Below are 56,542 nucleotides of genomic sequence, written 5' to 3' on the forward strand. Positions count from 1 at the left end.
TCACCAGCCCGCAGTCAGCCGAGATCACCCTGGACGACGGCCGCACGGTGCTGAATTTCTGCGCCAACAATTACCTGGGCCTGGCCGACCATACGGACCTGATCCAGGCCGCCAAGGACGCGCTGGACAGCCACGGCTTCGGCATGGCCTCGGTGCGCTTCATCTGCGGCACCCAGGACCTGCACAAGCAGCTGGAGAAGCAGATCGCCGACTTCTTCGGCAAGGGCGACACCATCCTGTACGCGGCCTGCTTCGACGCCAACGGCGGCCTGTTCGAGCCGCTGCTGGGCGAGAACGACGCCATCATTTCCGACGCGCTCAACCACGCTTCGATCATCGACGGCGTGCGCCTGTGCAAGGCCAAGCGCTTCCGCTACGCCAACTGCGACATGGCTGACCTGGAAGCGCAGCTGCAGGCTGCCGATGCGGCCGGCTGCAAGACCAAGCTGATCACCACCGACGGCGTGTTCTCGATGGACGGCTTCATCGCTCCGCTGGATGAGATCACCGCACTGGCCAAAAAGTACAACGCGCTGGTGCATATCGACGAATGCCACGCCACCGGCTTCCTTGGCGCCACCGGCCGCGGCTCGGCCGAAGTGAAGGGCGTGCTGGAGAAGATCGACATCATCACCGGCACCCTGGGCAAGGCCATGGGCGGCGCGCTGGGCGGCTTCACCTGCGCCAGTGCCGAGGTCATCGAACTGTTGCGTCAGCGCTCGCGCCCGTACCTGTTCTCCAACTCACTGCCGCCGCATGTGGTCGCCGCCGGCATCAAGGCCTTCGAAATGCTGGCCGCCGCCGACGACCTGCGCAGCACGCTGGCCGACAACACCGCCTACTTCCGCGAAAAGATGACCGCCGCTGGTTTCGACGTGAAGCCGGGCGTGCACCCGATCAGCCCGGTGATGCTGTACGACGCACCGCTGGCGCAGAAGTTCGCCGAGCGCCTGCTGGAAGAAGGCATCTACGCCATCGGCTTCTTCTTCCCGGTGGTGCCCAAGGGGCAAGCCCGCATCCGCACCCAGATCAGCGCCGCCCACAGCCGCGCCCACCTGGACCGCGCCATCGACGCGTTCACCCGCATCGGCAAGGAACTGGGCGTCATCAAGGGCTGATCAATACCCAGGCCGTAAACGAAAAACAGGCGCCCGGGGCGCCTGTTTTTTTCTGTAGCGCCGAGTATGACTCGGCATTATTTGTACCCCTGCCTGCAGGGTCAGTTCTTCTTCCCTGGCGCGGCAGCCGGCGCCGGTGCGCCCTTGGCCACGCGAATACCGTTGGCCTTCATCCATGCATCGAACTGGTCGGCGCTCATGCGGCTTTCGCCCTGCTGCATCAGGAAGCGGTAGTTGCCCAGCGCATCCTTCTCCGCAACCGGCGCTTGCACCGTCACCGTGACCGGCTTGTCCTCATGTTTGGCAGCCTGCTTGCCGGACGACGCACAGCCAACCAAGGCAACCACGGACACCATCACCAGCGTGATACCTGACACACGAATAAGAGCTTGCATGGCTGCGATCCCGATAAGACAGGCCGCCAGTCTAAACAATCACTCGAACATGTCCAGCTATTCCACTGAATTCATTGGACTAAATTGCGCATTCAGCCCTATGGCGGCGGATTTTCCCCCTTCCAGCGCCGCCAGCTCCGCCGCAGAAAGCTCGCGCCATTGCCCCTTGCCCAGCGCTCCCAACTGTACCGGGCCAATCGCCACCCGCATCAGGCGCAGCACTTCAAAGCCCAGCACCTCCAGCAAGCGTCGGATATGGCGATTGCGGCCTTCGTCCAGCACCACCCCCAACCATGCCGTGCGCGCGCCGTGCCGCAGCACCTGCACCGAATACGCGGCCAGATGCTCACCGGCATTCTCCACGCCTTCCTGCATCGCGGCCAACTGCCGTGCATCGGGCACGGCATCCACCTGCACGTGATAGGTCTTCAGCGGCCCCGTGGCCGGGTCGGTAAGCCGCGCCGCCCATTCCGGGTCGTTGCTGAAGAACAGCAGCCCTTCGCTGGCGCGATCCAGCCGGCCCACAGGCGCCAGCCACGGCAAGCCGCTGCCTTCAAAGCAGCGATAGACGGTATCCCGTCCCTGCTCGTCCTGCACCGTGGTCACCAGCCCGCGCGGCTTGTTCAGGGCCAGGTACAGCCGCCGCGCCGCCGTCAGCGGCTTACCGTCGAGCAGCACCTTGTTGCGGCTGGCCACGATTGGAAACTCCGGGTCACGGATCACCCGCCCATCGACACTTACCCGCCCATCCAGCACACGCCGTGTCGCCTCGCTGCGCGAACAGATGCCCGCCTTGGACAATACCCGCGCCAATCCATGCCGGACCTGGCTGCCGTTGCCACGGAAATGCAAACGCCCGCCGGGTGAACCTCGGCGGGCGTTTGGTTGGTGCGGTGGTTTGTGGGAGGCCATGTGTATCCAGGGCGGCTCCCGCCACCCTTACTTGACTTCGGTTGCCTGCGGCGCGTCCGGCGCTGCAGCTTCGGCTGGCGCCGGACGCGCCTTGACCACACGCACGCCGCGCGCCTTCATCCAGGCATCGAACTCTTCGGCGGTCATGCGCTTGCCGTTCTGGCTCATGTCAAAACGCCACGGCGTGTTGTCGAACTCGGTCTGCGGCTTGTACGCGGCCGGATCGCTGGCATTGATCGCGCCGCGTGCCGGGATCGCACTGGCCACGTTGTTGCAGCTTTCAACACGCAGGCGCATCAGCACGCGGTCCAGCGACTGTTCCTCGCTGACACCGGAACTCAGCACACCCGACGGCATGCCCAACTGGCCCGGGCGCACATACAGCTCCGAGGCAACCGGCGCGATCACCGTCGCCGGCAACGGCACGGCAGCCACGGCATTGGCCGAGCAATCCACTGCTGCATGGGCACCGGGCACGGCAGCCAGCGCGACGAAACCAGCCAGAACGATACGCAGCATTGAATTTCCATTAAGACAGGAGAACGCGGCGAGTGTAGGCAGCGCCCGCACCGCTTTCAACCGTTATCTGCGCCCCTGCCCCCGGGCCGTCGATGCCGGCACAAAAAAACAAGGCCCGGCAGATGCCGGGCCTTGCTGTATCGCAACCGAAACGTCCGATTAGTTCTGGACGTTCAGCTCGGTGCGACGGTTCTTTGCGCGACCTTCCGGGTTGTCCGAACCATCAGCGTTGGTGTTCGGAGCAATCGGACGGCTCTCGCCGTAGCCGATCGGGCCCTGCAGACGAGCAGCCGACACACCGTTGGTGGTCAGGTAGTCGTACACAGCCTTGGCGCGACGCTCGGACAGCTTCTGGTTGTAAGCGTCGGTACCCTTGGAGTCGGTGTGACCGGCAACTTCAACGCGCAGATCCGGGTAACGCTTCAGGATCTCGGTGGCTTCGCTCAGGATCGAAACGGCATCCGGACGCAGGGTCGACTTGTCGAAGTCGAAGTTCACGCCCTTCAGGTCGATCGAGACCGGCACCGGGCAACCGTCCGGACCAATGGTCTGACCCGGCTGCGAGTTCGGGCACTTGTCGTCGCAGTTGTTGACGCCGTCACCGTCGTCATCCAGGTCGGCGCAGCTCGGAGCAACCGGAACCGGAGCCGGAGCAACAGCAGCAACCGGGGCCGGGCCCAGCGGGATCACGACGCCGACCGAAGCCAGCACGTCGCCGAACCAGTCTTCCTTCTTGGTGTCGTTGCTGAACTGACGCACGCTCTGGTCGTCGAAGTCAGCACGGTAAGCCAGCTCGGCACGCACGGCGACGCGCTTTTCGAACGTGGTCTGCAGACCGACGCCGACCTTGGCGGCCAGGTTGCCGTCCTTGCGATCCTTCAGGTCACCAGCGGTGGTGAGGTATTCCTCTTCAGCCTTCTGGTAGCCCAGGCCTGCCAGCAGGTAGGGGTTCCAGCCGCGGCCGTCCTGGATGAAGTGGCGACGCAGGTCCAGCGAGATGCCGTACTGCGACCAGTTCTGGTCCTGGTTGGCGTCGAAGTTCGGGTTCTGATAGTTCAGCTCACCGTCCAGCGACCAGTTCGGGCTGATGAACTTGCCCAGACCCAGCGTGGCGAACGGAGCATCGTTGGTGCCACGGTCGCCGTCCTGGAAGTTGAAGCCGGCCGAACCGGTCAGGTACCAGCGGTCATCGAATTCCTGAGCCGAAGCGGCCTGGGCGAAAGCCAGACCACCCAGCAGCGCGGCGGTAAGGATCTTCTTGTTCATGAAATACAGCTCCTTGTTTCGGGGGTATGAAACCGGTAGAGGCATGGTCCAGCACAGCGATTTCGTCGCGTTCAGAGACGGCCGTTTCCGCACGCCATCGGGGTGCACATTATGCGCTGGCCCGTGAAGGCGATGTTAACGACCATATAACAAATGGCGCAACCACCAGACCTCTACGTGTCCGGCTGGGCGAACCGTATACAGCTTCATCAAAGGGCGCAAGAGCCTGCTACGACGGGCCTTCCGGCGTTTTTGCTGCATTGCGGTCAGTTTCGTCCGAAAACCCCCGGGAAACTCGGCCAAGCGGCGGCTGTTACCGCCAGCTGAACCGTTTGCTGAGTATGATGATTCCGCTCCCCCGCAAACGGAACTTTTCCGCATGAAAGCGATCGGCCTGACGCATTACCTTCCCATCAGCAACCCCGATGCATTGCTGGATGTCGAGTTGCCAGCGCCCGCTGCGCCGCAGGGCCAGGACCTGCTTGTTCAGGTTCAGGCAATTTCAGTCAATCCGGTGGATACCAAACTGCGCGGCCCCAAGCCCGGCCAGGAAAATCCGCCACGGGTGCTGGGTTTCGACGCCGCCGGCACGGTGCTGGCGGTCGGGCCGGACGTCACCGCCTTTGAAGTCGGTGACGAGGTGTACTACGCCGGCGATGTCACCCGCCCCGGCTGCAATGCGCAGCAGCAGTTGGTGGATGAGCGCCTGGTCGGACGCAAGCCCACCACGCTGGACTTTGCCGAAGCCGCGGCCCTGCCACTGACCACGCTTACTGCCTGGGAACTGTTGTTCCAGCGCATGCCTTATCAATTGGATGGCAGGCGCAACGTCGGCAAGGTTCTGCTGGTGATCGGTGGCGCCGGTGGCGTGGGCTCCATCGCCATCCAATTGGGCCGCCACGCCGGCTTTACGGTCGTTGCCACCGCATCACGCGAAGAAACCGTGCAGTGGTGCCGGCAGTTGGGCGCAGACCATGTCATCAACCACCGCCAGCCACTGGCGCCACAGCTGCAGGCCGTGGGCATCAACCAGGTGGATGCTGCCCTCAACCTGGCCGACACCGACCTGTATTGGCAGCAGTTGGGCGAATTGCTGGCACCACAGGGCCACGTCGGGCTGATCGTGGAGCCGGCCGGCGAGCTGCGCATCGGCGATCCCTACAAGGCCAAGTGCATTGGTATCCACTGGGAATTCATGTTCGCGCGGGCGCGCTTCCGCACCGCGGACATGATTGAGCAGCATCGGATCTTGACCCGTGCCGCCAGCCTGATCGATGCCGGCGAGCTGCGCACGACGCTGACCGAGCGCCTGGGGCCGATCACCGCCGCCAATCTGCGCCGTGCGCATCAGCAACTGGAGACCGGCCGCACCCTCGGCAAGCTGGCGCTGGAAGGCTGGGACTGAAACCAGCAGCCCCTGCGTTGTTGCAACAGATCGAACGCCCCGGTACACCCGGGGCGTTTCCACACCCTCTCCGTGCCACCAGCCCTGCCCCTCCGTGCCCGCCATGTTTAGCACTGCCATGTTCGCCCGCCTGACACAGTTGTTGCTGGGGCTGTTTCTTTTCGGCATCGCCTCGTAACTGATGATCCGCGCCGGCATCGGCATCGCACCGTGGGACGTGTTGAGCCAGGGCATTTCACTACGCAGCGGTTGGAGTTTCGGGTTGATCACCAACCTGGTGGGGGTGGCCGTGCTGCTGATGTGGCTGCCGCTGCGGCAGAAGCCCGGGCTGGGCACGGTGCTCAACGTGCTGCTGATCGGCCCCAGCGCGCAATTGGGCCTTGCGGTGCTGCCGCCAGCGGTCGGCCTGCTGTGGCAGGTGTCATTGTTTATTGCCGGCCTGTTGCTGCTGGCCATCGCCACCGGGCTCTACATCGGCGCGAACTTCGGCCCGGGCCCACGCGACGGGCTGATGACCGGCCTGCATGCGCGCACCGGCTGGGCCATCTGGAAAGTACGCAGCCTGATCGAAGCCACCGCGCTGGTCATCGGTTGGTGGCTGGGCGGCAATGTCGGCCTTGGCACACTGGCCTTTGCCCTGTTGATCGGCCCGCTTTGCGGAATCACCCTGCCGCTGTTTGACCGCCGCCGGCGTGCGCTGGCGACGCGGCCCGCTGAACCGCCCGGTCAGCGCCGCGCCCGCAGTACCTGCTCGCGGATATACCAGTCGCGCAGTGCCACGCCGGCAGCGGCACGTCGCGCCAGCGCCGTCGAGTTCGCATCCGCGGGCTGGCCCTGCACGGCGATGTGGCGAGGATCGCGCCAGGTGTGCAGCTTGGGCGCGCTCAGCGGCCACAGCACGCCGGCAGGCGTATACAGCCGGTCGAACTGGGCCAGCGCCTGCCCCCCATCGGCCCGTGGTTCCCACAGATTCCTGCCCGTGGCGAAGTACCGCTCGCCCGGCAGGGCCAGCGACACCAGCGTGGGGACCAGATCGCCGTGGCCTGCAAACGCATGCACATCTGGCCCAGCGCCCGAAGGCGCATAGGCGCGGGGCACACGCAGATAAGCGAACACGCGGTCCACGTCCACCTGCTCGGCCGGCAGGTCATAGCGATAGTGCGTGCGCAGGTTGTGGTCACCTGCGGCGGCGATGAGGGTGCGCTCGCCCAGCGGGCCTTGGCGCAGCTGCTGCAGGAAACCACCGAACTCATCGGCCTGGTACTGATAGGTGACCAGCATCCTGCGCAGCTCGTCCCGGTCTTCCAGCGCGCGCGGCCCCAGCGCCCCCGGGTCCAACGGCAGTCTGGGGCGTGCCGTATCCAGTTCAAACGGCGGGTGGTTGGTGGTGGTCAACAGCACCAGGAACAGGCGTTCACCGCGCGCATCGGCCTGCTCCAGCAACTCCCGGGCAAGGCGGAACAGATAGGCGTCATACAAACCCCAATCGGTGCCCCGTGCATCGGGGTAGCGCTTGCGGATGTCGCGGGCGTCATACACCCGGTCAAAGCCCTGTCGCGGCAGTGCAGTGCCCAGCTCGCGCCAATCGCTGCCACCGCCATAGAGAAATGCCGTGCGGTAACCGGCACGCTTGAACGGCAGGGCTGCGGATGTATCAAATGCCAGACGCGCATTGCGGCCATTGGCCAGCGGCGTGATGGATGTACCCAGCAGCAGATATTCCAGCGTGGCGTGGGTGCCGTTCTGCCCGGCGATGAAGTTGTCGAATTGATACCCGTGCGCCAATTCGCCGCGCAGCCGGCCCAGCATGTCGTTGCGGGGGCTGTCTGTGTAAAGCAGATCCTGGCCGAATGATTCCAGCAGCCCCACCACCACATGCGGTGACTGCGCCAAGGCGCGCGGTTGTCCCGGCACCACCGGGAACAGCGCCGCACGAACCCGCTCCGGCTCACCCGACGGCAACCCGGCGCTGGCCGCAGCCTGCTCCAGGCTGCTGAATCCCAGGCGATGCACACCGACCAGTGGATCACTGCCGATATCGGTTTCCTTGGCGCGGATGCGAGCGGCGCGGTACAGCGTCAACGGCGCATTGAGCACCAATGCGTTCATGAACGGATCGGCCGAGACCGTCACGTCACGCCGTACCAGCGGGAATGTCCCCACCGTGCCGCGCGCCAGCAGCAACAACAGCAGGCACTGCACCACCAGCAGCAGCACCTGCGCCCAGCGCGTGGCGCCGCTGGGCCAGCGCTCGCCGAGCCAGCGCCCGACGCGCGGAATGCCCCACCCCAGCAACGTGCCCCCCAGCGCCAGGCCAAGCAGGCCGGGAATGACCGGGTAGTCGTCCCAGACTGTTTCCAGGATGGCGCCGGTGTCGTCTTCAAGCATGCCGAAAACGATGGGATCGAACCGCGTCTTATAGAAGCCGTAATAGAAGTGTTCGCAGATCGACAGCAAGGCGAACAGCAGCAACAGCGCCACCAGCAACCATTGCGCCCCGCGCACGGCCTGCTCCTGACGCCCGCTCCACCAGAACGGCGCTGTCACCAGCCCGACCAGCAATGCGCAGACCGCACCGGCCACCATGTCGTAACGGGCGCCCTGCAACAGCACCGGCCACAGCAACTCGCCGCCGCGCGAGGCACCGGCATAGGCGGCCCACATCCACAGGCGCGCAAGCGCCCCCAACGCCACCATGCCCGCCACCAGCATCCACAGGCGTGGGAACAACCGTTGGGCATGCGCCGGCGGAAACACCGTATTCATTGACATCGATCCGTGACAGAAAAAATGGGCCGCCGATCAGCGGCGGCGAATTGTAATCGGCCTGTCACAACGCGTCTTCAGGCACGCCATTTAGGTAATCCGTCACGCCGAGGATTGAGAAATCCCCGCGCTGCCCCTCAGAATGGGCCCAATCCGTACGCAAGCGTATCCAACATGACGCCAGCCACCGCCAGCACCTTCCCCCACCTGTTCGCGCCCCTGGACCTGGGTTTCACCCAACTGCGCAATCGCATCCTGATGGGCTCGATGCATACCGGCCTGGAAGACCACGTCCGCGACTTCCCGAAACTGGCCGCCTACTTTGGCGAGCGCGCCGAAGGTGGCGCCGCCTTGCTGGTCACCGGCGGCTTCTCGCCGAACGTGGTGGGCTGGCTGGCGCCGTTCGGCAGCAAGCTGTCCTGGCCGTGGGAAGTGGGCCGGCACCGGCAAGTAACCGCCGCCGTGCACAGCCACGGCGCCAAGATATGCATGCAGCTGCTGCACGCCGGCCGCTACGCCTACCACCCGCTGCAGGTGGCGCCGTCGAAGTTGAAGGCACCGATCAATCCGTTCACCCCGCGCGCGCTGTCGGCACGCGGCGTGGAGCGGCATATCCGCGACTATGCCCGCGCCGCCAGACTGGCACGCGATGCTGGCTACGACGGCGTGGAGGTGATGGGCTCGGAAGGCTATCTGATCAACGAGTTCATCGCCCCGCGCACCAACAAGCGCGACGACGCCTGGGGCGGCGATGCCGCAAAGCGCATGCGCTTTGCCGTGGAGATCGTGCGCCGCATCCGCGAAGCCTGTGGACCGGACTTCATCATCATCTACCGGCTGTCGCTGCTGGACCTGGTGGATGACGGCAGCAACTGGGAAGAAGTGCTGCTGCAGGCCAAGGCCATCGAAGCGGCCGGCGCCACGCTGATCAACTCCGGCATCGGTTGGCATGAAGCCCGCGTGCCGACCATCGCCACCTCGGTGCCGCGTGCGGCCTTCACCGGCGTCACCGCCAAGCTGCGGCCGCATGTGAATGTGCCGGTGATCGCAGTGAACCGCATCAACATGCCGGATGTGGCCGAGCGCGTGCTGGCCGATGGCCACGCCGACATGGTGTCGCTGGCGCGCCCACTGCTGGCCGACCCGCAGTGGCCGGCCAAGGCGCGCGCGGGCAAGCCGGAAACCATCAACACCTGCATTGCCTGCAACCAGGCGTGCCTGGACCACATTTTCGTCAACAAGCGCGCCACCTGCCTGGTCAACCCACGCGCCGCGCATGAGACCGAACTGGTTTACCGCCCGACCACCGCGCCCAAGCGCGTGGCCGGGGTCGGCGCTGGCCCGGCCGGCCTGGCCGGCGCCACGGTCGCGGCCGAGCGTGGTCACCTCGTCACCTTGTTTGATGCGGCCGGTGAGATCGGCGGGCAGTTCAATGTCGCCAAGCGCATCCCGGGCAAGGAAGAGTTCCACGAGACACTGCGCTACTTCCGCCACCGTCTGGCCGATACCGGCGTGGAGCTGCGCCTGGATACCCGCGCCGATGTCGGCACGCTCGCCGGCTATGACGAGGTGGTGATCGCCACCGGCATCTCACCGCGCAAGGTCAACTTCCCCGGCGCCGACCACCCGATGGTGGTGAACTACCTGGATGTACTGCTGGGCCGGGTGAAGGCCGCCGACAAGGTGGCCATCATCGGCGCCGGTGGCATCGGCTTCGATGTTGGCGAGTTCCTGGTGCATGAAGGCCCCTCGCCCGCTCTGGACCCGGCCCGCTGGATGGCCGAATGGGGCGTGGACCCGAGCTTCGAGAAACGCGGCGCGCTGGTGAAGCCGCAACCCGAAGCGCCCGCACGCAAGGTCTGGCTGTTGCAGCGCAGCCCCGGCAAGCCCGGCGCGCGCCTGGGCAAGACCACCGGCTGGATCCACCGCGCCACGCTCAAGGCCAAGGCGGTGACGATGCTCGGCGGCGTGGAATACCTGGGTGTGGACGACAACGGCCTGCGCATTCGCGTTGACGGCCAGGAGCAGTTGCTCGATGTCGGCAACGTGGTGGTCTGCGCCGGCCAGGAACCACAGCGCGAACTGGCCGATGCATTGTTGGCTGCCGGTCGCACGGTGCATGTCATCGGCGGTGCCGACGTCGCCGCGGAACTGGACGCCAAGCGCGCCATTGATCAGGGCAGCCGGCTGGCGGCAGCGCTTTAACGTTGAGGTGAGTTGAAGCGAAAGCCCCCCTCCCCCGCCCTCCCTTCGCTTTGCGAAAGGGAGGGAGTTAAAAAGCGACCGCGCCAGCCGCACCCGACGACTGCACGAGTTGCCTCCTCCCTTGCGCGAAGCGCAGGGAAGGATTGAGGAGGGGTGCCGTTGCAATTGCGGCAGTTTCCGCCATTCCAGCGACGCTGCACGGCGTCATTTCTGCCGGCTTCCCCCTCACCCATTCCTCACTTCCGGTCACGCATTCTTCGCCCCGCGCGGGGTGCAACAAACCTGAATGTCAACAAGCCCCATTCAGGATGGGTTTGGTGTTTGCCCCCTAACTTGCGCGCACTTCCGCTCACCCCCCAGTTCTGGTGAGCAGGCGCGGCCCCTCCCACTTCTCTTGAGGGCCGCCCACGGGGCGGCCCCGATGCCACGGCCGCCTCCCCATAACGCCAAGTCGCAGCTGTCCGGTTCCATTAGCTTTTCAGGAACAGGCGGACTGCGGCCCATACGGAGCAAGGAGATTTATGAAACTGGCCTGGATTCTCTGGCTGTCGCAGATGTTGCCGCAGCCGGCCGCTGATTCATTGTGCTTGAGCACCACCGTTTACCTGGAAGCCCGCGACCAGACCCTGCGCGGTCAGCAGGCCGTTGCCGAAGTCGCCCTGCGTCGCCTGGACAGCGGCCTCTGGGGAGACTCGATGTGCCAGGTGGTGACTGCCCGCAAACAGTTCGCACCCACCCTGGTCTCGCCCGGCACCCAGCTGCGCAACAACGATGCCTGGGCCGAAGCGGTTGATGTCGCCTTCGCCGCGGAGCGCAACTGGGCCCTGCCGGCCGAGCAGCGCAAGGAGATCGTGCCCGGTGCCAGCCACTTTGCCGCGCTTTCCATCGCAAGCCCCAGCTGGCGCAACGCCTACCAGGTGGCCACCATCGGCGGCCATACGTTTTTCAAGGTGCAGTCACTGAAGCCACGCGCTTCCTGAGCAACACACCGGCCTGACCTGTCACCACCCCACGCAACATGCTTGTGGTGATAATGCGGGAGTCACTCCACTCCTGAGGTATCCGATGAAGCTCTACACCAAGCCCGGCGCGTGTTCACTGGCAGACCACATCACCCTGCTCTGGGCCGGCCTGCCCTTCGAGCTGAAGATCGTGGACCTTGCGACCATGAAGTCGCCCGAGTACCTGGCCATGAATCCAGCCGGTGCCGTGCCGGTGCTTGAGGACGAAGGCTGGGTGCTGACCCAGAATGCGGCCATCCTGCATTACATCTGCGACAAGGCACCGGATGCCGGCCTGGAAGGCGGCAATGACGCGCGTACCCGCGCGGAAGTGAACCGTTGGCTGTCCTTCGTCAACGCCGACCTGCACCCGGTGTACTACCCGATCTTCGGCTCGACCAAGTACCTGGAAGACGAAGCCGTCATCGCCCGCACGCAGCAGAATTCACGCGACAAGCTCAAAGCCTTGTACCAGCGCCTGAATGACCGCCTGGCACAGGTTGACTGGCTCGGCGGCACGCCGCGCCCGTCCATCGCCGACGCCTATATGTACGTCACCCTGCGCTGGGCGCGCGGTTTGAAGATCGACCTGGCCGGCATGGACGCTCTGGATCGCTTTGAACAGGCGATGCAGGCCGACCCGGCCGTGCAGGCTGCGCTGAAGGCCGAAGGCCTGGCGTAACCACCGCATACACCCGTACGTCATCGACAGGCCGCCAGCGCAGATGCTGGCGGCCTGTTTCGTCTGGGCCTGCACATCTGGGGTGCGCAGGAGCGCCGCCCTGGATCAACCCGCCAACGCCATGCAGAACCACGCGGCGCGGGTTCAATGTGGGTGGCGCTGTATCAGCCGATCTCGCGGATTACGCCGCCCTGCCCATCACGCAGCAAGGTGGGGCGGACTTCGATCTGCAGTGTTCCACCGGGCAGCGGGTAAATCCCACGCTCGGCACGTACACCATCGAGCATCGCCTTCAACGTGGCATCGGAAAGCACGCAACGCGCGCTGTCGCCGTCGCTCTGCAGCGCATCCACCAGGCCCGGTTCAAAACGCCATTGGTGCTCCTCGCCAAGCACGACCAGCGGCCTGTCATGCGGCAGGCGCAGCGGCAGCAGTTCCAGCACGCTGGGCACCTGCCCGGCGCCGAGTACCAGGGTCGTGCAGCTGCCATCCACCGACCACTCCAGGGTTTCCACAAACAACATGCCGGTGCTGGAACCCTCGCGCTGACTGCCAGCCTCCACCTGGGCGACCAGGGTTTCATCCTTGAGCATGGACGTGCGCGCCAGTTCAGTGATCCACAACGGCATGGCCGGCGCGAACACCTCCAGCACGGACAAGGTGGACCAGCGCCTGATCGCCGCCATCTCGTCCTCGGTCACGCCGACCAGTTGCAGGAAACTCAGGCGACCATTGGCGGTATCGATCACACCCAACTGTGGGTCGGTGACAAACGCCAGGTGGCACAGCTGCGTATCGGTATCCAGGGCAATCGGGCCATTGGCATCCAGGTGGTGGCCCGCCTCGAACACATTGCCACTGCTGAAGACATATCGCGCCAGGTTCTGCAGCAGGTTCATCGGCCAAATCGGCGGCTCGCCACCCTTGTCGCCCGGCTCCGCGGCCAGGCGGAAGGTCAGCTCAAAGCCAAAGCCGCTTTCTTCCAGGTCTTCGCTCTGCTTGTCATACAACTCGGAGAAGCCGTAGCTGACGTAATGCCAGTGCGGGCGTGGCGCATCGCTCCAGTAGATGCTGATGCCATCGAGCGGATCATTGCCGCCCAGCGTATGCGATACCAGCGTGCCGAAATGGCGTGGCTCCTGCGCCGGATACACCGCCGCCAACGCCGCGTTGATGGCGTCCCAGCCCGCGGTGCTGATGCCGCTGCTGTCTTGCTGATCCATGCCTGACACTCCTGTGGGGGAACAAGCCGTCATGATAGTGCCCGCCCCGTGCCGTGCAGGCCTGCGCAAACAACCGGAGCCGCCAGCAATGCGGCGGCCAGCGGCCCCGGGGGCGTCAAGCCAGTACCAGCGCCCGCGTTTCCTCCAGCCAACGGCTGGCAAACGCCGGGCTCTTGGCCTTGCCAAGCGCAGTGGCCACTTCCGGCCACAGCTGCTCCAGCCCGAGCGCGGTGCGGCTGCGCTCGATCTTCAGCTGGATCAGGTAACCCTTCAGGCCCAGGTGCTTGCGTACCGATTCAGCCATCCAGTCACGCAGTTGCTGGTAACGCAGTGGGTCATCGCCCAGTTGCACGGTGACCGGCACATCCGGCTTGCGCTCGACGCTGCCCCCCACCGCCTCGATCAGCGTCATCGACAACAGCTGCGCCAGCACGTCTTCCGGTGCGCGCAGCCCCTGCGCCATCTGCTGCAATTCACGTTCATCGCGCTGCCCATCCACCAGCAGCAGCACTGAGCGCAGTGCCGGCAGCAGACGCAGCGCACGGTCTTCCATTTCACGACGACCCGCTGCCGTCTTGGCATAGATCAATGCCATTCGATTTCCCCCACGGTTGTGCATCGCAAACACGGCACGCTTCATCAACCCGGGGCCCCCGCCCCGGATCTGACTACCTGCATGCGTACCGCCCCCTTGCGATCGCTGCGCCTGTGGCCTGCGCTATTTCCCCAGCGCGCGGCGGATTTCCTCCAGGGCGCCCGGGTCGTCCAGTGTGGACAGATCCCCCGGGTCACGCTGCTCCGCCAATGCCTGCAACGAACGCCGCAGCAGCTTACCCGAACGCGTCTTGGGAAGCGCATTGACAATATGAATGTGGGCCGGCCGCGCCACGGCGCCCAGTGAGCTGGTGACGCGCTGCATCATTTCCGCCGCCAGCAGCGGCGCCTCGTCATCGCTGGCCATCTGTTTGAGGGTGACGAACACCAGCGGCACCTGGCCCTTCAACTCGTCCTGCACGCCGATCACCGCCGCCTCGGCCACGCGCGGATGGCTGGAGATGGCCTCCTCGATCTCACGCGTGCCCAAGCGGTGCCCGGCCACGTTGATCACATCGTCGGTGCGGCCAAGGATGAAGGTGTAACCGTCCTCGTCGCGGATCGCCCAGTCCAGCGAGCTGTACAACAGCTCCTTGAAATGACTGAAGTAGCTCTTGAGGAAACGTTCGTCATCGTTCCACACCGTGCTCATGCAGCCCGGCGGCAACGGCGGCTGGATTACCAGCACGCCCTTCTGGCCAGGCGCCACTTCCGCACCGCTCTGCTCGTCGATGACCTTCATCCTGTAGCCAAGATTGGGGAAGCCGGGCGAGCCGAACTTCACCGGCTTCATGTCCAGGCCTGGCAGCAGCGTGAGTGCCGGCCAGCCGGTTTCGGTCTGCCAGTAGTTGTCGATGACCGGCTTGCGCAGCGCGCCACTGATCCATTGCGCGGTGGGCTCGTCCAATGGCTCGCCTGCCAGGAACAGGTACTTCAGGTCGGACAGATCATGACGATCGATGAAGTCCACATCGTGCTTCTTCAGCACGCGGATCGCGGTGGGCGAGGAGAACATCGTGCGCACGCCGTACTGCTCGCACAGCGCCCACCAGATGCCCGCATCCGGATTGATCGGCAGGCCTTCGTAGAGAAGCGAAGTGCAGCCACCGATCAACGGCCCATACACGTTGTACGAGTGCCCCACCGCCCAACCGACATCGGAGGTGGAGAACATCACCTGCCCCGGCGCGCAATCAAACACGGTACGCATCGACTGCGCCATCGCCACCGCGTAACCGCCGACATCGCGCTGCACGCCCTTGGGCTTGCCGGTGGTGCCGGAGGTGTAGAGCAGGTAGCTTGGCTCGTTGGATTCCAGCCATTCCACCGGCACCTCGACATCACCCACCTGCGCACGCAGCGCTGCGTAATCTTCATCGCGCCCGGCCAGCTTCGGCTCGGCTGCATCCAGCCCCCGCGAGACGATCAACACTTTCGGCGGCGGGTTCTGCGCTTCGGCACAGGCCGCATCAACCATCGCCTTGTATGGAATCACCTTGCCGGCACGCATGCCGGCATCTGCGGCGATCAACAGCTTGGGTTGTGCGTCATCGATACGCAGCGCCAGGTTGTGCGCGGCAAAGCCGCCAAACACCACCGAATGCACCGCGCCGATACGTGCGCAGGCCAGCATCGCGAACACGGCCTCGGCCATGTTGGGCATGTAGATCACCACACGATCACCACGGCCGACATCCAGTTGCTTGAGCACCGCGGCAAAGGCATTCACCTCGCGGTGCAGTTCGCGGTAGGTGATCTCGCGGGTGATGTTGGTTTCAGTGGAGATGGCAACCAGCGCGAGCTGGTCCGCACGCTCGGCAAGGTGGCGGTCAACGGCGTTATAGCAAAGGTTGGTTTCACCGCCGACAAACCAGCGCCGGAACGGCGGGTTGGAGTAGTCGAGGATCTGTTCCGGCGCGCGGTGCCAATGAATGGCTTTGGCTTCTTCTGCCCAGAATGCTTCGGGCGCTTCGATGGAACGGCGGTAGAGCTGCTCGTACTGCATGACATCCTCCGGAACCTGCCTCGTCTGAGCCGAGCATAGTCCGCAGCTGCCATCGTTCTCCCTGCGTCTTTGGTCTTAAGACCAAAGATGGAAGCTGCCCTCTCCCCAACCCCCGCTTTGCGCCCCGGCCCTTGCGATGAAGCAAGGGCGCTCAACGGGCCGCGAACCAGTGGTTCGCAAGCAGGCCCGCATCGCCCCGCAAGGGGAGAGGGGCTCGGCATCCAGCAAGTGGAGACGACGCTTGCAACTGCAGCTTTGAAGCCCCTCTCCCCTTCGCGGGAGAGGGGTTGGGGAGAGGGTAGCCTTTGCCTCAGAAAGGACTTTCCGAAACAAACGCCATCTTCTCCCCGCTCACCGGGTGCACAAACCCCAACCGGCCCGCATGCAGGCACACCCGCGCCGCCGTTTGCGCCCCATACATCACGTCACCAACGATGGGGTGCCCGATGCTGGCCATATGCAGCCGCAGCTGATGGCTGCGCCCGGTCACCGGCTCCAGTTCAACCCGTGTGCGTTGCGCATCCGTATCGCGTTCAAGCACCCGCCAGCGCGTCAATGACGGTTTGCCCAGCTCAAAGCTCACCATCTGCTTTGGCCGGTTCGGCCAATCACAGATCAAGGGCAGGTCGATCTCACCGGCATCCACAGCCATCACCCCCTGCACCACGGCTTCGTAGCGTTTGCTGACCTGCCGTTTCTCAAACAGCCCGGACAACGCCACCTGCATTGCCTTGCCACGCGCATACAGCATCAACCCGGAGGTCACCTGGTCGAGCCGATGCACGGTCAGTGCATCCGGGTACAGCACCTGCAACCGCGATACCACGCAATCCTGGTTCTCCGGCAGGCGGCCGGGCACGGACAGCAGGCCAGCCGGCTTCTCGGCCACCAGCAGCGCATCGTCGATGTAATGCAGCGCGATCTTGTCAGTCATGTCCAAAAACAAAATGTAGTGCCGAGCCATGCTCGGCATCAGCTTGGCTCCACGGGCAACGTCGCTGTGCAGCAGGGCTGCGCTTTGCAGCAAACAAAAAACGGGGAAGCCGAAGCTCCCCCGTTCATTGCACTACGTCAACCGACTGCTGTTACAGCAGATCAGCCACGCCGGCGCGCTCTTCTTCCAGCTCGCCCAGGGTGATGTCGATGTACTTCTTGGAGAAGTCGTCGATCGGCAAGTCCTTGATGATGGTGTACTCGCCGTTCTCGGTGGTTACCGGGAAGCCGAACACCACGCCTTCCGGAATGCCGTAGGAGCCGTCGGACGGCACGCCCATGGTCACCCACTTGCCGTTGCTGCCCAGCACCCAGTCATGGATGTGGTCGATGGCGGCGTTGGCAGCCGAAGCAGCCGAGGACAGGCCGCGGGCAGCGATGATCGCCGCGCCGCGCTTGCCGACGGTCGGGATGAAGGTGTTGGCGTTCCATTCCTGATCGTTGATCAGCTCGGCAACCTTGGCGCCGCCGGTGGTGGCGAAACGGTAGTCCGGGTACATGGTCGGGCTGTGGTTGCCCCACACGGTGAACTTCTCGAAGCTCTCCACGGTCTTGCCGGTCTTGGCGGCCAGCTGGCTCAGCGCACGGTTGTGGTCCAGGCGCAGCATGGCGGTGAAGTTGCGCGGGTTCAGGTCCGGCGCCGACTTCATGGCGATGTAGGCATTGGTGTTGGCCGGGTTGCCGACCACCAGCACCTTCACGTCACGCTTGGCGACAGCGTTCAGGGCCTTGCCCTGCACGGTGAAGATCTTGGCGTTTTCCAGCAGCAGGTCCTTGCGCTCCATGCCCGGGCCGCGCGGACGCGCGCCGACCAGCAGGGCCACGTCGACGTCCTTGAAGGCCACCAGCGGGTCAGCGGTGGTCACCACGCCGGCCAGCAGCGGGAACGCGCAGTCTTCCAGCTCCATGACCACGCCCTGCAGGGCGGCCTGGGCCTTTTCGTTGTCGATTTCGAGCAGCTGCAGGATGACCGGCTGGTCCTTGCCCAGCATTTCGCCGGAGGCGATGCGGAACAGCAGTGCATAACCGATATTGCCGGCAGCGCCGGTTACGGCAACACGAACGGGTGCTTTCATGGGGGTTTCCTCTGCTAAGAAGCGTTTGTGGGGGTAAAGCCAGGCCGGCACTGACACGCCCGCCAGGCTGCAATCAGAAACGGCCACCTGTCAGGTGGCCGTCGGGGTCAATCAGGCGGCGAGGATCTTGTTCCACTCGGCGACGCGGTCGGCCTTGGCGGCCAGCGCGGCATCGGTATCGCCTTCGATGGTGATCTTGTTGATGGCGTCGCCCTGCTTGATCTGGTCAACCACGTCCAGGCCTTCAAGCACCTTGCCGAACACGGTGTGCTTGCCGTCCAGCCAGTCGGTCTTGATGTGGGTGATGAAGAACTGGCTGCCGTTGGTGTTCGGGCCGGCATTGGCCATGGACAGCACGCCGCGCTCGTGACGCACGCCGTTGTTGGTCTCGTCCTCGAAACGGTAGCCCGGGCCGCCACGGCCGGAGCCTTCCGGGCAACCGCCCTGGATCATGAAATCGGCGATCACGCGGTGGAACGCCAGCCCGTCATAGAAGCCGTGCTTGGTCAGGTTGACGAAATTGGCCACGGTCAGCGGTGCCTTGTCGGCGAACAGCTCAACCTTGATCAGGCCGCGGGTGGTGTCGAAATTGGCGATCAGGGACATGGGAATCCTTGTGGGAGAAGACATCTAGCGCTAGCCGCATAGGATACACCCGCCCTCGCCCGGCTGAATCCCCTTCGCCCTGGCCGCACTGGCGCAGGCAGCTGAACGGCCGGAAAGCCAGTCCGGACGGGGACTTTTCCTGCTGGCAGCACATAGCGGTATAATCTTGGACTTCTTTTCCCCATTCACGGCACCGGCTGGCCGTCTTTCGCATGTCTATCGAAAACCTTCGCAACATCGCCATCGTCGCTCACGTTGACCATGGCAAGACCACCCTGGTTGACTGCCTGCTCAAGAACTCCGACACGCTGTCCGAGCGCACCGTACTGGCTGAGCGCGTGATGGACAGCAACGACCAGGAAAAGGAGCGCGGCATCACCATCCTGGCCAAGAACACGGCCATCAAGTGGAACGGCAACCGCATCAACATCGTCGACACCCCCGGACACGCCGACTTCGGCGGTGAAGTGGAGCGCGTGCTGTCGATGGTCGACTCGGTGCTGATCCTGGTCGACGCGATGGACGGCCCGATGCCGCAGACCCGCTTCGTTACCCAGAAGGCCTTCGCGATGGGCTTCAAGCCGATCGTCGTGGTCAACAAGGTTGACCGCCCGGGCGCCCGTCCGGAATGGGTCATCGACCAAGTGTTCGACCTGTTCGACAAGCTCGGCGCCACCAACGAGCAGCTGGATTTCCCCATCGTCTACGCCTCCGGCCTGAACGGCTATGCCGGCCTGGAAGACACCGTGCGCTCGGGCGACATGACCCCGCTGTTCGAAGCGATCATGAAGTACGTGCCGGTGCCGGACGTGGACCCGGAAGGCCCGTTCCAGATGCGCGTCAGCCAGCTGGACTACAACAATTTCGTCGGCGTGATCGGCATCGGTCGCGTGCAGCGCGGCAAGGTCCGGAAGAACCAGCCGGTCATCGTGATCGACCGTGAAGGCAAGAAGCGCCAGGGCAAGGTGCTGCAGGTGCTGGGCTTCATGGGCCTGGAGCGCATCGAGGTCGAGGAAGCCCAGGCCGGCGACATCATCGCCATCTCCGGCATCCAGGAACTGACCATTTCCGACACCGTCTGCGCGCTGGAAGCCCCGGAAGCGCTGCCGGCCCTGACCGTCGACGAGCCGACCATCTCGATGACCTTCCAGGTCAACAACTCGCCGTTCGCCGGCAACAAGGACCTGTCCGGCGGCAAGTTCCTGACCAGCCGCCAGCTGAAGGAGCGCCTGGAGCGCGAAACCGTGCACAACGTGGCACTGAAGGTCGAGCAGTTGGAAGACGCCGACAAGTTCCTGGTCTCCGGCCGCGGCGAGCTGCACCTGTCGGTGCTGATCGAAACCATGCGTCGTGAAGGCTACGAGCTGGCCGTGTCGCGCCCGGAAGTGATCATCAAGGAAATCGACGGCCAGATGATGGAGCCGATTGAGCAGCTGGTGGTTGACGTCGAAGAGCAGCACCAGGGCGGCGTGATGGAAAAGCTGGGCACCCGCAAGGCCCTGCTGGAGAACATGGAATCGGACGGCAAGGGCCGCGTGCGCCTGGACTTCAAGATCCCGGCGCGTGGCCTGATCGGCTTCCAGAACGAGTTCAAGACCCTGACCCAGGGTTCGGGCCTGCTGTTCCACGTGTTCGACCATTACGGTCCGAAGGAACAGGGCGCCATCGCCAAGCGTCTGAACGGCGTGATGATCGCCAATGCCCCGGGCGCCACCCCGGCCTACTCGCTGGGCCCGCTGCAGGAACGCGGCAAGCTGTTCGCTGCTGAAGGCGACAACGTGTACGAAGGCCAGCTGATCGGCATCCACTCCAAGGACAACGATCTGACCGTCAACGCCATCAAGACCAAGCCGCTGACCAACATGCGCGCTTCGGGCAAGGACGACGCCATCCAGCTGACCCCGGCCATCAAGTTCTCGCTGGAACAGGCCCTGGACTTCATCGACGACGATGAGCTGGTGGAAATCACCCCGAAGGAAATCCGCCTGCGCAAGAAGCACCTGACCGAAAGCGACCGCAAGAAGGCTTCGCGCGGCGGCTGATTGCGTTGACTGGCAACACGCCCTACAACCCGGATCCGCATGCGCATCCGGGTCTTGCAGCCATCGCGCTGCTGGAAGCGGGAAAGGCCATCCTGGCCTTTCTCGCCGCGGCCGGCCTGGAAATCTCCGGGCCCGGTCCGCTCCGCAACATCATCAATGCCCTGATCCACCGCGCAGGTGGCGACCCGGAGAACGGCGCGTTCTCCACACTGCTGGGCATGATCACCCCCGACACCGTCCACCTGGGCGCCGCCGTACTGGTCGCCTATGGCCTGCTGCGCATGCTTGAAGCCTGGGGCCTGTGGCGCGCCAAGGCCTGGGCCTCCTGGCTGGGCTGCATCTCCGCCGCGCTGTATCTGCCGCTGGACCTGTACGCCATCGTCAAGCACCCCGGCTGGGCCTCCTGGCTGCTGCTGGCGGTCAACGTATTGGTTGTCTGGGTGCTGGCACGCGACCTGGGCAAACGCCACCGCAAGCGCTGACGCTGCACCGCAGTGCCGAGCCATGCTCGGCATCTGGCCCGTCCGGCAATCCCGAGCACTTCACCAGTAGTGCCGAGCCATGCTCGGCATTGGCCTTTATCGGTAACGCCCCTTGCCGAGCATGGCTCGGCACTACATCAGAGCTGCCAGCCCCATCTGCACCACGAATACGGATAGTCCTGCGGCCTTTCGCATAGGCCCGCCCGCACCGGGTTGTGCAGCAGGTAATTGGCTACGCCACGCAGTGACTCATCGCGCCTGATTGCATGATCGTGATAACCCGCCTGCCAGATTGACCCCGCATCGCCGATAGATCTTCCTGAGCGCGATTTCAAGCGCTGTAGGCATGCGCCCAGCGATCCGGATTGAAGCTGCAGCAGCCAATGCAGATGATCGGGCATTACTACCCAGGCAAGACTGTGGCTGATACCAGATCGTTCGCAATTCCGAAGCGCTTCGATCACCTGCAAGGCGTTTTCCGGTCTCGCAAACAGCGGTATACGCCCCGCCGTTACCGTGGTGATCGAATAGATGTTGTTGACGAGGGATACCCGCCCACGAAGGAGCTTGGAACTGGACATCCCTGCAGCCTGAGGCTGGCAACCAGGAAGATCGGTCAGTGATTCAAGGCAGGCAATGTAGTGCCGAGCCATGCTCGGCATGCGGCATTACCGGCAACCTCGCTGCCGAGCATGGCTCGGCACTACCTTGACGCTCAACCCTGCTTGCGCACGATCGCCATGGCGATCTCCAGCGACTGCTCGTAGTTCAACCGCGGGTCCACGGTCGAGCGGTAGGCACGCTCCAGATCACGCTCGGTCAGCTCACGCGCGCCACCCGTGCATTCGGTGACGTTCTCCCCGGTCAACTCCAGGTGGACGCCACCCAGGCGCGTCCCGGCAGCCGCGTGCAGGTCAAATGACAGCTCCACTTCGCTGCGGATGTTGTCGAAACGACGGGTCTTGTAGCCGTTGCTGGTGCTTTCGGTATTGCCGTGCATCGCATCGCACACCCACAGCACGCGGCGACCGTCACGCTTCACCGCATCCAGCAGCGGCGGCAGCTTCTCGGCAATCTGCGCCGCGCCCATGCGATGGATGAAACTCAGGCGGCCCGGCTCATCGTCCGGGTTCAGCACGTCCATCAACCGCAGCAGCTGATCCGGCTGCACCGACGGCCCCACCTTGATCGCAATCGGATTGCGCACGCCACGCAGGTACTCTACGTGCGCGCCATCCAACGCCGCCGTACGCATGCCGATCCACGGGTAATGCGTACTCAGGTTGAACCAGCCGTGCTGGCGCGGCACCTGCCGGGTCAGCCCCTGCTCGTAATGCAGCAACAACGCCTCATGCGAAGTGTAGAAATCCACCCGATTGAGGTTGTGCACCTGCGTGCCGGACAGCGTTTCCATGAAACGCACCGCATCACCAATGGAGGCCACCATTTCCTGGTATTCCTCGGCCAGCGGCGAACAGCGCATCCAGCTCAGGTTCCAGTACTCGGGGTGATGGAGATCGGCAAAACCACCGTCGATCAGCGCACGCACGAAGTTCATGGTCAGCGCCGAACGCGAGTGTGCGGCAATCATCCGCTGCGGGTCCGGCAGGCGCGCCGCTTCGGTGAACTCCGGCGCATTGATCACGTCACCGCGATAGCTCGGCAATGTCACATCACCACGGGTTTCGGTATCGGCCGAACGCGGCTTTGCGTACTGGCCTGCAAAGCGGCCGACGCGCACCACCGGCATGCGCAGCCCATGAACCAGCACCAGGCTCATCTGCAGCAGCACCTTGAGCCGGTTGGAAATCATGCCGGATTCGCAATCGGCGAAGTTCTCCGCGCAGTCACCGCCCTGCAGCAGAAAGCGCTTGCCTTCCTGCGCTTCGGCCAACTGCTGCTTCAGTGCGAAGATTTCCCACGAGGTGACCAGTGGCGGCAGCTGCCGCAACTCGGTCAGCGCCGCCTCCAGCGCCTTGGCGTCGGGGTACGTCGGCATCTGCAGCGCCTGCTTGCCACGCCAGCTCTCCGGCGCCCAGTTCGGATCAGTGGCGGCCGTGGACAGGGGGGAAGACAGGTTCATACAGATACCGTTGTTTTACAGAGGGAAAAGAGAATCAGAGCCGACGCGACTTGCGCGCGCGCAGCCCGGCATACAGGCCACCCAAGCCCAGCACCACAAACCACACCAGGCTCCACATCGGCATGCTCAGGCCCAGGAAGGTCCAATCGATGTTGCCGCAGTCACCCGTGCCGGTCAGCACGGTGCGGAACACCTCGAACGGCCCCATGGTTTCACTGAGAAAGCTCAGCGGCGGGCCACAGCTGCTGCCCAGATCCTTCGGCAACAACTGCACATAGACATGGCGCCCGGCAATGCCGGCACCAACGCCGGCCAGCAGCAGGGTCAGCACACCATACACGGCGCGTCCGGCGCGGCTGGACGGCCCATGCAGCGCCCCCAGCAGGAAACCAATACCCAGCGCCGCGAAGGCGATGCGCTGGTAGATACACAGCGGGCACGGCACCAGGCCCATCTGGATCTGCATGTAAATCGCAAAGGCCAACAGCCCCGCACAGACCAGAAAGCCGGCCAGAAACTGGGCGCGGAAACTCCAACGCAGAGGATTCATCACATCAATCCGATTCAATAGTCCGGCAAGAGTACCAGCCCATCCCACTGCTGGCAGCAGCACATGCAATGGTGACTTTGCATAAGCAAAAAGCCCGGCCAGGGCCGGGCTTTTGCTCTATCCGTTGCAGGACGGAAGTACGCGATTACTCAGCGACTTCTTCAGCAACAACGGCCGGGCGGTCAACCAGCTCGACGTAAGCCATCGGCGCGTTGTCGCCAGCACGGAAGCCGCACTTCAGCAGACGCAGGTAGCCGCCCGGACGGGTGGCGTAGCGCGGGCCCAGGATGGTGAACAGGTTGCCGACGGCTTCCTTGTCACGCAGACGGGCGAACGCCAGACGACGGTTGGCAACCGAGTCAACCTTGGCCAGGGTGATCAGCGGCTCGGCAACGCGGCGCAGTTCCTTGGCCTTCGGCAGGGTGGTCTTGATCAGCTCGTGCTTGAACAGCGACGCAGCCATGTTCTTGAACATCGCTTCGCGGTGAGCGCTGGTGCGGCTGAACTTACGGCCAGACTTCTGATGACGCATGGGACTAATTCCTTAAGGTGAATGGTAGGACGTTGGATTTCTCTGTCGCCATCCTGGCGTTGTTGCACGGACTGCGGATGGTCCTGGCCGCCCCTCCTGGACGGCCGGCGCAGCGGCCTGTCGGCCGTCAACGCGGGTACTGCTACAACATTCCCCCGCATGGTTTCCCATGCGGGGGAACAGGTGTTGCTTAACCAAGCATGCCGTGAGCGGCGACACCGGCCGGCGGCCAGTTCTCCAGCTTCATGCCAAGCGACAGGCCACGCTGGGCCAGCACTTCCTTGATTTCGGTCAGCGACTTCTTGCCCAGGTTCGGGGTCTTGAGCAGTTCCACTTCGGTCTTCTGGATCAGATCACCGATGTAGTAGATGCTCTCGGCCTTCAGGCAGTTGGCCGAACGCACGGTCAGCTCCAGGTCGTCGATCGGGCGCAGCAGCACCGGGTCAACGCCGTTGTTGGCCGGCTTGGCCGCACCGCGGTCGCGGTGGGTGAAGTCACCGAACACCGACAGCTGATCGCTGAGGATGTCGGCCGCGGTGCGGACAGCTTCCTCGGCATCGATCGTGCCGTTGGTTTCGATATCAATGACCAGCTTGTCCAGGTCGGTACGCTGTTCAACGCGAGCCGCTTCCACCGAGTAGGCGACGCGGCGAACCGGCGAGAACGAAGCATCCAGAACCAGACGACCGATCGCACGGGTTTCTTCGTCCGGACGACGACGCGCGGCCGCCGGCTGGTAGCCGAAGCCACGCTCGATCTTCAGACGCATGTTGATCGATGCGTCCTTGGTCAGATGGCAGATCACGTGGTCGCCGTTGATCACTTCGACGTTGTGGTCCAGCTTGATGTCGGCAGCAGTCACGATGCCCGGGCCCTGCTTGGTCAGGGAGAGCGTGGCGCTGTCGCCGGTATGCATGCGAATGGCCACGTCCTTCAGGTTCAGCAGGACATCAAGCACGTCCTCCTGCAAACCTTCCAGCGTGGTGTACTCGTGAAGCACGCCGTCGATCTCGACTTCGGTAATGGCGAAGCCCGGGATGGACGACAGCAGCACGCGACGCAGGGCATTGCCCAGCGTATGCCCGTAACCACGCTCCAGCGGTTCGATCACGACCTTGGCGCGGGTCTCGGTAAGGCGTTCGATCTGCGGACCGCGAGGACGCAGAACCTGGTTTGCGGTAACCGTCATGTTGCGGGTTCTCCTGCGAACCTCCGGTGCAACCCGGAGGTTCTCCATTGTGAATTACTTCGAATACAACTCGACGATCAGCGCTTCGTTGATATCCGCAGGCAGGTCCGCACGATCCGGCACAGCCTTGAAGACGCCGCTGAACTTCTTCGAATCGACTTCGACCCACGACGGGCTGAGGTCGTGCTGCTCGGCAACGACCAGGGCTTCCTGGACGCGCAGCTGCTTGGCAGCCTTTTCCGACAGGGCGATCGCGTCGCCAGCCTTGACCTGGTACGAAGCCAGGTTCACCGACTTGCCATTGACCGTGACGCCGCGGTGCGAGACCAGCTGACGGGCAGCCGGACGGGTCACAGCGAAGCCCATGCGGTAAACGACGTTGTCCAGACGGGTTTCCAGCAACTGCAGCAGGTTCTCGCCGGTGTTGCCCTTCTTGGTCGAGGCCTTCTTGTAGTAGTTGCGGAACTGACGCTCCAGCAGGCCGTAGATACGCTTGACCTTCTGCTTTTCACGCAGCTGGGTGGCGTAGTCGGACAGCTTGCCCTTGCGGGCAGTGGCGCCGTGCTGGCCGGGCTTCTGCTCCAGCTTGCACTTGGAGTCCAGCGCACGGGCCGGGCTCTTCAGGGAGAGGTCGGCGCCTTCGCGACGGGCGAGCTTACAGGTAGGACCGATATAACGAGCCATTTCTTATCGCTCCTTTAGACGCGACGCTTCTTCGGCGGACGGCACCCGTTGTGCGGGATTGGCGTCACGTCGATGATGTTGGTGATCTTGTAGCCGACGTTGTTCAACGAACGTACGGCCGACTCACGGCCCGGACCCGGACCCTTGATGCGGACTTCCAGCGACTTCAGGCCGTAATCCAGCGCAGCCTTGCCAGCCTTTTCGGCAGCAACCTGAGCGGCGAACGGAGTCGACTTACGCGAGCCACGGAAACCGGCGCCACCGGAGGTCGCCCAGGACAGTGCATTGCCCTGACGGTCGGTGATGGTCACGATGGTGTTGTTGAACGAAGCGTGGACGTGGGCAACGCCATCAGTGATGACGCGCTTGATCTTCTTCTTGGTTTTTGCAGCAGCGGGCTTAGCCATTATCTAGGTCCCTTACTTCTTCAGAGCCTTGCGCGGACCCTTACGGGTACGAGCATTGGTCTTGGTGCGCTGACCACGCAGCGGGAGACCACGACGGTGACGCAGGCCGCGATAGCAGCCCAGGTCCATCAGGCGCTTGATGGCAATGCCGATTTCGCGACGCAGGTCGCCTTCAACGATGTACTTGCCCACTTCCAGGCGCAGACGATCGATTTCCGGCTCCGACAGATCGCGGATCTTGGTGGTCGAAGCAACGCCTGCGACTTCGCAGACCTTCTTCGAACGGGTACGGCCGATGCCGTAAATGCTTTGCAACCCGACCCAGACGTGCTTCTGGGCTGGCAGGTTGACGCCTGCAATACGCGCCATGACGCGGTTCTCCAGCTGAGTGATGGCCGAACACGCACCCTCTGGGCGCGCCAATCCGGCAGGATGGATCAAAAAAGTGAACTAGCGATACTAACAAGGTCTCGGTTTGCTTGTAAGTCCGTGGAACACAAGGTTCCATGGACCCGGCGTGGGGAGTGTGCCCATGCTCCGGCGCCGGATGTGCCTGGCAGGAAGGTTGCCCTTCGAGCCGCCCGCGCTACTCCCGCGCGGAACAACCACATCACACCCCCACCCGAAACCGCTGCGGGGACCGCCCTTCTGATTTGGAGGCCAGCCCCGGGTGCCGGGGCGGCCATTTCACGCAGTGAAGCGCGCAGTATAACGGGTGAATCAGCCGCGTGCAAAACCGCCGCGGTTGCCGCCCTTCAGGTTGGCCTTCTTGAGCAGGCTCTCGTACTGGTGCGACATCAGGTGCGCCTGGATCTGCGCAATGAAGTCCATCACCACCACCACCACGATCAGCAGCGAGGTGCCGCCGAAGTAGAAAGAGGCGTTGAGCTGCGTGCGCATGATTTCCGGCAACAGGCAGACAATGACCAGATAGACCGAGCCAGCCGCCGTCAAACGGGTCAACACGCCGTCAATGTACTCCGCGGTCGCCTTGCCTGGGCGGATGCCCGGGATCAGCGCACCCGACTTCTTCAGGTTGTCGGCGGTTTCCTGCGAATTGAACACCAGCGCGGTGTAGAAGAACGCAAAGCCGGAGATCAGGGCGGCGAACACGATCATGTGCAGCGGCTCACCCGGGCCCAGCGCATTGGCAACCTTCTGCAACCAGGTCGCCGAGCTGGCCTGGCCGGACCACATGGCCAGGGTCGCCGGGAAGGCCAGGATGCTGGAGGCAAAGATGGCCGGGATGACGCCCGCCATGTTCAGCTTCAGCGGCAGGAACGAGGTCTGGTTCATGTAGGCATTACGGCCACCCTGACGGCGGGCGTAATTGACCGTGATACGACGCTGGCCGCGCTCGACAAACACCACGAAGTAGGTGAAAGCCAGCACCACCAGGACGATGATCAGCAGCGAAATGAAGCTCAGCGTGTCGTTGCGATAAGCCTCCACGGTCTGGATCACCGCGGCCGGCAGGCCAGCAACAATGCCGGCAAAAATGATCAGCGATACACCGTTGCCGATGCCGCGCTCGGTAACCTGCTCACCTACCCACATCAGGAAGATGGTGCCTGCGGTCAGCGCGACCACGGCGGTGAACACAAACGCCATGCCAGGGTTGTACACCACGGCTGCACCGCCCGGCGACACCTGGTTCTGCAGCGCGAGCGCAATACTGCCGCCCTGCACCACCGCCAGGAGCACCGCGCCGATGCGCGAATACTGGGTGATCTTGCGCCGGCCCGACTCACCTTCCTTCTGCATCGCCTTGAGCGAAGGGAAGATGTGCACAGCCAACTGCATCACGATGGATGCCGAAATGTACGGCATCACGTTCAACGCGAAGATGCTGAAACGGTGCAGGGCGCCGCCCGAGAACATGTTGAACATGTCCACGATTCCGCCGCCCTGCGCCTGCATCAGCGCAAGCATGGCATCGGGATTGACGCCCGGCACCGGCACATAACAGCCGATGCGATAGACGAGCAATGCCCCGAGTACGAACAGAAGACGCTGGCGAAGTTCAGTGAACTTGCCCATCCCGCCCGCGAGGTTACCGATGCCAGCTTGCGCCATGTTCCGCTTACTCCTGTACGCTGCCGCCGGCAGCTTCGATCGCAGCCTTGGCGCCGGCAGTTGCCGAAACACCCTTCAGGGTGAACGCCTTGCTCAGCTCGCCCTTCAGGACGATCTTGGCCTTCTTGGCAGTCGACGGGACCAGCTTGGCAGCGCGCAGCGCTGCGAAGTCGATCTCGCCAGCTTCCAGACGATCCAGGTGGTAGGACAGCACTTCAGCGGTGTCCTTGCCCTTCATCGAATAGAAGCCGATCTTCGGCAGACGACGCTGCATCGGGGTCTGGCCGCCTTCGAAGCCAGCCTTGATCTTGCCGCCGCCCTTACGAGCGAACGAACCCTTGTGGCCGCGGCCGCAAGTCTTGCCCAGGCCGGAGCCGATACCGCGGCCGACGCGGGTGCGCTCGGTGCGGGCGCCCGGTGCCGGGCTCAGTTCATTGAGACGCAAAGTCATGATCGATTACTCCTCAACCCGGACGAGGTAGTGAACCTTGTTGATCAGGCCGCGAACCTGCGGGCTGTCCTTCAGTTCACGCACATCATTGAGCTTGTTCAGGCCCAGGGCACGCACCGACAGGCGGTGACGCGACTGGGTTCCACGCAGGCCACGCACCAGGCGCACCTTCACGGTCTTGTTGGACTCATTAGCCATGATTGAGATCCTCCACCTTCTTGCCGCGCTTGGCCGCAATGCGCGCCGGCGACTGTGCGCCTGCCAGGCCCTTCACGGTGGCACGCACCAGGTTGATCGGGTTACGCGAACCCACTGCCTTGGCCAGCACGTCCTTCACGCCAACGGCTTCCAGCACGGCACGCATGGCGCCGCCGGCGATCACGCCGGTACCTTCGGAAGCCGGCTGCATGAACACGCGAGCTGCACCGTGGCCATCCTTGATGGTGTGCCACAGGGTGCCGTTGTTCAGATCGACGGTGACCATGTTCTTGCGGGCCTGCTCCATCGACTTCTGGATGGCGACCGGCACTTCGCGCGCCTTGCCATAGCCGAAACCGACCTTGCCTTCGCCGTCGCCGACCACGGTCAGGGCGGTGAAGGTGAACTGGCGACCACCCTTGACGGTCTTGCTGACGCGGTTGACCGCGACCAGCTTCTCGATCATGCCGTCATCGACCTTCTCTTCGCGGTTACGGTCGCGATCGCGACCCCGCGACTGACGTTCTTCTGCCATGTTGATTCCTTGATTGATTGGGTATGTACGGCTCGGGGCCGCTTATGGTTGTGGAGTGACGCCTTGACCCACCAGCCACTGCAGAAGAATGGAAGGTGTCCGCCAGCAACCCCTGACGGCAGGAAGGAAGGAGCCCGAGGGCCCCTTCCCTTTTCAACTTAGAACTGCAGGCCGCCTTCGCGGGCTGCTTCGGCCAGGGCCTTGATGCGGCCGTGGTAGCGGTAACCGGAACGGTCGAAAGCGACCTTCTCGATACCGGCAGCCTTGGCGCGCTCGGCGATCATCTTGCCAACCTTGGCGGCGGCGTCGATGTTCTTGCCGTTCTTCAGGCCTTCCTTGATCTCGGCCTGGGCGGTGTTGGCAGCGGCCAGCACCTTGGAGCCGTCAGCGGTGAACACCTGCGCATACAGGTGCTGGCCGGTGCGCAGCACCGACAGGCGCGCAACACCCAGGGTGCGGATGTGCGAGCGGGTCGACTTGGCGCGACGCAGGCGGGCAATGTTCTTGTTCATGTTCTTTATCCTCGAAAGCTGAAAACCTAGGAATTAGGCCTTCTTGGCTTCCTTGCGAATGATGACTTCACCGGCGTACTTCACACCCTTGCCCTTGTAAGGCTCCGGCGGACGGAAACCGCGGATTTTGGCAGCGACTTCACCGACGACCTGCTTGTCGGCGCCCTGCACCAGAATTTCGGTCTGGGTCGGGGTCGACAGCGTGATGCCTTCCGGCGCCACGAACACGACAGGATGCGAGAAACCCAGCGACAGGTTCAGGTCCTTGCCCTGCATGGCAGCGCGGTAACCCACGCCGACCAGCTCCAGCTTCTTTTCGAAGCCTTCGGACACGCCCTGCACCATGTTGGCCAGGATCGAACGAACAGTGCCGGTCAGCGCGTCGAAGGAGATGTCCTTCGGGCTCAGCGTGGCAACGCCGTTGTCGAGAGTGATTTCAACGCCAGCGGCCTTGTTCAGCGACAGAGCGCCCTTCGGGCCCTTCACGCTCACAACTTCCGGCTGGATGGTCAGTTCAACGCCCTTGGGCAGGTTGATCGGCTTCTTGGCTACGCGGGACATAGTGGACTCCTTCCCTTAAGCCACAAAGCACAGGACTTCGCCGCCGACGCCCAACTGGCGCGCCTGCGCATCGGTCATGATGCCCTTGGAGGTGGAAATGATGGCAACGCCCAGGCCGTTGAGGACCTTCGGCAGATCGGACTTGCCACGGTACTGGCGCAGACCCGAACGCGAGAAGCGCTTCAGGGTTGCGATGACCGGCTTGCCCTCGAAGTACTTCAGGACGATTTCGAGCTCGGCCTTGTTGTTTTCCAGCTTGTTGACGCGCAGATCAGCGATGTAACCCTCGTCCTTCAGGACCTGGGCAATAGCCACCTTGATCTTGGACGACGGGGCTTTCACCGTCTGCTTGCCAACCGCGGCCGCATTCTTGATGCGTACCAGCAGGTCGGCGATGGGATCAGTCATGCTCATGAGAATACCTTTGAGTGCACCGATATCCGCTTTCGCGAAAATCTCGTGTTTTCCTGGGATGGGCCAGGGCCCTTACCACACCAGCCACCCGACTTTCGGGCAGGCAAGGAGCGGGATTATACGACAAAAAGTCCGACTTGCGTCGGACTCTTTGAATTGCCTTCAGGTTGCCCCGAAGGCCCCACGGACCGGGCCTTTCGGCCCGGCCGGGGTGATGCTTACCAGCTTGCCTTGCGCAGGCCCGGCACGTCGCCACGCATGGTGGCTTCGCGCAGCTTGTTGCGGCCGAGGCCGAACTTGCTGTACACGCCACGCGGACGACCCGACAGTTCGCAACGGTTGCGGTGGCGGCACGGCGACGAATCGCGCGGCAGCTTGGCCAGCTTGGTTGCAGCCTCGATCTTCTCTTCGTAGCTCGCGTCCACCGAGGACACGATCTTCTTCAGAGCTGCACGCTTTTCAGCGTACTTTTCGGCCAGCTTCTTCCGCTTGATGTCGCGGTTGACCATGGAGGTCTTTGCCATTTCGGTTTCCTCGACGTATCAGTTACGGAACGGGAACTTGAACGCTGCGAGCAGCGCCTTGGCTTCCGCGTCGGTCTTGGCGGTGGTGGTGATGGCGATATCCATGCCGCGGATCGCATCGACGGCGTCGAAGTCGATTTCCGGGAAGATGATCTGTTCCTTCACACCCATGTTGAAGTTGCCACGACCGTCGAACGAACGACCCGACACGCCGCGGAAGTCACGCACGCGCGGCAGCGAGATGTTGATCAGGCGATCCAGGAACTCAAACATGGTGTCACGACGCAGCGTGACCTTGCAGCCGATCGGCCAACCATCACGGATCTTGAACGAAGCCACCGAGACGCGCGACTTGGTGACCACCGGCTTCTGGCCGGTGATCTTGGTCATGTCGGCAACGGCGTTCTCAAGAACCTTCTTGTTGGTCGCAGCTTCGCCCACACCCATGTTCAGGGTGACCTTGACCAGGCGCGGCACTTCCATCGGATTGGTGTAGCCGAACTGCTTGGTCAGCGCCGGCACCACTTCTTCCTTGTAAAACTTTTCGAGACGGGAATTCATCAATTCATTCCTCAGGCGTCAAGCGCCTCACCGCTGGAGCGGAACACACGCAGTTTGCGTCCATCCTCCAGCACCTTGAAGCCAACGCGCTCACCCTTGCCCGTTGCCGGGTTCAGAACAGCCACGTTGGAGATATGGATCGAAGCTTCGCGCTCGACCACGCCGCCGGCGATACCTGCCTGCGGGTTCGGCTTGGTGTGGCGCTTGACGATGTTCACGTTGGCGACGACCACGCGGTCGCCGTCGACGCGGACGACTTCGCCCTGCTTGCCCTTGTCCTTGCCGGCGTTGACGACAACCTGGTCGCCCTTCTTGATACGGTTAGCCATGATTATCTCCTGGCGCTCACAGAACTTCGGGAGCGAGCGAGACGATCTTCATGAACTTCTCGGAACGAAGTTCACGGGTCACCGGCCCGAAGATGCGGGTGCCGATCGGCTCTTGCTTGTTGTTGAGCAGGACCGCGGCGTTGCCGTCGAAGCGGATCAGCGAGCCATCGGCGCGACGCACACCCTTGCGGGTACGCACCACGACGGCGTCATACACTTCACCCTTCTTGACCTTGCCGCGCGGGATTGCATCCTTGACGGTGACCTTGATGATGTCGCCGATGTGGGCATAACGGCGCTTGGAACCACCCAGCACCTTGATGCACATCAGTTCCTTCGCACCGGAATTGTCGGCGGCATCGAGGTAGCTCTGCATCTGGATCATGAGTCAGATCTCCTTATTCAGCCGCACGCGTGATGACTTCCACCACGCGCCAGTTCTTGGTCTTGGACATCGGAGCAATCTCAGTCACACGAACGACATCACCTTCCTTGCAGGCGTTGTCGGCGTCATGTGCGTGCAGCTTGGTCGAACGCTTGATGTACTTGCCGTACAGGGCGTGCTTGACCTGGCGCTCCACCAACACGGTGACCGTCTTGTCCATCTTGTTGCTGACGACGCGGCCTTCGACCGTGCGCAGCGTCTTGCTTGCGTTGTTTTCGCTCATAGCAGCCATCCTTACTTCGTGCTGCCGATCAGGTGCTTGACGCGAGCAATCTCGCGGCGCACCCGGCGGGTTTCGTGGGTCTTCGGCAGCTGGCCGGTGACCTGCTGCATACGGAGCGAGAACTGCTCCTTACGCAGGTCGGTCAGGTGGGCCTTGAGTTCGTCAGCCGACTTCTCGCGGAGTTGTTTGATGTCCATCAGCGCACCGTCCGGGTTACGAAAGTGGTGGTCACCGAGAGCTTGGCAGCGGCCAGGCGGAACGCCTCGCGTGCCACTTCCTCGGTAACGCCCTCGACTTCATAAATCATGCGGCCCGGCTGGATCTGCGCGACCCAGTACTCCACGCCACCCTTACCGGCACCCATTCGGACTTCGATGGGCTTCTTGGTGATGGGCTTGTCGGGGAACACGCGGATCCACATCTTGCCGCCGCGCTTGACGTAGCGGCTGATCGAGCGGCGAGCCGCTTCGATCTGACGCGCGGTCAGCTGGCCGTGAGCGGTTGCCTTCAGGCCGTACTCACCAAAGCTGACAGCATTTGCGCTCCAGCTCAGGCCGTCGTTACGACCCTTGAACATCTTGCGGAATTTGGTTCGCTTGGGTTGCAACATTGCCGTTACCTCGCTTCACGAGCCGGACGCGACGGACGGTCGCCACGGTCGCCGCGATCGTTACGATCGTTGCGCGGGCTGTCGTCCTGCTTTTCCTGGCCAACCTGGGAGAAATCAAAGACTTCGCCCTTGTAGATCCAGACCTTGATGCCGATGATGCCGTAGGTGGTGCTGGCTTCAGCGAAACCGTAGTCGATGTCGGCGCGCAGGGTGTGCAGCGGCACACGGCCTTCGCGGTACCACTCCGAACGGGCGATTTCTGCACCGTTCAAGCGGCCACCCACGTTGACCTTGATGCCCAGGGCACCCAGACGCATCGCGTTGCCGACCGAGCGCTTCATTGCGCGGCGGAACATGATGCGACGCTCCAGCTGCTGGGCAATGGACTCAGCAACCAGCTGTGCGTCCAGCTCAGGCTTGCGCACTTCGGTGACGTTGATGTGCGCCGGGACGCCCATCAGCTCACTAACTTCCTTGCGCAGCTTCTCGATGTCCTCACCACGCTTGCCGATCACCACGCCCGGACGGGCGGTGTGGATCGTCACGCGTGCGGTCTTAGCCGGACGCTCGATCAGGATCTTGCTGATGCCGGCCTGTGCAAGCTTCTTGCGCAGCATTTCGCGAACTTTCAGGTCGGCTGCCAGGTAACCAGCGAACTCGGCCTTGTTGGCGTACCACTTGGAGTTCCAATCCTTGGAAATACCGAGGCGGATACCAATCGGATGAACTTTATGACCCATGGTCTTTTCCTTTCCGCTTACTTGCCAGCCGCCACAACCACAGTGATGTGGCTGGTGCGCTTGAGGATGCGGGTACCGCGGCCTTTCGCCCGCGCCATGAAACGCTTCAGGGTCGGACCTTCATCAACCATGATGGTCTTGACCTTCAGCTCGTCGACGTCAGCGCCCTGGTTGTTTTCGGCATTTGCAATAGCCGACTCCACCACCTTCTTGATCAGGTGGGCAGCCTTCTTGTCCGAAAACTTCAACAGGTTGACCGCACGCTCGGCCGGAAGGCCACGGACCTGGTCAGCGACCAGACGTGCCTTCTGCGGGGAGATGCGCGCGGTGCGCAGGATTGCTTTCGCTTCCATTGTCATCTCTCCTTACTTGCCCGACTTCTTGTCGCCACCGTGACCCTTGAAGGTCCGGGTGACGGCAAATTCGCCGAGCTTGTGACCGACCATGTTCTCGTTGACGAGAACCGGAATGTGGTTCTTGCCGTTATGCACGGCAATGGTGATGCCAACCATTTCTGGCAGGATCATCGAACGGCGCGACCAGGTTTTGATCGGCTTCTTGCTGCCCGCAGCGGCCTCCACCTTCTTGACGAGGTGGTGATCGACGAACGGGCCCTTCTTGAGTGAACGTGCCATGGTCGATTAGCCCCTACGATCGCGGACGATGAACTGCTGAGTGCGCTTGTTATGGCGCGTCTTGTAACCCTTGGTCGGAACACCCCACGGGGTGACCGGATGCGGATTACCCTGGCCGGCCTTGGCCTCACCACCGCCGTGCGGATGGTCAACCGGGTTCATGGCCGCACCGCGGACGGTCGGCTTGACACCGCGCCAGCGCTTGGCGCCAGCCTTGCCGAGCTTCTCGAGGTTGTGCTCGTCGTTGCCGACTTCACCGATGGTGGCACGGCACTCGACCGGCACCTTGCGCATTTCACCCGAGCGCAGGCGCAGGGTGGCGTAGATGCCTTCACGAGCAACCAGCTGCACGGCTGCACCAGCAGCACGGGCAATCTGGGCGCCCTTGCCCGGCTTCAGCTCGATCCCGTGGACGGTGGTACCGACCGGGATGTTGCGCAGCGGGAGGGTGTTGCCGGTCTTGATCGGCGCGTGAGCACCGGAGATGACCTGGTCACCCGCCTTCAGGCCCTTCGGGGCGATGATGTAGCGGCGCTCGCCGTCGACGTAGCACAGCAGGGCGATATGGGCAGTGCGGTTCGGATCGTATTCGATACGTTCCACGCGTGCCGGAATGCCTTCCTTGTTGCGCTTGAAGTCGATCAGACGGTAGTGCTGCTTGTGACCACCACCCACGTGACGGGTAGTGATGCGGCCGTGGTGGTTACGACCACCGGACTTGCTCTGCGGCTCCAGCAACGCAGCATGCGGCGCGCCTTTGTGCAGATCAGGAGTGACCACGCGCACGGCCGAACGGCGGCCTGCGGAGGTGGGCTTGAATTTCATCAATGGCATGGGATGTACCTCAGGCCTTGGCCGTTACATCGATGGACTGGCCATCGGCGAGACGCACATACGCCTTGCGCCAATCGCCGCGGCGGCCGTTGCGGTTACGGAAGGACTTGTTCTTGCCCTTGACGTTCAGCACGTTGACCGACTCGACCTTGACGTCGAACAGCTGCTCAACCGCGGCCTTTACATCGGCCTTGGTGGCTTCGTTCGAGACTTCGAAGACGTATTGATTGGAGATTTCCTGCAGGCGCGCGGTCTTTTCAGAGACTCGCGGAGCGCGCAGCACGCTGAAGATTTTTTCGTTGCTGCTCATGCCAGCCACTCCTCGACCTTCTTGACCGCATCAGCGGTGATGACGACCGTGTCGGCACCCACCAGCGCAACCGGGTCCAGGCCCTGCACGTCACGCACCTGCACGTAAGGCAGATTGCGGGCCGACAGGTACAGGTGCTCGGAAGCCTCTTCGGTGACGATCAGCGGACGCTTGCCCACTTCCAGGCCAGCCAGCTTGCCGACCAGAGCCTTGGTGTTGGTCGCTTCGACATCAAACGATTCAACGATGGTCAGACGGCCCTGACGGTTCAGCTCGGACAGGATGGCGCACATGGCGGCGCGATACTGCTTGCGGTTGACCTTCTGATCGAAGCTGCGCGGCTTGGCCGCGAAGGTGACGCCACCACCGACGAAGATCGGAGCGGTCAGGGCACCGTGACGAGCGCCACCACCCTTCTGCTTCTTCGACTTCTTGGTGGTACCAGCCACTTCAGAACGTGTCTTCTGGGCCTTGGTGCCGGCGCGAGCGGCGTTGCGATAGGCAACGACGACCTGGTGAACCAGATCTTCGCTGAAATCGCGGCCGAACACGGCTTCGGAGACCGAGACCTTGTTGTTGCTACCCGTGATAACGAGTTCCATCGTCATCTCTCCTTATGCCTTGCTAGCCGGACGCACGATCACGTCACCACCAGCTGCGCCAGGCACGGCACCGCGGATGGCAATCAGACCACGCTCGACGTCGACCTTGACCACTTCCAGGTTCTGCGTGCTCTGCTGCACAGCACCCATGTGGCCGGACATCTTCTTGCCCGGGAAAACGCGACCCGGGGTCTGGCGCTGACCCAGCGAACCCGGCGCGCGATGCGACAGCGAGTTACCGTGGGTTGCATCGCCCATGCGGAAGTTGTGGCGCTTGATGGTGCCCTGGAAGCCCTTACCCTTGGTGACACCCTGGACGTCAACCTTCTGGCCGACTTCAAAGATGTCCGCCTTGACTTCGCCACCGACGGCGAAATCGCCGACCTGTGCGTCTTCAACGCGGAACTCCCACAGGCCACGACCGGCTTCGACCTTCGCCTTGGCGAAGTGGCCGGCTTCCGGCTTGTTGACCAGTGCAGCGCGACGGGCGCCGACGGTCACCTGCACGGCGCTGTAGCCGTCGGTTTCGACGGTCTTGATCTGCGCGATGCGGTTCGGGGTGGCTTCAATCAGGGTCACCGGGATGGACTGGCCATCTTCAGTGAAAACGCGGCTCATGCCGGCCTTGCGGCCCACGAAGCCCAACGAATATTTCTTCGTCATGGTCGTAGTCCTCAGGTCAACTTGATCTGAACGTCAACGCCGGCAGCCAGTTCGAGCTTCATCAGCGCGTCCACGGTCTTGTCGTTGGGGTCGACGATATCGAGCACGCGCTTGTGCGTGCGGGTCTCGTACTGGTCACGCGCGTCCTTGTCGACGTGCGGGGAGACGAGAATGGTGTAACGCTCGATCTTGGTTGGCAGCGGGATCGGGCCACGCACTTGCGCGCCGGTCCGCTTGGCCGTTTCAACGATCTCGCTGGCCGAACGGTCGATCAAACGATGATCGAACGCCTTCAACCGAATCCGGATCTTTTGGTCCGCCATGACGGTGTTCCTATAGGTCTAAAGAGCGACAGGCCTGGCCTCTGTGTGTGCCAGACCCCATGAAAACGACGGTCGGCGCGCGAGCACCTCCCGTCAACGAGAATCCCTTCAAAACAGCAAGGCGGCCCGGTTCCCCGGCCCGCCCCAGACATGCTCAAACGCGCAGAAACCACCCCGATACCCTGGAGTGACCCACGCGACCTGTCCTTGTCTGGCGAATACGAGGTGCGTCCTGCTCCTCCTTTCGCTGGTTGCGGAAGACACGATGAACGTGACCTCCGCGAGTGGTCGTGCATTCTGTCAGTATTTTCCAGCCCATGCAAGTCGGCGCCCAGCGGGGTCACCAACGCTTCAGCTTCGGGCAGGCCCGGCGGGCCTGCCACAGGGGAGCCACCCTACTCCGGCGCGCCTGCCCCCACCGCTTCGGCCCGCAGCAGGCTGTTGAACAGCAGCTTGAACGACGCGTGGGTCTGCGACCGGAAGGTAATGTCCGTGCCGAAAAACGCCAGGCGGCCTGCGCCGACATCAGCCTCGGCCGCCAGCACCCCACCCTGCAGGTGCTCCTGGCCCCAGGCCCAGCCGCTGCGCAGCGGCGTCGCCGAGTCGAAATGCAGTAGCGGGCGGATGTCAGCCCGGCCCGCCGGCAGATCGAATACCGGCGCATTATCCCAGCGGCCATCGGAGAAATACACATCCAACTGCCCGGGAAGCCCCCAATTCACCGAACTTCCCTTGTCCACCGCCACCTGCAACACACTGCCCGGAATGTAGTACTCGCGCTGGCTCAACGGCTCGGAACGCCCTTCCGCCCCTGCCTTGCGCAGATGGCTGGACACCGGCAGCCCCAGCGCGAGCGCCAGACCACTGGACGAGCCAGTGGCCACCACATGCCCTCCCTTGTGCAGGAAGTCACGCAGCACCTGCGTGGCAGCCTCGTCCTCCAGTTCGCCAAGCAACCCATGGAACTCCGCCGGAATTCCGGCTGCGGCCGGCGATGCCGGCGTGCGGCCGGCCTTGCCCTCGATGGCCAATGCCTCCGGCAACGGCAACGCACCACTGGGCAACAGCAGCACGTCAAAACGCTCATGCAGATTGCCGGCGAGTATCTGCTGCGGATACACCACTTCGTAATCGAAGCCGAAGTTCTCCAGCACCAATCGCGTCCACCCGGACACCATCGAACCGCCATAGCGGTCCCACAAGCCGATGCGCGGCGCACGAATCGACGCGCCGTCAGCACTGGCGCCCTTCCCCGCCACAGCTGCAACCACGCCGGTTTCATGCAACGCCGCGATCAACGCCGTGCGATTGTCCGGCGCGATGAAGTAAGCACCGTCCTGCGACGGCAGACGCTGCACAGCCACACCCGCCTTCAACAGGCGATTGACCACGATCACCGCATTATTGATCCGCGCATCCAGCACCCAGCCCGTGTCCGATGCCGGCACCGCGGCATCGGCAGGCACCTGCAGCACGCCAACCGCCAAGGACTCGAACGGCCCCTGGAAATCCTCCCGCACACGATCGAACGCCACACCCATCTGCAAGGCCAGCGTCCAGCCCGCCGAGTCGTAAGGCGCGATCGGCGGCCCACCCGGATATTCGAAATCATGCGGATGATCCTGCGGCTCGAACATGTCGCGCACATGCGGACGGAACGCCTGGTCCGCGCGCACCACGAACGAGCCCGCCGGGTACGCCTTGCCGCTCACCTTGAAATCCGCACGGGCGCGCTGCACTTCGACACCCGCCAGCTGCAGCGCATTGATGAAGGCCACCGCGGTCGGCAGGTCCGCCTGATTGGCAGGAATGACATAGCCGCGCGCATCCCGCTGGTCCGGGCGCTGCAACAGGGCCGCTACCTGCGCCTGCGTCAGTTCGCTGGACTTACCCTTGGATGCGGCCTTGGCCTGTTCCGCAGCGCCACTCAGCGCCGCCGGGCTCGCCGTCCAACTATCGCGACTGCCGCGCTCAATGGAGTTGCGCCCCATGCGATAGATGTTCCACAGCAACTGCTCGCGGTTGCGCGAGGCGTAATCCAACAGCGCCCAGTTCGCGGTGAGGCTGTAGTCGATGGACTGGCGGAAATGCCAAGTCTGCGCCGCCACCGGCGCCGGCAGGTTGCTGTCCGGCAGCTGCCGCTCCGGCAGGAACGGGATCTGCATCGGCGTCGGGTTGCCGGTGATCTCGGTCAGCACGCCCAGCATGTTGTGGAAGTACGGCATGGTGCGCAGGCCGCCATTCCACCACGTCGAATACACGCTACCGCCCTTGGACACCGCACCGGGCTTGTTCTCCTGCAGGTAGCGCAGGTTCATCGCCGCGCCCAGCGCCTCCAGCCCGACCGGGATCATCGCGTCGATGTTGTAGTTGTACGGATCGCGATACGGCGGAATCACAATGACCGTGCCCTTGGGCGAGGTCTGGTGATGGTTGTAGACAATCTGCGGGTACCAGCGGGTGTACATCGCCAGGTTGAGATTGCGCGTCTCCTGCAGCGCCGCCATGTAGAAATCGCGGTTGTTGTCGTGCCCTGCGTACTTTTGGTAAAGACGCGGCGGCTTGTCGAGCACGCGCTTGGCCGGCACCGGCTCGCGCATGTACCAATCCGAATACAACTCCTGGCCGTCCGGGTTGGCATGTACCAGCAGCACGATGGTGTCGTCGAGGATGCGCCGGGTTTCAGCATCATCGCGGCTGGCCAATTGCCACACCGTCTCGATCAGCTGGTGCGCGCCGACGGTTTCATTGGCATGCAGGCCGCCGTCAATCCACACCACTGCCTTGCCCTTCGCAGCCAACGCACGCGCCGCCGCATCATCATCACGCGCCCGCGCAAGGCGCTCGGAAACCTGGCGGTATTCCTCAAGCCGTGCCAGGTTGGCCGGCGAGGACGCCACCAGCATCAGCTGCGCGCGCCCTTCCGACGTCCTGCCCAGTTCCACCAGTTGGAAACGGTCGGACGTGGCTGCAACCTGCCGGAAATACGCCTCGGTCTGCGTGTAGTTGGCGAGCATGTAGTCATCGCCGATATCAAAGCCAAAGTGCGACTTCGGCGACGGCACCGCCGCCTGCAACGGCCCCACTCCGACAGCGATCAGCAATGCCACGCAGGCGCACTGCCGCAATCTCTTGAACTCAATCATTACCCGCTCCCTTGCTTGCCCGGCGCCCTCACGCCACGACCGAGTGTATCCACGCATCGTTCGTCCAGCGCACGACACCCCATCAAGCATGACGGGCCACGGCGTGTGTTCCGCCACTGGAAACATTGAACGGACAGATCCAGCAAGGCTGGCCGAAACAACCGATCAAACACGGCGAGCAAATGCGCCTGGCAAGTTCCGGCAAACAAAAAAAGGGTGACCCAAGGGCCACCCTTTTCTCAACACCTTGCTTCCGGAGGAAGCGCGGCGTAATTACGCGATGATCTTGGAAACGACACCGGCGCCGACGGTACGACCGCCTTCACGGATGGCGAAGCGCAGACCTTCGTCCATTGCCACCGGGTTGATCAGGGTGACAGCCATCTTCACGTTGTCGCCCGGCATCACCATCTCAACGCCTTCCGGCAGCTCAACCGCACCCGTGATGTCGGTGGTACGGAAGTAGAACTGCGGACGGTAGCCCTTGAAGAACGGGGTGTGACGGCCGCCCTCGTCCTTCGACAGCACGTACACTTCGGCGTCGAACTGGGTGTGCGGCTTGATCGAACCCGGCTTGGCCAGCACCTGGCCACGCTCGACGTCGTCACGCTTGGTGCCGCGCAGCAGCAGACCGGCGTTGTCACCTGCCTGACCCTGGTCCAGCAGCTTGCGGAACATTTCCACGCCGGTGACGGTGGTCTTCTGGACCGGACGGATACCGACGATTTCGATTTCTTCGCCGACCTTGATCACGCCGCGCTCGATACGGCCGGTCACCACGGTGCCGCGGCCCGAGATCGAGAACACGTCTTCCACCGGCATCAGGAACGGCTTGTCCACGTCGCGCTCCGGCGTCGGGATCCAGCTGTCCAGGGCGTCGACCAGCTTCAGGATGGCCGGCACGCCGATTTCGCTCTGGTCGCCTTCCAGCGCCATGCGAGCCGAGCCCGAGATGATCGGGGTGTCGTCGCCCGGGAAGTCGTACTTGCTCAGCAGCTCGCGGACTTCCATTTCAACCAGTTCCAGCAGCTCGGCGTCGTCCACCATGTCGGCCTTGTTCAGGAACACGACGATGTACGGCACGCCGACCTGACGCGACAGCAGGATGTGCTCACGGGTCTGCGGCATCGGGCCGTCAGCGGCCGAGCACACCAGGATCGCGCCGTCCATCTGCGCAGCGCCGGTGATCATGTTCTTGACGTAGTCAGCATGGCCCGGGCAATCCACGTGGGCGTAGTGACGGGTGTCGGATTCGTACTCAACGTGTGCGGTCGAGATCGTGATACCACGCGCCTTTTCTTCCGGCGCGGCGTCGATCGAGGAGTAATCCTTGAACTCGCCACCGAAGCGCTCGGCACCGATCTTGGTCAGTGCGGCGGTCAGCGTGGTCTTGCCATGGTCAACGTGGCCGATGGTGCCGACGTTGACGTGCGGCTTGGTGCGTTCGAACTTACCCTTGGACATTTTGATTCCTTGATTAGCTGAAATTTGATTGGAGGACCTGAGTCAGATGACTCAGGCCTTCTTGATGACGGTGTCGGCGATGTTGTTCGGCGCCGGCTCGTAGTGGTCGAACTCCATCGTGAAGGTTGCGCGACCCTGGGTCTGCGAACGCAGCGCGGTGGCGTAACCAAACATTTCGCCCAGCGGGATCATCGCATTGATGATGCTGGCCGAGCCGTCACCCGTGGTGCCCGAACCCTGCAGAACGCCACGACGGCGGCTGACGTCGCCCATCACGTCACCCTGGTAGTCTTCCGGGGTCACGATCTCGACCTTCATGATCGGCTCCAGCAGCACCGGCTTGGCCTTGGCGAAGCCCTGCTTGAAGGCCATCGACGAGGCGAGCTTGAACGCCATTTCCGACGAGTCAACGTCATGGTAGGAGCCGAACACCAGCTTCACCTTGACGTCCACCACCGGGAAGCCAGCCAGCGGACCGCTGGTGATGGTTTCGCGCAGGCCCTTTTCCACGGAAGGAATGAATTCCTTCGGGATCACGCCGCCGGTGATTTCGTTGAGGAACAGGAAGTCGTCCTTGATCATCGGACCGATCTTCGGATCAGCGCGGTCTTCAGCGGTGATCGGCGACAGCTCGATCACAACGTGACCGTACTGCCCCTTACCACCGGACTGCTTGGCGTGCTTGTAGTCCGACTTGACGTCAGCGGCCTGGATGGTTTCGCGGTAGGCCACCTGCGGCTTGCCGACGTTGGCTTCAACGCTGAACTCGCGCTTGAGGCGGTCAACGATGATGTCCAGGTGCAGCTCGCCCATGCCCGAAATGATGGTCTGGCCGGATTCTTCGTCGGTCTTGACGCGGAACGACGGATCTTCCTGTGCCAGGCGACCCAGTGCCAGACCCATTTTTTCCTGGTCCGACTTGGTCTTGGGCTCGACAGCCATCGAGATCACCGGCTCCGGGAAGGTCATGCGCTCGAGCACGATCGGTGCATCGACAGCGCACAGCGTGTCACCCGTGGTGGTGTCCTTCAGGCCCACCGCAGCGGCGATGTCACCGGCCAGCACTTCCTTGATTTCTTCACGGTTGTTGGAGTGCATCTGCAGGATGCGGCCGATGCGCTCCTTCTTGCCCTTCACCGAGTTCAGCACGGTGTCGCCACCGTTCAGCACGCCGGAATAGACGCGGAAGAAGGTCAGCGCGCCGACGAACGGGTCGGTGATGATCTTGAACGCCAGTGCCGAGAACGGAGCCTTGTCATCGGACTTGCGGCTCATTTCGACGGCGTCGTCATCAACGTCCGTACCCTTCACGTCAGGCACGTCCACCGGCGACGGCAGCAGCTGCACCACGCCGTCCAGCATGGCCTGCACGCCCTTGTTCTTGAACGCCGAGCCGCAGTACATCGGCACGATTTCCACGGCCAGGGTACGGGTACGCAGCGCTTCGATGATTTCGCCCTCGGCCAGCTCTTCGCCGCCCAGGTACTTTTCCATCAGCTCTTCGCTGGCTTCAGCCGCGGTTTCGATCATGAAGGTGCGCGCTTCTTCAGCAGCATCCTGCATGTCGGCCGGGATTTCGCCGTACTCGAACTTCATGCCCTGCGAAGCCTCATCCCAATGGATGGCCTTCATCTTGATCAGGTCGACCACGCCCTTGAAGCCTTCCTCAGCACCGATCGGCAACTGCATCGGCACGGCGACGGCGCCGAGCTTGGCCTTGAGCTGGTCACGGACCTTCAGGAAGTTGGCGCCGGTGCGATCCATCTTGTTGACGAACGCGATGCGCGGCACGTGGTACTTGTTGGCCTGGCGCCACACGGTCTCCGACTGCGGCTGCACGCCGCCCACGGCGCACAGCACGAACACCGCGCCGTCGAGCACGCGCAGCGAACGCTCCACTTCGATGGTGAAGTCAACGTGCCCGGGGGTGTCGATGATGTTGAAGCGATGCTCCGGCAGGGACTTGTCCATGCCCTTCCAGAACGCGGTGGTCGCAGCGGACTGGATCGTGATGCCACGTTCCTGTTCCTGCTCCATCCAGTCCATGGTGGCGGAGCCATCGTGCGTCTCGCCCAGCTTATGGTTCTTGCCGGTGTAGAACAGGATGCGCTCGGACGTAGTGGTCTTGCCTGCATCGATGTGAGCCATGATGCCGAAGTTGCGGTAACGCTCGATGGGAGTGTTGCGGGCCACGGGGAGCCTCTCAATTTCTTGGAATTCGGATGGCCGAACGCCGCCTTGCGGCGGCCTTCGGGTTTAAGCAGCGCTCAAAGCGCTACAAGCAGCACCAAATGGGTGCCAGGGGCCCAGTTTGCAAGGCCCCCATAACTCACCAGCGGTAGTGAGCGAAGGCCTTGTTCGCTTCCGCCATACGGTGGGTTTCTTCGCGCTTCTTGATGGCGCCGCCACGGTTTTCCGAGGCGTCCAGCAGTTCAGCAGCCAGCTTGCGCGGCATGGTGTTCTCACCACGCTTGCGGGCCGAGTCGATCAGCCAACGCATTGCCAGCGCCATCTTGCGCGAAGCACGCACTTCGACCGGCACCTGGTAGGTGGCACCACCGACGCGGCGCGACTTCACTTCGACACCCGGAGCAACGTTGTCCAGTGCCTTCTGCACCAGCTCGATTGCGTTCGGGTTCTTTTCGCTGATCACGTCCATGGCGCCATAGACGATCTTTTCAGCAACGGACTTCTTGCCGCTCAGCATCACCATGTTGATGAAACGGGCGATGGTTTCGCTTCCGTGCTTGGGATCGGGCAGGACCGAACGCTGCGGAGTATTACCTTTACGTGACATGTCTTACTCCTTAGGCCTTCGGACGCTTGGCGCCGTACTTGGAACGCGCCTGACGGCGCTTGGCAACGCCAGCGGCGTCGAGCGAGCCACGGACGGTGTGGTAACGCACACCCGGCAGATCCTTCACACGGCCGCCGCGGATCAGGACCACGGAGTGCTCCTGCAGGTTGTGGCCTTCACCACCGATGTAGCTGATGACCTCTTCCTGGTTCGTCAGGCGCACCTTGGCGACCTTACGCAGGGCCGAGTTCGGCTTCTTCGGGGTGGTGGTGTAAACGCGCGTGCAGACGCCACGGCGCTGCGGGCACTTGTCGAGCGCCGGCGAGGCACTCTTGTAGGTGGTCGCTTGCCGCGGCTTGCGTACCAGCTGGTTGATCGTCGCCATCAGTAGGTTCTTCTGATTGGGGCCGTAAAAACGGCCAAGGATGCGGAAAATGTAAAGCAGGCCAAATTTTTGGCCTGCTGAGACAGACGATTGTAGCAACCCGCAGAAAGTGCAGTCAAACGCACTCCCTTCAGGCCAGCCCTGATCCCGGGCTGTTACAGGGGGGCCTCCATGTACCCCGTTCAGGTTGAACTGCCGGCCCCGGAGGGCCGGCGATTCTCGCTATTACTCTTCGCCGCCGGCAGCCTGTTCAGCTTCCGGTGCCGAAACTTCAGCTTCCACCACCGCTGCAGAACCGGACAGGGTCTGCAGTTCCGAGTCGGTCAGACCCGAAGCACCACGGCGGCGCTGGGCATGGTACGCCAAGCCGGTGCCGGCCGGAATCAGACGGCCGACGATCACGTTTTCCTTCAGGCCGCGCAGGTTGTCCGAGGTGCCGCGCACGGCAGCTTCGGTCAGCACGCGGGTGGTTTCCTGGAAGGACGCCGCCGAGATGAACGATTCGGTCGCCAGCGATGCCTTGGTGATACCCAGCAGCACCGGATCGAACTGGGCCGGCAGCTCGTTGCGCGCAACCAACTTGGCGTTCTCCTCGATGACGCGCTGGCGCTCGGCCTGCTCACCGTTGAGGAACTTGCTGCTGCCCTGGTCGGTGATTTCCACCTTGCGGAGCATCTGGCGCGAGATCACTTCAATGTGCTTGTCGTTGATCTTCACGCCCTGCAGGCGGTACACGTCCTGGATTTCCTTGACCAGGTAACGTGCCAGCTCTTCCACGCCCTTCAGGCGCAGGATGTCCTGCGGGCTCGGCTCGCCGTCCACCACGGTTTCACCGCGGGTCACGTGCTCACCTTCGAACACGATGATCTGGCGGTACTTCGGAATCAGCTCTTCGTGCTCGGAACCATCGGTGTCCTTGATGATCAGGCGCTGCTTGCCCTTGGTGTCCTTGCCGAAGCTGACGATGCCCGAACGCTCGGCCAGGATCGCCGGATCCTTCGGCTTGCGCGCTTCGAACAAGTCGGCAACGCGCGGCAGACCGCCGGTGATGTCGCGGGTCTTCGACGCTTCCTGCGGAATCTTGGCGACAACGTCACCCACGCCCACCGGGGCGCCGTCCTGCAGGTTGACGATCGAGCGCGGCGGCAGCAGGTACTGTGCCGGCAGGTCGGTGCCCGGGATGGTCAGGTCATTGCCCTTGCCATCGACGATGCGGACCAGCGGACGCAGATCCTTGGCCTGCGAGCCACGACGCTTCGGATCGGTGATTTCACGCGATGCCAGGCCGGTCAGTTCGTCGGTCTTCTCGATGACGGTGACGCCGTCGATGAAGTCGATGAAGCGCACGAAGCCTGCCACTTCCGAAACGATCGGGTGGTTATGCGGATCCCAGTTGGCCACGGTCTGGCCAGCCTTGATCTCGGCAGCGTCCTTGACGGTGATGGTGGCACCGTACGGCAGCTTGTAGCGCTCACGCTCGCGGCCGTGCGGATCGAGCACGGAGATTTCACCCGAGCGCGACACCGCCACCAGCGAACCGTTGGCGTGCTCGACGTGCTTGAGGTTGGAGAACTTCACCGAGCCGGTGGTCTTGACGGTGATGTTGTCCACCGCAGCCGCACGCGACGCCGCACCACCGATGTGGAACGTACGCATGGTCAGCTGGGTACCCGGCTCACCGATCGACTGTGCAGCGATGACGCCCACTGCTTCACCGATGTTGACGATGTGGCCACGCGCCAGGTCACGACCGTAGCACTGGCTGCACACGCCGAAGGACGAGGCACAGGTGATGGTCGAGCGGACCTTGATGGACTGCACGCCCGCTTCTTCCAGCTTGTTCACCCACTGCTCGTCGAGCAGCGTGTTGCGGGTGACGATCGGATCTTCGTCGTTGCCCGGCAGGAACACGTCCTCGGCCACGACGCGGCCCAGCACGCGGTCCTTCAGCGGTTCCACAACGTCGCCGCCTTCCACGATCGGAATCATGGTCAGGCCTTCGTTGGTGCCGCAGTCGACCTCGGTGATCACCACGTCCTGCGCCACGTCAACCAGACGACGGGTCAGGTAACCCGAGTTCGCCGTCTTCAACGCGGTATCGGCCAGACCCTTACGGGCACCGTGGGTGGAGTTGAAGTACTCCTGCACGTTCAGGCCTTCACGGAAGTTCGCCTTGATGGGCGTCTCGATGATCGAGCCGTCCGGACGCGCCATCAGGCCGCGCATACCGGCCAGCTGACGGATCTGCGCCTGGCTACCACGGGCACCGGAGTCGGCCATGATGTACAGCGAGTTCATCGACTTCTGGTCGACGATCTTGCCGTCGGAACCTTCGACCTTCTCGGTACCAATGGTTTCCATCATCGCCTTGGCAATGCGCTCATTGGTGCGCGACCAGATGTCGACCACCTTGTTGTAGCGCTCGCCCGCGGTGACCAGACCGGACTGGTACTGCTCCTGGATTTCCAGCACTTCGGCTTCAGCTTCGCCCAGGATGCCCTTCTTCTCCGACGGGATCAGCATGTCGTCGATACCGATCGACACGCCGGCGCGGGTTGCATAGGCATAGCCGGTGTACATCAGCTTGTCGGCGAACACCACGGTGTCCTTCAGGCCAAGCAGGCGGTAGCTCTGGTTGATCAGGCGCGAGATGTTCTTCTTGGTCATCTCGGTGTTGCACAGCTCGAACGGCAGGCCTTCGGGCATGATCTCGCTCAGCAGCGCACGGCCAACGGTCGTGTCCTGGATCGAGGTCCTGCTGACCTTGTTGCCTTCTTCGTCGCGCTCAACGTGCGTGATACGCACCTTGACCTGTGCGTGCAGCTCGACCAGACGGTTGTCGTAGGCCCGCTTCACTTCGTTGGTGTTGGCGAAGATCATGCCCTCGCCCTTCTTGTTCACCAGCGAGCGGCTCATGTAGTACAGGCCCAGCACCACGTCCTGCGACGGCACGATGATCGGCTCGCCGTTGGCCGGCGACAGGATGTTGTTGGTGGACATCATCAGCGCACGCGCTTCCAGCTGGGCTTCCAGCGAGAGCGGCACGTGGACGGCCATCTGGTCACCGTCGAAGTCGGCGTTGAACGCAGTACACACCAGCGGATGCAGCTGGATGGCCTTGCCTTCGATCAACAGCGGCTCGAACGCCTGGATGCCCAGACGGTGCAGGGTCGGCGCACGGTTCAGCAGCACCGGATGCTCACGGATGACTTCTTCCAGGACGTCCCAGACTTCGCCTTCTTCGCGCTCGACCAGCTTCTTGGCCGCCTTGATGGTGGTGGCCAGGCCGCGACGCTGCAGCTTGGCGAACACGAACGGCTTGAACAGCTCCAGCGCCATCTTCTTCGGCAGGCCGCACTGGTGCAGCTTCAGGTACGGACCGACGGTGATCACCGAACGGCCCGAGTAGTCGACGCGCTTGCCCAGCAGGTTCTGACGGAAGCGACCCTGCTTGCCCTTGATCATGTCGGCCAGCGACTTGAGCGGACGCTTGTTGGTGCCGGTGATGGCACGGCCGCGACGGCCGTTGTCCAACAGGGCGTCAACCGATTCCTGCAGCATGCGCTTTTCGTTGCGCACGATGATGTCCGGAGCGTTGAGCTCCAGCAGGCGGCGCAGACGGTTGTTGCGGTTGATGACGCGGCGGTACAGGTCGTTCAGGTCGGAGGTCGCGAAGCGGCCACCGTCCAGCGGCACCAGCGGGCGCAGATCCGGCGGCAGCACCGGCAGCACGGTCATCACCATCCACTCCGGGCGGTTGCCCGACTCGAGGAAGGCTTCGACCAGCTTGATGCGCTTGGTCAGACGCTTGAGCTTGGTTTCCGAACCCGTGGAGGCGATTTCCTCCTTGAGCTTCACCATTTCGGCCTGCAGGTCGATGGTGCGCAGCAGTTCGTAGACGGCTTCGGCGCCCATGGCGGCGTCGAAGTCATCGCCGTGTTCCTGGCGGGCCTGCAGGTACTGTTCTTCGGTCAACAGCTGGCGGCGCTCCAGGGCGGTCAGGCCCGGCTCGGTCACCACGTAGGCTTCGAAGTACAGCACGCGCTCGATGTCGCGCAGGGTCATGTCCAGCATCAGGCCGATGCGCGACGGCAGCGACTTGAGGAACCAGATGTGCGCGACCGGCGATGCCAGGTCGATGTGCGCCATGCGCTCACGACGCACCTTGGCCAGGGTCACTTCGGTGCCGCACTTTTCGCAGACCACACCGCGGTGCTTCATGCGCTTGTACTTTCCGCACAGGCACTCGTAGTCCTTGACCGGCCCGAAGATGGCGGCGCAGAACAGGCCGTCACGCTCCGGCTTGAAGGTACGGTAGTTGATGGTTTCCGGCTTCTTCACTTCGCCGAAGGACCACGAACGGATCAGGTCCGGCGAGGCCAGCGCGATCTTGATCGCGTCGAAGTCCAGCGTCTGGCGCTGCTGGTTGAAGAGGTTGAGCAGGTCTTTCATGTTCTTCTCCGGGATTCGGAATTCGAGATTGGGGATTTGTCAGAGCGGGGATGCAGAACCCGGGACTGGCGCGCTGCCAATCCCGAATCCCGAATCGCTATTCCCAATCTCAGTTGTCTTCCAGTTCCATGTTGATGGCCAGCGAGCGGATTTCCTTCACCAACACGTTGAAGGATTCCGGCATGCCCGCGACCATCTCGTGCTCACCGTCGACGATGTTCTTGTACATCTGGTTGCGGCCCTGCACGTCATCGGACTTCACCGTCAGCATTTCCTGCAGGGTGTAGGCCGCGCCGTAGGCTTCCAGCGCCCAGACTTCCATTTCACCGAAGCGCTGACCACCGAACTGCGCCTTGCCGCCCAGCGGCTGCTGGGTAACCAGCGAGTACGGGCCGGTCGAACGGGCGTGCATCTTGTCGTCGACCAGGTGGTTCAGCTTCAGGTAGTGCATGTAGCCCACGGTGGTCTGGCGATCAAACGCCTCGCCGGTGCGGCCGTCATACAGCTGCATCTGCGTCTTGCTGGCGTTGAAGCCCAGCACCTCGGTTTCCGGGGCGCCGCTCGGGTAAGCCAGGTCCAGCATCACGCGGATTTCTTCTTCCAGCGCGCCGTCGAACACCGGGGTTGCCATCGGCACGCCGTCGGTCAGGTTCTTGGCCAGGTTGATCAGCTCTTCATCGCTGAAGCGGCTCAGATCCACGCGCTCACCGGACAGCTTGGAGTCGTGGTTGTAGATCTTGCCCAGGAACTCACGCAGCTCGCTCACCGCACGCTGCTGTTCCAGCATGCCCTGGATGCGCTTGCCCAGGCCCTTTGCGGCCCAGCCAAGGTGCACTTCCAGAATCTGGCCGATGTTCATACGCGACGGCACGCCCAGCGGGTTCAAGCAGATGTCCACCGTGGTGCCATCGGCCATGTACGGCATGTCTTCGACCGGCACCACATTGGAGACCACACCCTTGTTGCCGTGGCGGCCTGCCATCTTGTCACCCGGCTGGATGCGACGCTTCACGGCCAGGAACACCTTGACCATCTTCAGCACGCCCGGTGCCAGATCGTCACCCTGGGTGATCTTGCCGCGCTTGTCGGCGAAGCGACGCTCGAATTCCTTCTCGTGCGCCTGGATCTGCATCTGGGCACGCTCGATGGCTTCGGCTGCGTCGTCGTCCTTCATGCGCAGGGTGAACCAGTCCGCCTTCTTCAGGCCGTCCAGGTAAGCGTCGGAAACGCTGTCGCCCTTCTTCAGGTTCGGGCCGCCGTTGACCACCTTGCCCACGATCTGCGAACGCAGACGTGCATAGATGGCCGCTTCCAGGATGCGGAACTGGTCGTCGAAATCCTTCTTGACGCGCTTGATTTCGGACTCTTCGATCTGACGCGCACGCTTGTCCTTCTCGATGCCGTCGCGGGTGAAGACCTGCACGTCGATGACGGTGCCGTCCATGCCCGGCGGCACGCGCAGCGAGCTGTCCTTAACATCGGAGGCCTTCTCGCCGAAGATGGCGCGCAGCAGCTTCTCTTCCGGGGTCAGCTGGCTTTCGCCCTTCGGCGTGACCTTGCCAACCATGATGTCGCCGGCGCGCACTTCGGCACCGATGTACACCACGCCGGATTCGTCCAGGCGGTTCAGGGCCTGCTCGGACACGTTCGGGATGTCGGCGGAAATTTCCTCCGGCCCCAGCTTGGTATCACGTGCGACGCAGGTCAGCTCTTCGATGTGGATCGTGGTGTAACGATCTTCTTCCACCACGCGCTCGGACAGCAGGATGGAGTCTTCGAAGTTGTAGCCGTTCCACGGCATGAACGCGATCAGCATGTTCTGGCCCAGTGCCAGCTCACCGATGTCGGTGGACGGGCCGTCGGCCAGCACGTCGCCACGCGCGATCACATCACCCACGTTCACCAGCGGACGCTGGTTGATACAGGTGTTCTGGTTCGAACGGGTGTACTTGATCAGGTTGTAGATATCCACGCCGGCATCCGCGGCGTCGGTGATCTCGTTCTCGTTGACCTTGACCACGATGCGGCCAGCGTCGATCTGCACGATGTCACCGCCACGACGGGCGTTCACGGTCACACCCGAGTCACGCGCAACCGCGCGCTCGATGCCGGTACCCACCAGCGGCTTCTGCGCACGCAGGGTCGGCACGGCCTGACGCTGCATGTTGGCGCCCATCAGTGCACGGTTGGCGTCATCGTGCTCCAGGAACGGAACCAGCGCCGCAGCGACCGACACGGTCTGCATCGGCGAGACGTCCATGAAGTGGACTTCCGCCGGCGGCTTGAGCAGCGACTCACCCTGGAAACGGCACGGCACGAACTGCTCGGTGAGCATGTTCTTTGCATCGGTCAGGGCGTTGGCCTGGGCGATGACGTACTCGTTTTCTTCGATGGCCGACAGGAACTCGACCTCGTCGGAGACCTTGCCGTCGTGCACCTTGCGGTACGGGGTTTCCAGGAAGCCGTACTTGTTGGTGCGTGCGAACACGGCCAGCGAGTTGATCAGGCCGATGTTCGGGCCTTCCGGCGTTTCGATGGTGCAGACGCGGCCGTAATGGGTCGGGTGCACGTCGCGCACTTCGAAGCCGGCACGCTCGCGGGTCAGACCGCCCGGGCCCAGGGCCGAGACACGACGCTTGTGCGTGACTTCCGACAGCGGGTTGTTCTGGTCCATGAACTGCGACAGCTGCGAGGAACCGAAGAATTCCTTGATGGCAGCGGCAACCGGCTTGGCGTTGATCAGCTCCTGCGGGGTCAAGCCTTCCGACTCGGCCATCGACAGGCGCTCCTTGACCGCGCGCTCGACGCGGACCAGGCCCACGCGGAACACGTTCTCGGCCATTTCACCGACCGAACGCACGCGGCGGTTGCCCAGGTGATCGATGTCATCGACCACGCCACGGCCGTTGCGGATCTCGGTCAGCACCTTGATCACGTCCAGGATGTCCGAACCTTCGCCATGCGCGGCGACCAGACGCTTGGACTCTTCGTCGTTGCGCTCGCCGAAGTACTTGTTGTCGTACAGCACGGCTTCGCCGGTGACTTCCTTGCGGCCGACACGGCGGTTGAACTTCATGCGGCCGACCGTGGACAGGTCGTAGCGCTCGAAGGTGAAGAACAGGTTGTGGAACAGGTTCTGTGCGGCGTCCTTGGTCGGCGGCTCGCCCGGACGCATCATGCGGTAGATTTCGACCAGCGCTTCAAGCTGCGTCTTGGTCGGATCGATGCGCAGGGTGTTGGACAGGTACGGGCCACGGTCCAGGTCGTTCACCCACAGCGTGCCCACCGCATCCACACCCGCCTTGCGGAAGTTCTGCAGCTGCTCGTCGCTGATTTCGTCGTTGGCCTGGGCCAGCAGTTCACCCGTGTTCGCATCAACCACGTCGTGCGACAGGATGCGGCCAACCAGGTAGTCGTCCGGCACGGCCAGGGCGGCAATGCCCGAGGCCTGCAGCTGCTTGATGTGGCGCGCGGTGATGCGCTTGCCGGCTTCCACGATGACCTTGTCACCGTCAGCCAGGTCAAAGCCCAGCGTTTCGCCACGCAGACGCTCCGGCACCAGCTCCAGCTGCACGCCTTCGTCCGGGTTGATGTGGAAGGTGTTGACCTCGAAGAACTCGGCCAGCATCTCTTCGTTGTTGTAGCCCAGTGCGCGCAGCAGGATCGACACCGGCAGCTTGCGGCGGCGGTCGATACGGGTGAACAGCGCATCCTTCGGGTCGAACTCGAAGTCCAGCCAGGAGCCGCGGTAAGGAATGATGCGGGCGCTGTACAGCAGCTTGCCCGAGCTGTGGGTCTTGCCACGGTCGTGGTCGAAGAACACGCCCGGCGAACGGTGCAGCTGCGACACGATGACGCGCTCGGTACCGTTGACGATGAAGGTGCCGTTGTCGGTCATCAGCGGGATTTCGCCCAGATAGACCTCCTGCTCCTTCACGTACTTGATCGCCTTGGTGGACGACTCGCGGTCGTAGATGACCAGGCGGACGGTCACGCGCAGCGGCGCACCGTAGCTCATGCCACGCTGGCGGCACTCGCGCTCGTCAAATACCGGCTCGCCCAGCTTGTAACCGACATACTCCAGCGCCGCATTGCCGCTGTAGCTGGAAATCGGGAACACCGACTTCAGCGCAGCGTGCAGGCCATGCTCCGAACGCTTGGCCGGGTCAACGTTTTCCTGCAGGAACTCACGGTAGGAGTCGACCTGGATGGCGAGCAGGAACGGCACTTCGAGGATCGAGCGCTGCTTGCCGAAATCTTTGCGGATGCGCTTCTTTTCGGTGTACGAATAAGACGTCATGAGATCTTCCACCTTGTTGTTCAGGTTGTGCGCCCACAACCTGGAAGGGAACTTGAAATTGTCAGTTGGAAGTCGCTGGTATTGCCGGCACCAGCACGCCTTCTCCCGCTACTTCCAACTGCCAACTCGTTAAAACACGAAGTTGGGCTTTACCGATCAGCGCCATCAACGACGGCAGCCATCCGGGCAGAACCTTCCGCAAACCAGTTGCGGACTGAAACGACCAAGGGCCGGGGGTTTACACCCCCAGCCCTGGCTGCATCGCCGTGAATCGATGGCGACGCAAGGAACTGATTACTTCAGCTCGACGGTGGCGCCGGCGGCTTCCAGTTCCTTCTTGAACTTGTCGGCGTCTTCCTTCGAAGCGCCTTCCTTCACGACGCCACCGGCTTCGGCCAGATCCTTCGCTTCCTTCAGGCCCAGGCCGGTGATGGCACGGACGGCCTTAATCACTTCAACCTTCTTGGCGCCAGCATCCTTCAGGATGACGTTGAATTCGGTCTGCTCTTCAACAGCAGCAACCGGGCCAGCGGCAGCAACAGCAACCGGAGCAGCGGCCGAAACGCCGAACTTCTCTTCGATGGCCTTGACCAGCTCCATCACTTCCATCAGGGACTTCTCGGCGATAGCGTCGACGATCTGTTCGTTGGTAAGGGACATTTTGATTACCTTTTGAAAATATTCTGGGATGAGGTTCTTTACAGAACCACTAAGACGTCGAACTTAGGCGGTTTCAGCGGCCGGCTCGGCAGCTTCAGCAGCTGCACCACCTTCCTGCTTTTCACCGACAGCCTTGACGGCGCGGGCGAACATGGTCACCGGCTCGGTCAGGACGCGGGCCAGCATGGCCAGGGCCTGATCACGGGTCGGCAGCGATGCCAGCACTTCGACGTGGCTGGCCGGGAAGATTTCCCCACCGATTGCCACGACCTTTGCCTTCAGCTTGTCGTTGCCCTTGGCGGCTTCCTTGATCAGGCGACCGGCTGCGCCGGGCTCCTCAAGCGAAAACGCATACAGCAGCGGACCAACCATCTGGTCCTTTGCAACTGCGAAATCGGTGCCTTCAACGGCGCGCGCGGCCAGCGTGTTCTTGACAACCTTCAAGAAAACGCCGGTTTCGCGGGCCTGCTTACGCATCGCGGTCATCTGAGCGACCGTGGTGCCAGCGTATTCGGCTGCGATCAAGGAGTGAGCCTTGGCGGCGACGTCTGCCAGTTCGGCGACTACTTCTTGCTTCTGGGACAGATTGAGAGCCATTGCACTCCTCCGTTTAAGCGGGGATTGGTGATTCGGGATCCGGGATTGGCAATGAGCGGCAATGCTACTGTTGCTGGCCTCCCTGGCCGAACCTCAACACCCTGCTTCAAACAAATTCCGCTTACGGCTCCTAGCCGTGTGCGGTCCTGGGCGGCATCCGTCCTGGACGCCGGGAACATCGGGTGATGTTCCGGTGGTGGCCGTTCTAGACCTGGAGTGGGCCAACCTGGGTTACCCCAGACGTGCGTTAAACCAGAAAACTCCAGAAGGGCATCACCATCTACGCAGGTTGATCCGGTGAAGAATCGATTAAGCGATCCCGCTATGCCGGCGGCGACTCCTTGCCAGATCGAGCCTCCGTGCCCGTCGCCGGTATGCGCTGACCGCGCCTGCGGTCTTTGACGGCTCCACGCAGGCAAGCCCGCGCGACGCCTTCAAAATGACGGCCTCGGCACCAAGG

57 protein-coding genes and 1 pseudogene (1 of these 58 only partly in view) are annotated in these 56,542 nt (G+C 63.0%); 8 read left to right on the forward strand and 50 right to left on the reverse strand.

What is annotated here, in order from left to right:
* Positions 1–1,118, forward strand: the 3' portion of a protein-coding gene (gene kbl, locus ACVOLO_RS05395; protein ID WP_481569252.1) for a glycine C-acetyltransferase. Its footprint begins 97 nt before the window's first position; only the last 1,118 of its 1,215 coding nucleotides appear in the window; its start codon lies off the left edge, out of view; its stop codon occupies positions 1,116–1,118.
* Positions 1,119–1,219: 101 nt separating this feature from the next.
* Here the strand turns inward: kbl and ACVOLO_RS05400 are convergent, their stop codons facing one another.
* From ACVOLO_RS05400 to ACVOLO_RS05415, 4 genes are all read right to left on the reverse strand, one after another.
* On the reverse strand, positions 1,220–1,513 hold the full coding sequence (locus ACVOLO_RS05400) for a hypothetical protein (protein WP_481569253.1): 294 nt from the start codon (positions 1,511–1,513) through the stop codon (positions 1,220–1,222).
* Positions 1,514–1,570: 57 nt separating this feature from the next.
* Positions 1,571–2,425 (reverse strand): pseudouridine synthase, encoded by an 855-nt coding sequence (locus ACVOLO_RS05405; RefSeq protein WP_481569254.1) that lies wholly within the window; start codon positions 2,423–2,425, stop codon positions 1,571–1,573.
* A 27-nt stretch (positions 2,426–2,452) separates the two neighbouring features.
* Positions 2,453–2,944 carry a hypothetical protein gene (locus tag ACVOLO_RS05410; protein WP_481569255.1) on the reverse strand — a complete coding sequence of 164 codons (492 nt, stop codon included), beginning with the start codon at positions 2,942–2,944 and terminating at the stop codon, positions 2,453–2,455.
* A gap of 159 nt (positions 2,945–3,103) precedes the next feature.
* Positions 3,104–4,210: an OmpA family protein gene (locus ACVOLO_RS05415; protein WP_481569256.1), complete on the reverse strand. Its 1,107-nt coding sequence runs from the start codon at positions 4,208–4,210 to the stop codon at positions 3,104–3,106.
* Between the two features lie 379 nt (positions 4,211–4,589).
* Here ACVOLO_RS05415 and ACVOLO_RS05420 point away from each other — a divergent pair, with 379 nt between their 5' ends.
* Both ACVOLO_RS05420 and yczE read left to right on the forward strand, forming a co-directional pair.
* On the forward strand, positions 4,590–5,615 hold the full coding sequence (locus ACVOLO_RS05420; RefSeq protein ID WP_481569257.1) for a zinc-binding alcohol dehydrogenase family protein: 1,026 nt from the start codon (positions 4,590–4,592) through the stop codon (positions 5,613–5,615).
* Positions 5,616–5,718: 103 nt separating this feature from the next.
* Positions 5,719–6,294, forward strand: a pseudogene (gene yczE, locus ACVOLO_RS05425) (membrane protein YczE); the annotation flags it as partial.
* Positions 6,295–6,341: 47 nt separating this feature from the next.
* Here yczE and ACVOLO_RS05430 read toward each other — a convergent pair.
* Complete coding sequence (locus ACVOLO_RS05430) at positions 6,342–8,381, reverse strand: LTA synthase family protein (RefSeq protein WP_481569258.1); 2,040 nt, start codon at positions 8,379–8,381, stop codon at positions 6,342–6,344.
* Between the two features lie 174 nt (positions 8,382–8,555).
* Here ACVOLO_RS05430 and ACVOLO_RS05435 point away from each other — a divergent pair, with 174 nt between their 5' ends.
* The 3 genes from ACVOLO_RS05435 to ACVOLO_RS05445 all read left to right on the forward strand — a co-directional run bounded on the left by ACVOLO_RS05435 (position 8,556) and on the right by ACVOLO_RS05445 (position 12,269).
* A complete protein-coding gene (locus ACVOLO_RS05435; protein ID WP_481569259.1) occupies positions 8,556–10,586 on the forward strand; it encodes an oxidoreductase in 2,031 nt (676 codons plus the stop codon).
* A 521-nt stretch (positions 10,587–11,107) separates the two neighbouring features.
* Positions 11,108–11,566, forward strand: a complete 459-nt coding sequence (locus ACVOLO_RS05440; protein ID WP_481569260.1) for a cell wall hydrolase — start codon at positions 11,108–11,110, stop codon at positions 11,564–11,566.
* Positions 11,567–11,651: 85 nt separating this feature from the next.
* Positions 11,652–12,269 (forward strand): glutathione S-transferase family protein, encoded by a 618-nt coding sequence (locus ACVOLO_RS05445; protein WP_481569261.1) that lies wholly within the window; start codon positions 11,652–11,654, stop codon positions 12,267–12,269.
* A gap of 164 nt (positions 12,270–12,433) precedes the next feature.
* Here the strand turns inward: ACVOLO_RS05445 and ACVOLO_RS05450 are convergent, their stop codons facing one another.
* The 6 genes from ACVOLO_RS05450 to ACVOLO_RS05475 form a co-directional block, all read right to left on the reverse strand.
* A complete protein-coding gene (locus ACVOLO_RS05450) occupies positions 12,434–13,492 on the reverse strand; it encodes a suppressor of fused domain protein (protein WP_481569262.1) in 1,059 nt (352 codons plus the stop codon).
* A 115-nt stretch (positions 13,493–13,607) separates the two neighbouring features.
* Positions 13,608–14,087 carry a hypothetical protein gene (locus tag ACVOLO_RS05455; RefSeq protein ID WP_481569263.1) on the reverse strand — a complete coding sequence of 160 codons (480 nt, stop codon included), beginning with the start codon at positions 14,085–14,087 and terminating at the stop codon, positions 13,608–13,610.
* Between the two features lie 123 nt (positions 14,088–14,210).
* On the reverse strand, positions 14,211–16,091 hold the full coding sequence (prpE, locus tag ACVOLO_RS05460; RefSeq protein ID WP_481569264.1) for a propionate--CoA ligase: 1,881 nt from the start codon (positions 16,089–16,091) through the stop codon (positions 14,211–14,213).
* 310 nt (positions 16,092–16,401) lie between these two features.
* On the reverse strand, positions 16,402–17,025 hold the full coding sequence (locus ACVOLO_RS05465; protein WP_481569265.1) for an RluA family pseudouridine synthase: 624 nt from the start codon (positions 17,023–17,025) through the stop codon (positions 16,402–16,404).
* A 151-nt stretch (positions 17,026–17,176) separates the two neighbouring features.
* Positions 17,177–18,160 carry a malate dehydrogenase gene (locus tag ACVOLO_RS05470; protein ID WP_481569266.1) on the reverse strand — a complete coding sequence of 328 codons (984 nt, stop codon included), beginning with the start codon at positions 18,158–18,160 and terminating at the stop codon, positions 17,177–17,179.
* Between the two features lie 111 nt (positions 18,161–18,271).
* Positions 18,272–18,766: a peptidylprolyl isomerase gene (locus tag ACVOLO_RS05475; protein ID WP_481569267.1), complete on the reverse strand. Its 495-nt coding sequence runs from the start codon at positions 18,764–18,766 to the stop codon at positions 18,272–18,274.
* Positions 18,767–18,978: 212 nt separating this feature from the next.
* Between ACVOLO_RS05475 and typA the strand changes: the two genes are divergently transcribed.
* The gene (gene typA / locus ACVOLO_RS05480; RefSeq protein WP_481569268.1) at positions 18,979–20,808 is read left to right on the forward strand and encodes a translational GTPase TypA; all 1,830 of its coding nucleotides are present in this window, start codon (positions 18,979–18,981) and stop codon (positions 20,806–20,808) included.
* 5 nt (positions 20,809–20,813) lie between these two features.
* The gene (locus ACVOLO_RS05485) at positions 20,814–21,290 is read left to right on the forward strand and encodes a DUF2127 domain-containing protein (protein WP_481569269.1); all 477 of its coding nucleotides are present in this window, start codon (positions 20,814–20,816) and stop codon (positions 21,288–21,290) included.
* A gap of 137 nt (positions 21,291–21,427) precedes the next feature.
* Here ACVOLO_RS05485 and ACVOLO_RS05490 read toward each other — a convergent pair whose 3' ends face one another.
* The 39 genes from ACVOLO_RS05490 to rplJ all read right to left on the reverse strand — a co-directional run bounded on the left by ACVOLO_RS05490 (position 21,428) and on the right by rplJ (position 56,082).
* Positions 21,428–21,871: an REP-associated tyrosine transposase gene (locus ACVOLO_RS05490; RefSeq protein WP_481569270.1), complete on the reverse strand. Its 444-nt coding sequence runs from the start codon at positions 21,869–21,871 to the stop codon at positions 21,428–21,430.
* A gap of 134 nt (positions 21,872–22,005) precedes the next feature.
* Complete coding sequence (locus ACVOLO_RS05495) at positions 22,006–23,373, reverse strand: class II 3-deoxy-7-phosphoheptulonate synthase (RefSeq protein ID WP_481569271.1); 1,368 nt, start codon at positions 23,371–23,373, stop codon at positions 22,006–22,008.
* 34 nt (positions 23,374–23,407) lie between these two features.
* Positions 23,408–23,923 (reverse strand): disulfide bond formation protein B, encoded by a 516-nt coding sequence (locus tag ACVOLO_RS05500; protein ID WP_481569272.1) that lies wholly within the window; start codon positions 23,921–23,923, stop codon positions 23,408–23,410.
* A gap of 145 nt (positions 23,924–24,068) precedes the next feature.
* Positions 24,069–24,455, reverse strand: a complete 387-nt coding sequence (rplQ, locus tag ACVOLO_RS05505; RefSeq protein ID WP_481569273.1) for a 50S ribosomal protein L17 — start codon at positions 24,453–24,455, stop codon at positions 24,069–24,071.
* Positions 24,456–24,645: 190 nt separating this feature from the next.
* Positions 24,646–25,644 carry a DNA-directed RNA polymerase subunit alpha gene (locus tag ACVOLO_RS05510; protein WP_431595061.1) on the reverse strand — a complete coding sequence of 333 codons (999 nt, stop codon included), beginning with the start codon at positions 25,642–25,644 and terminating at the stop codon, positions 24,646–24,648.
* Positions 25,645–25,698: 54 nt separating this feature from the next.
* Positions 25,699–26,328 (reverse strand): 30S ribosomal protein S4, encoded by a 630-nt coding sequence (gene rpsD, locus ACVOLO_RS05515; RefSeq protein ID WP_057633112.1) that lies wholly within the window; start codon positions 26,326–26,328, stop codon positions 25,699–25,701.
* Positions 26,329–26,342: 14 nt separating this feature from the next.
* Complete coding sequence (rpsK, locus tag ACVOLO_RS05520) at positions 26,343–26,735, reverse strand: 30S ribosomal protein S11 (RefSeq protein WP_057629606.1); 393 nt, start codon at positions 26,733–26,735, stop codon at positions 26,343–26,345.
* A 12-nt stretch (positions 26,736–26,747) separates the two neighbouring features.
* Complete coding sequence (gene rpsM, locus ACVOLO_RS05525; protein ID WP_057629605.1) at positions 26,748–27,104, reverse strand: 30S ribosomal protein S13; 357 nt, start codon at positions 27,102–27,104, stop codon at positions 26,748–26,750.
* Between the two features lie 351 nt (positions 27,105–27,455).
* On the reverse strand, positions 27,456–28,811 hold the full coding sequence (gene secY / locus ACVOLO_RS05530; RefSeq protein WP_481569274.1) for a preprotein translocase subunit SecY: 1,356 nt from the start codon (positions 28,809–28,811) through the stop codon (positions 27,456–27,458).
* A gap of 7 nt (positions 28,812–28,818) precedes the next feature.
* Positions 28,819–29,262, reverse strand: coding sequence for a 50S ribosomal protein L15 (gene rplO, locus ACVOLO_RS05535; RefSeq protein WP_481569275.1), 444 nt, complete (start codon positions 29,260–29,262; stop codon positions 28,819–28,821).
* Positions 29,263–29,268: 6 nt separating this feature from the next.
* Positions 29,269–29,460 carry a 50S ribosomal protein L30 gene (rpmD, locus tag ACVOLO_RS05540; protein WP_481569276.1) on the reverse strand — a complete coding sequence of 64 codons (192 nt, stop codon included), beginning with the start codon at positions 29,458–29,460 and terminating at the stop codon, positions 29,269–29,271.
* Positions 29,453–29,995, reverse strand: coding sequence for a 30S ribosomal protein S5 (gene rpsE / locus ACVOLO_RS05545; protein ID WP_481569277.1), 543 nt, complete (start codon positions 29,993–29,995; stop codon positions 29,453–29,455). Before rpsE ends, rpmD begins: the two co-directional genes overlap by 8 nt.
* Positions 29,996–30,153: 158 nt before the next feature.
* A complete protein-coding gene (gene rplR, locus ACVOLO_RS05550; RefSeq protein WP_481569278.1) occupies positions 30,154–30,507 on the reverse strand; it encodes a 50S ribosomal protein L18 in 354 nt (117 codons plus the stop codon).
* A gap of 33 nt (positions 30,508–30,540) precedes the next feature.
* Positions 30,541–31,068, reverse strand: a complete 528-nt coding sequence (gene rplF / locus ACVOLO_RS05555) for a 50S ribosomal protein L6 (protein ID WP_481569279.1) — start codon at positions 31,066–31,068, stop codon at positions 30,541–30,543.
* A gap of 15 nt (positions 31,069–31,083) precedes the next feature.
* Positions 31,084–31,482 (reverse strand): 30S ribosomal protein S8, encoded by a 399-nt coding sequence (gene rpsH / locus ACVOLO_RS05560; protein ID WP_481569280.1) that lies wholly within the window; start codon positions 31,480–31,482, stop codon positions 31,084–31,086.
* A gap of 218 nt (positions 31,483–31,700) precedes the next feature.
* Positions 31,701–32,006 (reverse strand): 30S ribosomal protein S14, encoded by a 306-nt coding sequence (gene rpsN / locus ACVOLO_RS05565; protein WP_481569281.1) that lies wholly within the window; start codon positions 32,004–32,006, stop codon positions 31,701–31,703.
* A gap of 18 nt (positions 32,007–32,024) precedes the next feature.
* On the reverse strand, positions 32,025–32,567 hold the full coding sequence (gene rplE / locus ACVOLO_RS05570; RefSeq protein ID WP_481569282.1) for a 50S ribosomal protein L5: 543 nt from the start codon (positions 32,565–32,567) through the stop codon (positions 32,025–32,027).
* An 11-nt stretch (positions 32,568–32,578) separates the two neighbouring features.
* Entirely contained in the window at positions 32,579–32,896 is a 318-nt protein-coding gene (rplX, locus tag ACVOLO_RS05575; protein WP_481569283.1) for a 50S ribosomal protein L24, read from the reverse strand.
* Positions 32,897–32,912: 16 nt separating this feature from the next.
* A complete protein-coding gene (rplN, locus tag ACVOLO_RS05580) occupies positions 32,913–33,281 on the reverse strand; it encodes a 50S ribosomal protein L14 (protein WP_019186153.1) in 369 nt (122 codons plus the stop codon).
* A gap of 13 nt (positions 33,282–33,294) precedes the next feature.
* Positions 33,295–33,564 carry a 30S ribosomal protein S17 gene (rpsQ, locus tag ACVOLO_RS05585; protein WP_481569284.1) on the reverse strand — a complete coding sequence of 90 codons (270 nt, stop codon included), beginning with the start codon at positions 33,562–33,564 and terminating at the stop codon, positions 33,295–33,297.
* Between the two features lie 11 nt (positions 33,565–33,575).
* Entirely contained in the window at positions 33,576–33,761 is a 186-nt protein-coding gene (rpmC, locus tag ACVOLO_RS05590) for a 50S ribosomal protein L29 (protein WP_054657204.1), read from the reverse strand.
* A complete protein-coding gene (gene rplP / locus ACVOLO_RS05595) occupies positions 33,761–34,174 on the reverse strand; it encodes a 50S ribosomal protein L16 (RefSeq protein WP_481569285.1) in 414 nt (137 codons plus the stop codon). The genes rpmC and rplP overlap by 1 nt, the downstream gene beginning before the upstream one ends.
* A gap of 5 nt (positions 34,175–34,179) precedes the next feature.
* Positions 34,180–34,914, reverse strand: a complete 735-nt coding sequence (gene rpsC, locus ACVOLO_RS05600; RefSeq protein ID WP_481569286.1) for a 30S ribosomal protein S3 — start codon at positions 34,912–34,914, stop codon at positions 34,180–34,182.
* Between the two features lie 17 nt (positions 34,915–34,931).
* Positions 34,932–35,267 (reverse strand): 50S ribosomal protein L22, encoded by a 336-nt coding sequence (gene rplV, locus ACVOLO_RS05605; RefSeq protein ID WP_481569287.1) that lies wholly within the window; start codon positions 35,265–35,267, stop codon positions 34,932–34,934.
* A 12-nt stretch (positions 35,268–35,279) separates the two neighbouring features.
* Positions 35,280–35,549 carry a 30S ribosomal protein S19 gene (gene rpsS / locus ACVOLO_RS05610; RefSeq protein WP_481569288.1) on the reverse strand — a complete coding sequence of 90 codons (270 nt, stop codon included), beginning with the start codon at positions 35,547–35,549 and terminating at the stop codon, positions 35,280–35,282.
* 6 nt (positions 35,550–35,555) lie between these two features.
* Positions 35,556–36,383 carry a 50S ribosomal protein L2 gene (gene rplB, locus ACVOLO_RS05615; RefSeq protein WP_232150676.1) on the reverse strand — a complete coding sequence of 276 codons (828 nt, stop codon included), beginning with the start codon at positions 36,381–36,383 and terminating at the stop codon, positions 35,556–35,558.
* Positions 36,384–36,393: 10 nt separating this feature from the next.
* Positions 36,394–36,693 carry a 50S ribosomal protein L23 gene (rplW, locus tag ACVOLO_RS05620; protein WP_481569289.1) on the reverse strand — a complete coding sequence of 100 codons (300 nt, stop codon included), beginning with the start codon at positions 36,691–36,693 and terminating at the stop codon, positions 36,394–36,396.
* The gene (rplD, locus tag ACVOLO_RS05625) at positions 36,690–37,295 is read right to left on the reverse strand and encodes a 50S ribosomal protein L4 (RefSeq protein ID WP_481569290.1); all 606 of its coding nucleotides are present in this window, start codon (positions 37,293–37,295) and stop codon (positions 36,690–36,692) included. Before rplD ends, rplW begins: the two co-directional genes overlap by 4 nt.
* Before the next feature lie 12 nt (positions 37,296–37,307).
* Positions 37,308–37,958, reverse strand: coding sequence for a 50S ribosomal protein L3 (gene rplC / locus ACVOLO_RS05630; protein WP_481569291.1), 651 nt, complete (start codon positions 37,956–37,958; stop codon positions 37,308–37,310).
* An 11-nt stretch (positions 37,959–37,969) separates the two neighbouring features.
* Positions 37,970–38,281 carry a 30S ribosomal protein S10 gene (rpsJ, locus tag ACVOLO_RS05635; protein WP_010341589.1) on the reverse strand — a complete coding sequence of 104 codons (312 nt, stop codon included), beginning with the start codon at positions 38,279–38,281 and terminating at the stop codon, positions 37,970–37,972.
* Positions 38,282–38,676: 395 nt separating this feature from the next.
* Positions 38,677–41,427 carry a M14 family metallopeptidase gene (locus ACVOLO_RS05640; RefSeq protein ID WP_481569292.1) on the reverse strand — a complete coding sequence of 917 codons (2,751 nt, stop codon included), beginning with the start codon at positions 41,425–41,427 and terminating at the stop codon, positions 38,677–38,679.
* 273 nt (positions 41,428–41,700) lie between these two features.
* Positions 41,701–42,891, reverse strand: coding sequence for an elongation factor Tu (gene tuf, locus ACVOLO_RS05645; protein WP_481569293.1), 1,191 nt, complete (start codon positions 42,889–42,891; stop codon positions 41,701–41,703).
* Between the two features lie 51 nt (positions 42,892–42,942).
* On the reverse strand, positions 42,943–45,084 hold the full coding sequence (gene fusA / locus ACVOLO_RS05650) for an elongation factor G (RefSeq protein ID WP_481569294.1): 2,142 nt from the start codon (positions 45,082–45,084) through the stop codon (positions 42,943–42,945).
* 136 nt (positions 45,085–45,220) lie between these two features.
* Positions 45,221–45,688, reverse strand: a complete 468-nt coding sequence (gene rpsG / locus ACVOLO_RS05655; protein ID WP_313321353.1) for a 30S ribosomal protein S7 — start codon at positions 45,686–45,688, stop codon at positions 45,221–45,223.
* A 10-nt stretch (positions 45,689–45,698) separates the two neighbouring features.
* Entirely contained in the window at positions 45,699–46,073 is a 375-nt protein-coding gene (gene rpsL / locus ACVOLO_RS05660; RefSeq protein WP_004145320.1) for a 30S ribosomal protein S12, read from the reverse strand.
* 225 nt (positions 46,074–46,298) lie between these two features.
* Positions 46,299–50,525 (reverse strand): DNA-directed RNA polymerase subunit beta', encoded by a 4,227-nt coding sequence (rpoC, locus tag ACVOLO_RS05665; protein WP_481569295.1) that lies wholly within the window; start codon positions 50,523–50,525, stop codon positions 46,299–46,301.
* A 109-nt stretch (positions 50,526–50,634) separates the two neighbouring features.
* Positions 50,635–54,825 (reverse strand): DNA-directed RNA polymerase subunit beta, encoded by a 4,191-nt coding sequence (rpoB, locus tag ACVOLO_RS05670; protein ID WP_481569296.1) that lies wholly within the window; start codon positions 54,823–54,825, stop codon positions 50,635–50,637.
* 294 nt (positions 54,826–55,119) lie between these two features.
* A complete protein-coding gene (rplL, locus tag ACVOLO_RS05675; protein ID WP_481569297.1) occupies positions 55,120–55,485 on the reverse strand; it encodes a 50S ribosomal protein L7/L12 in 366 nt (121 codons plus the stop codon).
* A 63-nt stretch (positions 55,486–55,548) separates the two neighbouring features.
* Complete coding sequence (gene rplJ, locus ACVOLO_RS05680; RefSeq protein ID WP_481569298.1) at positions 55,549–56,082, reverse strand: 50S ribosomal protein L10; 534 nt, start codon at positions 56,080–56,082, stop codon at positions 55,549–55,551.
* Positions 56,083–56,542: the final 460 nt, after the last annotated feature.

The sequence above is a fragment of the Stenotrophomonas sp. STEN056 genome (assembly GCF_056759635.1).

Coding starts and splice junctions, on each gene's coding strand:
- ACVOLO_RS05400 (WP_481569253.1), bottom strand. CDS start 1,513: ATGCAAGCTCTTATTCGTGTGTCAGGTATCACGCTGGTGATGGTGTCC.
- ACVOLO_RS05405 (WP_481569254.1), bottom strand. CDS start 2,425: ATGGCCTCCCACAAACCACCGCACCAACCAAACGCCCGCCGAGGTTCA.
- ACVOLO_RS05410 (WP_481569255.1), bottom strand. CDS start 2,944: ATGCTGCGTATCGTTCTGGCTGGTTTCGTCGCGCTGGCTGCCGTGCCC.
- ACVOLO_RS05415 (WP_481569256.1), bottom strand. CDS start 4,210: ATGAACAAGAAGATCCTTACCGCCGCGCTGCTGGGTGGTCTGGCTTTC.
- ACVOLO_RS05420 (WP_481569257.1), top strand. CDS start 4,590: ATGAAAGCGATCGGCCTGACGCATTACCTTCCCATCAGCAACCCCGAT.
- ACVOLO_RS05430 (WP_481569258.1), bottom strand. CDS start 8,381: ATGAATACGGTGTTTCCGCCGGCGCATGCCCAACGGTTGTTCCCACGC.
- ACVOLO_RS05435 (WP_481569259.1), top strand. CDS start 8,556: ATGACGCCAGCCACCGCCAGCACCTTCCCCCACCTGTTCGCGCCCCTG.
- ACVOLO_RS05440 (WP_481569260.1), top strand. CDS start 11,108: ATGAAACTGGCCTGGATTCTCTGGCTGTCGCAGATGTTGCCGCAGCCG.
- ACVOLO_RS05445 (WP_481569261.1), top strand. CDS start 11,652: ATGAAGCTCTACACCAAGCCCGGCGCGTGTTCACTGGCAGACCACATC.
- ACVOLO_RS05450 (WP_481569262.1), bottom strand. CDS start 13,492: ATGGATCAGCAAGACAGCAGCGGCATCAGCACCGCGGGCTGGGACGCC.
- ACVOLO_RS05455 (WP_481569263.1), bottom strand. CDS start 14,087: ATGGCATTGATCTATGCCAAGACGGCAGCGGGTCGTCGTGAAATGGAA.
- prpE (WP_481569264.1), bottom strand. CDS start 16,091: ATGCAGTACGAGCAGCTCTACCGCCGTTCCATCGAAGCGCCCGAAGCA.
- ACVOLO_RS05465 (WP_481569265.1), bottom strand. CDS start 17,025: ATGACTGACAAGATCGCGCTGCATTACATCGACGATGCGCTGCTGGTG.
- ACVOLO_RS05470 (WP_481569266.1), bottom strand. CDS start 18,160: ATGAAAGCACCCGTTCGTGTTGCCGTAACCGGCGCTGCCGGCAATATC.
- ACVOLO_RS05475 (WP_481569267.1), bottom strand. CDS start 18,766: ATGTCCCTGATCGCCAATTTCGACACCACCCGCGGCCTGATCAAGGTT.
- typA (WP_481569268.1), top strand. CDS start 18,979: ATGTCTATCGAAAACCTTCGCAACATCGCCATCGTCGCTCACGTTGAC.
- ACVOLO_RS05490 (WP_481569270.1), bottom strand. CDS start 21,871: ATGTCCAGTTCCAAGCTCCTTCGTGGGCGGGTATCCCTCGTCAACAAC.
- ACVOLO_RS05495 (WP_481569271.1), bottom strand. CDS start 23,373: ATGAACCTGTCTTCCCCCCTGTCCACGGCCGCCACTGATCCGAACTGG.
- ACVOLO_RS05500 (WP_481569272.1), bottom strand. CDS start 23,923: ATGAATCCTCTGCGTTGGAGTTTCCGCGCCCAGTTTCTGGCCGGCTTT.
- rplQ (WP_481569273.1), bottom strand. CDS start 24,455: ATGCGTCATCAGAAGTCTGGCCGTAAGTTCAGCCGCACCAGCGCTCAC.
- ACVOLO_RS05510 (WP_431595061.1), bottom strand. CDS start 25,644: ATGACGGTTACCGCAAACCAGGTTCTGCGTCCTCGCGGTCCGCAGATC.
- rpsD (WP_057633112.1), bottom strand. CDS start 26,328: ATGGCTCGTTATATCGGTCCTACCTGTAAGCTCGCCCGTCGCGAAGGC.
- rpsK (WP_057629606.1), bottom strand. CDS start 26,735: ATGGCTAAGCCCGCTGCTGCAAAAACCAAGAAGAAGATCAAGCGCGTC.
- rpsM (WP_057629605.1), bottom strand. CDS start 27,104: ATGGCGCGTATTGCAGGCGTCAACCTGCCAGCCCAGAAGCACGTCTGG.
- secY (WP_481569274.1), bottom strand. CDS start 28,811: ATGGCGCAAGCTGGCATCGGTAACCTCGCGGGCGGGATGGGCAAGTTC.
- rplO (WP_481569275.1), bottom strand. CDS start 29,262: ATGACTTTGCGTCTCAATGAACTGAGCCCGGCACCGGGCGCCCGCACC.
- rpmD (WP_481569276.1), bottom strand. CDS start 29,460: ATGGCTAATGAGTCCAACAAGACCGTGAAGGTGCGCCTGGTGCGTGGC.
- rpsE (WP_481569277.1), bottom strand. CDS start 29,995: ATGGCAGAAGAACGTCAGTCGCGGGGTCGCGATCGCGACCGTAACCGC.
- rplR (WP_481569278.1), bottom strand. CDS start 30,507: ATGAACAAGAACATTGCCCGCCTGCGTCGCGCCAAGTCGACCCGCTCG.
- rplF (WP_481569279.1), bottom strand. CDS start 31,068: ATGTCCCGCGTAGCCAAGAAGCCGATCAACCTGCCCAAGGGCGTTGAA.
- rpsH (WP_481569280.1), bottom strand. CDS start 31,482: ATGAGCATGACTGATCCCATCGCCGACCTGCTGGTACGCATCAAGAAT.
- rpsN (WP_481569281.1), bottom strand. CDS start 32,006: ATGGCAAAGACCTCCATGGTCAACCGCGACATCAAGCGGAAGAAGCTG.
- rplE (WP_481569282.1), bottom strand. CDS start 32,567: ATGAATTCCCGTCTCGAAAAGTTTTACAAGGAAGAAGTGGTGCCGGCG.
- rplX (WP_481569283.1), bottom strand. CDS start 32,896: ATGGCTAACCGTATCAAGAAGGGCGACCAGGTTGTCGTCAACGCCGGC.
- rplN (WP_019186153.1), bottom strand. CDS start 33,281: ATGATCCAGATGCAGAGCTACCTCGATGCCGCCGACAATTCCGGTGCG.
- rpsQ (WP_481569284.1), bottom strand. CDS start 33,564: ATGAGCGAAAACAACGCAAGCAAGACGCTGCGCACGGTCGAAGGCCGC.
- rpmC (WP_054657204.1), bottom strand. CDS start 33,761: ATGGACATCAAACAACTCCGCGAGAAGTCGGCTGACGAACTCAAGGCC.
- rplP (WP_481569285.1), bottom strand. CDS start 34,174: ATGTTGCAACCCAAGCGAACCAAATTCCGCAAGATGTTCAAGGGTCGT.
- rpsC (WP_481569286.1), bottom strand. CDS start 34,914: ATGGGTCATAAAGTTCATCCGATTGGTATCCGCCTCGGTATTTCCAAG.
- rplV (WP_481569287.1), bottom strand. CDS start 35,267: ATGGAAGCGAAAGCAATCCTGCGCACCGCGCGCATCTCCCCGCAGAAG.
- rpsS (WP_481569288.1), bottom strand. CDS start 35,549: ATGGCACGTTCACTCAAGAAGGGCCCGTTCGTCGATCACCACCTCGTC.
- rplB (WP_232150676.1), bottom strand. CDS start 36,383: ATGCCATTGATGAAATTCAAGCCCACCTCCGCAGGCCGCCGTTCGGCC.
- rplW (WP_481569289.1), bottom strand. CDS start 36,693: ATGAGCAGCAACGAAAAAATCTTCAGCGTGCTGCGCGCTCCGCGAGTC.
- rplD (WP_481569290.1), bottom strand. CDS start 37,295: ATGGAACTCGTTATCACGGGTAGCAACAACAAGGTCTCGGTCTCCGAA.
- rplC (WP_481569291.1), bottom strand. CDS start 37,958: ATGACGAAGAAATATTCGTTGGGCTTCGTGGGCCGCAAGGCCGGCATG.
- rpsJ (WP_010341589.1), bottom strand. CDS start 38,281: ATGGCGGACCAAAAGATCCGGATTCGGTTGAAGGCGTTCGATCATCGT.
- ACVOLO_RS05640 (WP_481569292.1), bottom strand. CDS start 41,427: ATGATTGAGTTCAAGAGATTGCGGCAGTGCGCCTGCGTGGCATTGCTG.
- tuf (WP_481569293.1), bottom strand. CDS start 42,891: ATGTCCAAGGGTAAGTTCGAACGCACCAAGCCGCACGTCAACGTCGGC.
- rpsG (WP_313321353.1), bottom strand. CDS start 45,688: ATGTCACGTAAAGGTAATACTCCGCAGCGTTCGGTCCTGCCCGATCCC.
- rpsL (WP_004145320.1), bottom strand. CDS start 46,073: ATGGCGACGATCAACCAGCTGGTACGCAAGCCGCGGCAAGCGACCACC.
- rpoC (WP_481569295.1), bottom strand. CDS start 50,525: ATGAAAGACCTGCTCAACCTCTTCAACCAGCAGCGCCAGACGCTGGAC.
- rpoB (WP_481569296.1), bottom strand. CDS start 54,825: ATGACGTCTTATTCGTACACCGAAAAGAAGCGCATCCGCAAAGATTTC.
- rplL (WP_481569297.1), bottom strand. CDS start 55,485: ATGTCCCTTACCAACGAACAGATCGTCGACGCTATCGCCGAGAAGTCC.
- rplJ (WP_481569298.1), bottom strand. CDS start 56,082: ATGGCTCTCAATCTGTCCCAGAAGCAAGAAGTAGTCGCCGAACTGGCA.